Below are 56,963 nucleotides of genomic sequence, written 5' to 3'. Positions count from 1 at the left end.
ACCAACAAGAGATCGAGCGAATTGAGCTTGCGATTGAAGAGCGTCTAGAAAAACGTATGCTTGAAAAGGCTGAATAGTTCCTTCTGAAACTGGTTACAGTAACAGCAAGGAGGGGTTAACATGGGAAATCCGAAGAAATTCGCCAAACGTTTTGTACCTGACCACATTGGCACTCAGCCGCGAGAAGCCGGTGGTAACAATGGCAAGAAAATGCAAGATAAATCAGGAAAACACCCTCAGGTTATTCAAACAAAGGGAGAATAGAAAGTCGCTGAACAGCGACTTTTTTTTTGTTTTAAAAGGGTGTTATTTTCCACTTATACAAAGAAAAAACCGCTGCATACTAGAGATGTACAAAAAAAGGATTTTAAAGGAGGATTTTACTATGACATGGAGTAAACCAAACCCAGATGATCGTAGCAACAATGTAGAACGCTTACAATCAATGGTTCAAAACACGATTGATAATATCGAAAAAGCTGAGGCTACAATGACGCGAGCGACTGGAGAAGAGCGTGCGAAAATTGAGCAAAAAAATCATAATCGAGAAGTAAGTATAGAGGCAATGCGCAATGAAATTCAAGACGAATCTAAAGCTCGTGAAGAAGGATATCCTAATTCGACTAACTAAGAAACATAAAGGCCAGAATTGGCCTTTATGTTTCTTTTATGTTTCTAATGAACAAGGAAAGGGAATAAACAGCTGATACTACTTATGAGGAGGAGAACTGGTGGGGCGCCTATTAACAAAAAAAGCAACATATCTCATGCTTGCACTTATATTATTACTGACAATTGTCGCATGCTATCATACATATAAGCCGCTACCTGAAGGCGTTTCATACGAAGGAAACGTACACTACGTAAAGGACGTATCGCTGTTATATGACTTAACTTATCAAAGCGGTGATGAAGTTAAAAGCGAGCAGCAAATTTTTCGGCGGATTTTTGAAGCGATTGACAATGCAGAAAACTTTATCGTTATGGATATGTTCTTATTTAACGGCTACTATGACCAAGGTGAAACCTATCCACCTATTAGCGATACGCTAGCGAGAAAGTTAATTGAAAAGAAAAAGGAGCAACCAAACGTAGACATCTATTTCATTACCGATGAGGTAAATACAACGTATGGTTCACATGAATCAGAGTGGCTAGAATCATTAAAACGAGCGGGGATTAAGGTTGTTGAGACAGATGTTACAAAGCTTAGAGACTCCAACCCTCTATACTCAAGCGTTTGGAGAAGTTTTTTACAGTGGTTTGGACAATCTGGAGAAGGATGGCTTTCCAACCCATTTGGTGAGAATGCACCGAAAATTACGGCGAGGTCCTATTTAAAGCTTTTTAATGTAAAAGCTAACCATCGGAAAGTTGTAGCTACTGATAAGACAGCCGTTATTTCATCAGCCAACCCTCACGATGCAAGTGGTTATCATTCCAATATGGCTTTTGAAGTGCAGGGAGATATCATTGGTGAGATTGTTAAAACAGAAAAAGCAGTTGTCGATTTTTCGAGCGATGTACAAATCCCGAAGCTGAGCTATGAAAAAGCTCCGAGCGGTGACATTGGTGTACAGCTATTAACGGAAGGAAAAGTGTATAAAGAAATCCTCAATACACTGGATCAAGTAGAATCAGGGGATGAAGTATGGCTAGGTATGTTTTATCTTGCTGATCGCAAAGTTGTAGAAAAGCTAGTACAATCGTCAAATAAAGGAGCTAAAGTCCGACTTGTTTTAGACCCGAACGTCAATGCTTTTGGACAAGAAAAAATTGGCCTTCCGAATCGCCCTGTAGCTGCTGAGCTATTAGATGATTCAAGCAATAAAATACAAGTACGATGGTATAACACAGACAAAGAACAGTATCATCCAAAAACTCTATTTGTTCGCGGAAAGGACCAGAGTACGATCATTGGGGGATCAGCCAATTTTACAAAGCGTAATTTAGATGACTTGAATTTAGAAACCAATATTAAAATTACCGCAGGATCTGACGAAGATATCTCGGAAGAAATGAATAAATATTTTACACGCTTATGGGGAAACGAAGATGCAACCTATACTCTTCCGTATGAAAAATATGAAAATAAAATGACCATTTTTCAAACATTGCTGTATCGTATCCAGAAGATGCTTAGTTTCACAACGTATTAAAACGCGAGCCGATAAGTAGTGAAACTACACCAATTTGTGGTAATATAGTACCCGTATGATTGCGATGTAGGAGGAAATAAAATCATGATTTCAATAAAAGAAATTGATGTACGCTATAGTGAAACGGACCAAATGGGCGTAGTGTATCATGCAAACTACTTAGTGTGGATGGAATTAGGGCGTACGCAGTTTATTCGAGATTTGGGCTTTAATTATGCTGAAATGGAGAAAGATGGTATTTTATCACCAGTCATTGACATTAACGTTTCCTATAAAAAGCCACTTCATTACGGAGAAACAGCTAAAATTCAAACGTGGCTTGATTATTATGATGGCTTGCGCGTTGTGTATGGATATGAAATTATAACGCCAGATGGAAGTATTGCTCTAACTGGAACTTCTTCGCATGTTTGCGTGAAAAAAGAAAACTTCAAGCCGATTTCCATTCGAAAGCAGTTGCCGGAATGGCATGCAGCTTATGAAAACGCTAAAAAAGGCAAAGAGTAAAAAAAGCATCGATGTATAGTCGATGCTTTTTTTATTATGCTTCGTAAATAAATTCAGGTTCACTTGCCTCTTCATTAAAGACAACTTTTAAATCATGACCATCGAAATACCAAAGATCTTCTTCTTCTACAAAGAATGTTAAACCATTAACTTCAGCTTTGACACCGATATTGGACGGCTGGTCTTTATTAATACCAAGCGAGAATCCTTTTTGAACATTACTACAACCACCGTAGCGAACGAAAAAGCGCAAATGTTCATTGCCTTCTAACATCATTTCATCTTTGTACCATTGGGCAGCTTGTTCTGTTACGTTTAATTTCATTGTGTGTGCTCCTTCCATCACTAGGTTTCCTTTCTTATTATAGTAGAAAAAAGCTAAAATTACCATTAATACAATTGGATGAACGTGGAAGGGTAAAAAAGATAGTCAAAGGAGTTATAAAGTAAACAATGTTCTAAATAACCACTTTGACTACCTTCTTCATTTAAATTCATAGGGCTTCTCAATTGTTTCCCAGCAATGAATGCAATAACGACTGCTTTGCGTTTGTTTATGAATCTTTTTTTCACGCTTACACATTGGACAGCGGCTCGGCTTCATCTCAATCACCTCCTACTGTCAGTATAGCTAAAAAAATATAAATGTATTCGCTTACAACGATGAAAATAAAAGAAATGAAGGCTTTTTACCTTCATTTCTTTTTTGAGAAAAACGTAACTTTTGGTTCCGTCCCTTGACGAATTCGACCAAGATTCGCGCGGTGGCGATAAATGACAAAAGAAGCCAAGAATCCAACAATGATGATTAAAATTAGTTCGCCTGTAAATAGTGTATAAATAAATGCAATGATACCTGCAATCATTGAGGATAGCGATACATACTTGGTGATGTATAAGCAAATGAAGAAGCAAGCAAGCAATGTTAAAAATAAAAGAGGCTCATAAAATAATAAAACACCTGCAGATGTGGCAACGGCTTTGCCACCTTTAAACTTCGCAAATAGCGGATATGTATGTCCAATAACGGCGAATAAACCGACGAAAAGAGGATGAAGTCCTGAATGAAACAAAACAGCTAATGAAGCAGCAAACGTTCCTTTTAAAATGTCTCCCAGCGTTACAAGGATACCTGCTTTTACTCCTAGCGTTCGAAAGCTGTTGGTCCCTCCTAGGTTTCCGCTCCCATGTTCACGTATATCGATGCCATATCCCCATTTTCCAACAACTAGTCCAAAGGGAATAGAGCCGATGATATAGGCCAGAATAGGTAATAGATAATCCATTTGACAAAAGCTCCTTTATCTATATATCGTATCTATTTTACCATGAGATAGCAAAAACACCATACATAGTTTTTCAACAGAGTCTTTTTTCTGTAAGTTTGAAGGAAATGTTTACAAAATACTAAAAAACGGGTAACATATGCAGGAAATTTATTTTATACATCGAACGTTTAAGCATAAAAGGAGATGAAAAGTGTGACAGTTCAAATTCCATCACGTGAAGAATTAGGAAAGATTCTAAAAGATAGTAAGCGAATTGCAGTAGTAGGGCTATCAGATAATCCAGAACGAACGTCGTATATGGTTTCAGAAGCTATGCAAAAAGCTGGTTATGAAATTATACCAGTTAACCCATTAGTCGATGAAGTATTAGGTGTAAAAGCCGTAAAATCATTAACAGATGTTGAGGGGCATGTTGATATTGTAAACGTGTTCAGAAGATCTGAGCATTTATTAGATGTTGCGAAAGAGTTCTTAGAAATTGATGCGGATATTTATTGGGCTCAGCTAGGACTAATAAATGAAGAGGCATATGAACTTTTAGCAAGTAAAGGCTATACGGTTGTTATGGATCGTTGTATTAAAGTGGAACATGCGTTAACGAAATAAATCTTTGATAGGATATGAAAAACCCATGCGTGAATGGAAGCATGGGTTTTTCATATCTTCGATCAAATGACTGTTAGACAACGCTTCAAAGGTCATCTATAATCAAGGGATAGAGCTATATAAGCTTTTATAATACGGAAATATGTGCTAAAATCGTTTAAGTGTGCTAAAATAGAAACGTATGTTCTTACTGAGCGGATGAAACACGAACAAGTAAAGATAAACATATAAAAGGCAGCGCACTGCTGTCTTCTACATAATGAGGAAAGTGTGTTTGTATGGAAGGGGTATGTATGAATGGCTCAAAAGCAAAAATTTAATTATAACGAAGATGCAATTCAAGTATTAGAAGGATTAGATGCTGTTCGTAAACGACCAGGAATGTATATAGGAAGCACAGATACAAGAGGGCTTCACCATTTAGTTTATGAAATTGTCGATAACTCGGTTGATGAGGCGCTAGCAGGATATGGTGAAGAAATCATTGTAACCATTCACCAAGATAATTCCATTTCAGTGCAGGATAAAGGGCGCGGAATGCCGACCGGTATGCATAAATTAGGAAAACCTACACCTGAAGTTATCTTAACAGTACTTCATGCTGGAGGTAAGTTTGGGCAAGGTGGCTATAAAACAAGCGGTGGTTTACATGGTGTAGGTGCATCGGTTGTAAATGCGTTATCTGAATGGTTAACGGTTACAATTTACCGCGATGGTACCATCTATGAACAACGCTTTGAAAACGGCGGGAAACCCGTTACAACGTTAGAGAAAAAGGGAACAACGAGAAAAACAGGAACGACCATTCATTTTAAGCCGGATCCATCCATTTTCTCAGCAACTGTTTATAACTTTGATACATTAAGCGAACGCTTACGTGAATCGGCGTTCTTGTTAAAAGGTTTTAAAATTGAACTAATTGATAAGAGACATAATCAGCACGAAGTGTTTCACTATGAAACGGGAATTGAAGCTTTTGTTACATATTTAAATGAAGAAAAAGATACGCTGCATCCAGTTGTTTCTTTTGAAGGTTTTCAGAATAATATTGAAGTAGAATTTGCGTTTCAATTTAACGATGGTTATTCAGAGACGATTTTATCCTTTGTTAATAACGTTCGTACAAAAGACGGTGGAACGCACGAATCCGGAGCAAAAACGGCGATGACACGTGCGTTTAACGAATATGCAAGAAAAGTAAATCTTCTAAAAGAAAAAGATAAAAACCTTGAAGGGACGGACATACGTGAAGGATTAGGTGCGATTGTTTCTGTTCGTATCCCAGAAGAACTTCTTCAATTTGAAGGTCAAACAAAAGGGAAGCTCGGGACAAGTGAGGCACGTTCATCTGTAGATGCTGTTGTTTCCGAAAAGTTAGCGTATTTTTTAGAGGAAAATCCAGACGTAAGCTCGCTGCTTGTAAAAAAAGCCATTAAAGCTGCTCAAGCAAGAGAAGCTGCGAGAAAAGCAAGAGAAGACGCACGTAACGGTAAAAAAAGAAAGCGTCAAGAAACGGTTCTAAGCGGTAAGTTAACACCTGCACAATCACGTAATCCACAAAAAAATGAGCTATATTTAGTTGAGGGAGACTCTGCTGGTGGTTCTGCTAAACAAGGTCGTGACCGTCGTTTTCAGGCTGTACTGCCTTTGAGAGGTAAAGTTATTAATACTGAAAAAGCGAAGCTTCAAGACATTTTTAAAAACGAAGAGATTAGTACGATTATTCACGCAATTGGCGGCGGTGTTGGAGCTGAATTTGAAGTGGATGATATTAACTATGACAAAATTGTCATTATGACCGATGCCGATACAGATGGAGCTCACATCCAAGTACTACTTTTAACATTCTTCTATCGCTATATGAAACCATTAGTTGAAGCAGGAAAAGTATTTATTGCCCTTCCGCCTCTGTATAAAGTAAGCAAAGGAACTGGAAAGAAAGAAGTTCTAGAATATGCTTGGAGTGATGAAGAATTACAAGGGGCGATAAAAAAAGTTGGCAAAGGCTATATGATTCAGCGTTATAAAGGTTTAGGAGAAATGAATGCAGATCAGCTATGGGAAACCACTATGAATCCTGATACAAGAACGCTTATTCGTGTGCGCATTGATGACGCAGCCCGAGCAGATCGTCGTGTTACTACGCTAATGGGGGATAAGGTAGAACCAAGACGAAAATGGATTGAAAGTAACGTAGCGTTTGGACTAGAAGAAGATCCAAATATTTTAGATAACGAAAATGTAGTAACGGTCTCAGAGGAGGATGTACAATGACACAAACAGAACGATTTTTAGATTTACCTCTTGAGGATGTAATTGGCGACCGCTTTGGACGATATAGTAAATATATTATTCAAGAGCGCGCGCTACCCGATGCAAGAGACGGATTAAAGCCGGTACAGCGCCGCATCTTGTATGCAATGCATGTGGAAGGAAACACGGCTGAAAAAGGGTTTCGTAAATCAGCAAAGACAGTTGGTAACGTAATCGGTAACTATCACCCGCATGGAGATTCCTCGGTTTATGATGCGATGGTGCGTATGAGTCAAGATTGGAAAGTACGAAACGTACTTGTTGAAATGCACGGGAACAACGGTAGTATTGACGGTGATCCACCGGCAGCAATGCGTTATACGGAAGCACGTTTATCAGCAATAGCATCTGAGTTATTACGTGATATTGACAAACAAACGGTAGAGTTTGTTCCTAACTTTGACGACACTAGCGAAGAGCCGACGGTGCTCCCAGCCATGTTCCCGAGTCTACTTGTAAATGGCTCAACTGGAATTTCTGCCGGGTATGCTACTGAAATTCCACCTCACCATCTTGGAGAAGTCATTGACGCAACGATTATGCGAATTGATAACCCATCAAGCTCAGTGGAGGAGCTAATGACCGTCATTAATGGTCCAGATTTTCCAACTGGGGGTATTATACAAGGCATTGATGGAATCAAAAAAGCTTACGAAACAGGTAAAGGGAAAATAATCATTCGCGGAAAAGCAGAAATTGAAGATGTGCGCGGCGGAAAGCAACAAATTGTGATTACAGAAATTCCGTTTGAGGTGAATAAAGCAAACCTTGTTAAAAAAATGGATGAGCTTCGCATTGATCGCAAAGTAGAAGGCATTGCAGAAGTTCGTGATGAAACCGATCGCACAGGTCTGCGAATTGTCATTGAATTAAAGAAAGATGCTAATGCACAAGGTGTCTTACACTATTTATATAAAAATACTGATTTACAAGTGCCTTACAGCTTTAATATGGTAGCTATTTCAAAGAAACGACCGAAGTTAATGAATCTACCAAGCATTTTGGATGCTTATATTGAGCACCAGCGTGAAGTCGTAACCAATCGGTCGAAATATGAATTAACAAAAGCGAAGGAACGCGAACACATTGTTGCAGGTTTAATTAAAGCTTTATCCATCTTAGATGAAGTAATTGCCACCATTCGAGCGTCAAAAGACAAGCGAAATGCGAAAGATAACTTAATCACGCAATTTGACTTTACAGAAAAGCAGGCAGAAGCAATCGTTTCCTTACAGCTATATCGCTTAACAAATACTGATATTACAGCGTTAGAACAGGAGTCAAAAGAGCTTACAGAAAAGATTACAGAGCTAGAGGCCATTCTAGCAAGTGAAAAAAAGCTTTTTAACGTTATTAAAAAAGATCTTCGCCGCGTGAAAAAGCAGTATGGTGACGAGCGCCGCGCAAAGATTGAAGCGGAGATTGAAGAAATTAAAATTAACCTAGAAGTTATGGTTCCTTCTGAAGATGTCATTGTGACGGTCACAAAGGATGGCTATGTCAAACGCACAAGCTTACGCTCATATTCAGCTTCGAATGGGCAGGATTTTGGTATGAAGGACACGGATCGGATTCTTTCAAAGTTAGAAATTAATACAACAGAAACGCTCTTAATTTTCACAAGAAAAGGAAACTATTTATATCTCCCTGTACATGAACTTCCTGATATTAGATGGAAGGATATGGGGCAGCATATCATGAACATTGTTCCAATTGATAAAGACGACCATATTGTGAAAGCCATTCCAATTAAAGAGTTTAAAGAAGATTACTATTTATTATTCTTTACGAAAAACGGCATGATTAAAAAATCTGAGTTGCTACAGTATAAGGCGCAACGTTATTCTAAAGCTCTAGTCGCTGTGAATGTAAAAGGTAATGACGAAGTAGTTGATGTGTACGTAACAAATGGCAAGCAGCAGGTCTTTATTGCCACTCGCCAAGGATACGGCTTATGGTTTGCTGAAGAGGAAGTCAATGTTGTTGGAACGCGCGCTGCAGGTGTAAAAGGAATCAATTTGAAAGAAAATGATTATGTCGTTAGCGGAGCTGTTTTTAGTGAAGAAAAAGTGAAGGAAACAGATTTATTTATTACAACGCACCGAGGTGCTATTAAGAAAACAAAAATGACAGAATTTGAGCAGTCATCTCGAGCGAAACGTGGATTAGTAATGGTTCGTGAATTAAAAGCAAATCCTCATCAAATTACAAAAGTGAAGATTGTCACGAAGGAAGATGAGGTTGTGATACAGTCTGAGAAAAATCAAACAGAGCGCATTGATCCAGCGTCAATGCGACCAAGCGATCGCTATAGCAACGGTTCATTTGCAATCGATCAAGCGGAATCCGGGGACGTTATTGATATGTGGATTGAAAAAAAAACAAAATAATAAACTAAAAAGAGCGCTGTTTTGCAGCGTTCTTTTTAGTTTATATAAATTCTATATAAACTATGTTCTAAATAATCAATATAAATAAAAAATAGCAGCTAAGAAAATATCAACATGAACAGAGAATATCAACATAAAAATAAAGTAGGCATAATGAAAGGAAGTGTATTTTTATGGGATATTACCTTACCGTTGATCAAAAGGGTACGAAAATATATGTTGAAGACATTGGAAGTGGAATGCCTATACTGTTTCTTCACGGCTGGCCAGTTAATCATACAATGTTTGAATATCAGTTTAATGAGCTTCCGAAACATGGGATTCGCTGCATTGCAATAGATTTACGCGGGTTTGGAAAATCAAGTCGACCGTTCAAAGGCTATACATATAACTCATTAGCCGACGATGTTCGAGCAGTTATTCACGCCTTACAACTTTCAGCTCTAACGTTAGTTGGTTTTTCAATGGGAGGAGCAATTGCCCTGCGGTATATGAGTAGACATTTAGGGTTTGGTGTGAACAAACTGATTCTAGCTGGTGCAGCTGTCCCTAGCTTTATTAAAAGAGACGATTTTCCTTATGGACTTTCTAAGGGAGAAGTAGATAGCATCATTCAAGCGACGTATCAAGATCGACCAGCTATGCTCGCCGATTTTGGCCAGAAATTTTTTAATTCAAAAATTAGCTCTTCTTTTAGAGATTGGTTTCAATTACTAGGTCTAGAAGCTTCGGGTCACGGAACGATTAAAACAGCAAAGTCACTGCGTGATGAAGATCTCCGTGAAGACTTGAGTCAAATTTTTGTAAAAGCGTATATTTTACACGGAAAGAAAGATCAAATTTGTCCGTTTCCTTTAGCTGAAGCCATGCATAAAGGAATTGAGGGTTCAACGTTAATTCCTTTTGAAAAGAGCGGTCACGGCCTTTTTTACGATGAACAAAAAAAGTTTACTGAAACCTTAAAAGACATTGTTTATTCTGCTGCGAAAAGAGATTGACTGCAACGAGGATATAAAATTATGGTGATAAACGGTCTTCTATAGGCAAATCGGTGGAATTCCTACCAAAAGCCTTTCTTTCTAAAAGTTTACTTATTTCCTATTCCGGTCGTTTGTGAATTTGGAAAATACAAGGAAAACGAATATAAAGCGTCCCTATTTCTAATGAAAATATATGGTGGAAATCTGTAAGGAGGGTTTTAATGAGAAATAAAAAGCTATTCAATAGCAAGGAAATTATGGATTCGCCTATTGTTCCTGAATGGGGAAAAGCGGTTTTTAGTGATTTTAGTCAAGACATGCTTTCTGAAGAGAACCCTTTCCCCTGCATTTTAGGAGTAGAGGGATTAAAAAAAGATTTGCTGCGCTTTGCGTTTGTGTCTTCACCATATAATTATAAAGATATCAGGCTCTGTGCAGATGCACTTAAAGAATATATGGCATGCTTTCGCACATTAGGTCGCTATACATCATTTGTTGTGTTCTTTGAGCCTGAACATAAAAAACGTACGATGACTCAGTATGAAACGATGTTTTGGGATACGCTCACATTTTTACATCGAATTGATGGAAAGCCTTGGCCCGAAGAAATCCCCAAAAACCCTAACGATCCTCTATGGGAGTTTTGTTTTGAAGGTGAGCCAATATTTGTTGTCTGTAATACGCCTGTACATGAATTACGAAAAAGCCGAAAGAGCAGCAGTTTCATAATTACATTTCAGCCTAGATGGGTGTTTGAGGGAATGACTCCTCATACAAAAATGGGACAGCAAGTTCAAAAAACGGTTCGGAATCGACTTGAAGATTACGACAAAGTTGAAGCGCATCCTCATCTAGGATGGTATGGAGATCAAGAAAATCATGAATGGAAGCAGTACTTCTTGCGAGATGTTAACAACTCGTTCCCAACAGAATGTCCATTCAAGCTAAAAAGGAGTGAAAGAGATGGAGTTAAAAAAAGCCTTTATTAAAAAAGGAATTGGCGGTGGTCTTGAAGAAGTTATACATGAACTACTTCCAAAACATACCGGTTATGTAGAGGTTCAACATGATGTTGCAGGGCAGGAACACCCAAGTCATACTCACCCTACCGACGAGATTCTTCATATTATTAAAGGATCTATTTATTTTACAGTTGAGGGAGAAACAACTCGGTGCGAAGCGGGAGATCGTATTTATTTACCAAAACACACAAAGCATGCGTCAAAAGCTGATGTGAATGGTTGTACGTATGTAATCTCCATTTTAAAATTTTGATGAAAGAAGTTGATGACTGGAATGATTCAATCAAACCCTGTTTTAATCATAATAGATGTACAAAAAGGTTTTGAACAAGATGCTTGGGGAACTCGTAATAATATTCATGCAGAAGATAATATGCTCACTCTTTTACAAGCTTGGAGGAGACAGCAGTTTCCGGTTATTCATGTCCAGCATGCTTCAAAAAGCGAAACATCTCCTCTTTTTCCAGGGACGGAAGGATTCCGTTTCAAAGAAGGTTTCGGTCCTGTTGGTGATGAATACTTAATTCGAAAGCATAAAAATAGCTGTTTTATAGGAACAGAACTGGATAACTATCTGAAGGAAAACGGATACGATACGCTTATACTAGTAGGTTTAACAACGAACCATTGCGTCTCTACAACGGCACGCATGGCAGGAAACTTAGGTTATCGCACTTACGTCATCCACGATGCAACTGCGTGTTTCAATCTGTTATCATATGACGGTGAAACAACTTTTGCAGCAGAAGATGTTCATCGCTTAAGCTTATCATCTCTTCACAATGAATTTGCAACGGTTACTTCAACATCCGAAGCCCTACGCGTACTGCAATCCTATCAATATATAAAATGAGGCCTGATGCTTTTGCATCAGGTTTTTTGTGTAGATTATTCTGACAAAAACAAGTACAATAGAAACATCATTTTGAAAAAGGAGCACGATACATCATGACAGTAATTAGAAAAGCTTTAGCAGAAGACTTACCTACAATGGTGGCTATTTATAATCAGTCAGTACGCCAAAGCGCAGCAACATTTGACTTAACTCCTGTAACAATTGGGCAACGTAAAAGCTGGTTTGAATCTCACGACCAAAGTCAACTGTTTCCACTGCTTGTTGCTGAACGAAATGGTGAAGTAGCTGGATACGCATCTTTGTCTTCCTACCGTGATAAAGAAGCATATATTCGAACAGTTGAACTCTCCGTTTATGTAGATGAAGCTCACCAAGGATTTGGAATTGGTAAAAGGTTAATGGAAGCTATTCTAGTACAAGCAAAAGAGTTAAATCATCACGTTGTTATTTCTGGTATTACAAAAGGAAACGATAAAAGTATTAAAATGCATGAACAGTTTGGATTTACCTTTTGTGGGGAATTTAAAGAAGTAGGATGGAAGTTCAATCAATGGCAAGATGTTCTGTTTTATCAACTGATTCTTTAAGTGAAATTAAATAGTATCTTGTTTGAGAATTATGTTATAATAGAAAGCGTTCTAATAATACATATCAACGTACCACAGGGGGAGCCTGAATGGCTGAGAGTGAACCAATTGTTCTGACCCTTTGAACCTGTTAGTTAATGCTAGCGTAGGGAGTGTGGAGCGTGCAGCTTGTGCTGCCTCCTGTGTTTGTCGTTGAATACTAATGATTTTACAACAGGAGTGAAAAGACGATGAACAAAGGAATGTCTTTACAAGCGAAAATTGAAGTGGCAATCTTTGCAGCTCTAGCAATGATAATTGATATATTGCCATCAATTACAATTGCACCTGCCGTGTCCATATCATTTTCCATGGTACCAATCTTCATTATTTGCTTTCGATGGGGATTTAAATCAGGCGTGGTAGCTGGATTTTTGTGGGGATTGCTACAAGTTGTCACGGGTACTGCTTATGTATTAACACCTCTACAAGCATTTATCGAATATTTTATTGCATTTGCATTCATTGGTCTAGCAGGGCTATTGTCTGGTGCTATTAAGCAGAACTTAGCTACTAACAATCGAACAAAAGCATTTACATTTATTATTTTAGCAATTGTTATCGGCAGCGTTGCTCGCTATTTTTGGCACTTTGTTGCAGGGATTATTTTTTGGGGCTCTTATGCACCAAAAGGAGTATCTGCATTATGGTATTCATTTACGATGAACGGACTAGCAATGGTGGGATCCATGATTGCTTGCCTAATCATTTTAGCCGTATTAATTCCGTCTGCTGCAAGAGTGGTATTAAATCGCGCATCATAAATAAAAGGAATGAAACCTATAGGAGTAACATCCTATAGGTTTTTTGCGTTTTTAAACCAATTTACATGTTTTCAGTGTTTTTGTTCTTTTTATGAAAGGGTTGAGGGTTTTTTTGTAGAATGGTATACTAGGTCTGTTTGTTGGAAGAATATACATACCATTTTTTGTAGGAAGGAATCATGTTAATGAACAAACGTAATCTCCTTTACATGACGATTGCAACATCCCTTTTACTCGCAGGATGTCAGCAAAAAGCTCAAAAAGCAACTGAAGTCGATACGGACTTGATGATTGCAGGAGAGATAGAAAGTCATGATCAAGAAGCAAAGAAAGATGTTGTTGAAAACCAGTACAGATATGATATTTCAGATACAATAGATGAAAAAATAATCTCGCAGTTTATGAATAGCTACTTCAAGGCTTTACATGATGGAATCCTTCATAAATCAGCTAAGTCAATTCAGACATATATAATAGAAGATAGTGAGTTTTATAAACAGCAAGTAATGAAAATTGATAATTTTTCGGAGCAAGGAATTCGTCAAGAACTAAAGACGTTTCAAGTTGTGAACTGGTATGAAGCTGAGAAAAATCAAATAAATTTACAAACGTTTGAAGAGGTCACCATCCATCAACCTAATAAAAAGGATTATACAAAGAGTATTAATCAATTGTATACGCTAATAAGCGATCAAGGTACATTGCGAATTAAAAGCGTAGAGCCGTATACAATGGATAAAGCAGAAGAAACGAAGTCAAATGCACCAGCTATTACAAGAGCAGCTAGCTTAAATGAATATAACGGTAAATGGTCCACTGCCAATTCTGACTTAAAAGGTGCTCCAATCGTAGAGTTTTATGCTTCTTCTAGCTCAGAGGCTACGGTGAAGATTCATGCCTATAAGCCACCAAATTCAGTAGAAGTAGCTACAGTAGAAGCAGAAAACATAATTTTTAAACATAATCAAGCTGTTATTCATTACGATACGGACAATAATGGAAATAAAGGAACAATTGTCGTGACCCTAAAAGCAAATTCTCTTTTTGTTATTCATCATTTAGAAAAGGCTTCTGAGTCTAAATGGACGATTCCTGCAGGCGCATTTGAGCTGTCCACGTTTGAAAGTTAAACAAGATAAAAGAAAAAAGGGGGATTCAAATGGGAAATCTATATATGGTGGCCATAATTTGTTCCCTGTGGCTTGTGCTGTCAGCATGTAGTGAGACAAAGTCTGCTCCGGCTCCGACACCAAAAGAGCCTGAATCAGAAGCTACCGTTCTGGTTGATGTCGATGAGTCTGCTAATGAGACACAAAAGAGTTCTTCTCTTCCCGTTGTGACAAATGAAGAAGCCAAACAGCTTGCTACAGATTCGTTGAAGAATGTTATCCAAACATTTGATATCTTAGGTAAACAAGAGGGATGGGACAGTGAAGAGAAACCAGCAGATTTTCAATTGCTAAGCCCTAGGCTCAAAGAATTTGCTACGAGTTCATTAGTTGCTACGAAACTAAAAACAATCGCCACTTCTTATTACTGTCAATGTGATGAGCAGTCTATTCCAAATCTAGCGACAACCGTACGTTTTAAAGTGATTAACAACCGCCCCGGTCAATTTTCAATCTCAGCTATTCAGCCACTGGACGAAAAAGGGAACGGAGGTACAACTATTTACTTGAATATGAAATACGGAAAAGATGGTTGGAAGTTAAATGAATGGGACGAAATGACGTATCGTCAAAAACCGTTAGATATTTCGTCAGATGAGTATTTAGAATATCTGAAAAAAATAACGCCTAACGAAGCAGTTTCGTTTAACAAAGAAACGACTATTGAAGATGAACATGGTAATCAAGAAAAAATCTTACTATTTAAAGATGATTCTGGAGAATTTGGTGTTTTGGCAAAGAGTTCAGAGCGGATTAATGAAGTTCAAGAGGATGTGCCAGTAACTTTGCCTTTGGAAGATAATGATGTAGATTTGAACAAGGTTACAGAAGTAGACGCTTCGGTTGTTCGTTCGTTTACGGAAACGTATTTACGTGATTTAACAGAAGCAATTAATCTTAATGAGTTTGATCGCATTCAACATTATTTTGAAAAAGATAGCACGTTGTTTAGCGAACAACAGCAGCTTGTCAAAACACTCTATGATCGAACAATACGAGAAGATCTTGCAACGGTTGAAGTTTTAGAATGGACGTCTAAAGAAGCAAATAGCTACGAAGTAAAAACGAAAGAAGTTATGAACATTACCATTAATGAACATACAGAAGAAAAAGAGTATTACCGAGTGTACACAATCGTACATGAAAATGAAAAGCTCGTCATTACTCAGTTAGAATCTTATTGAAAGCTCAGAGTCTACCTGAGCTTTTTTATAAGAAAATACTTTACTATACTAACGCAAGATAACTCTTTCTTATCTTGCGTTAGTATGATAAAGTAAAGAAAAAACGGAAAAACCGCTAATAAATTACATATTTTTACACGATTATTGAGTCGTTAAAAAAAACGACCTCTTTAAATAGGTTTATTTTTCGTTTTAAATTGATTTTAATACCAATACATTCAAGATGTAAAAAACGCCTTAGGGTAGATTTTGAAGCTTATAAAAGATATTAGTTAAAAGAAGGTGGAAATGATGAAAAATGACAACGTATTGATACAAAGTCAATCCTCTCTGTCATTTCGGCAATTAAAAGAACAGTGGGGAAATCTACTAGATGAAAACCAAAATCTATCGTTGGGTCATACAGACGATGGAACGTTTGTTGAGCTTTTTATGAAAATTAAAATGATAAAACCTGAGCTATCTCCGCATACCATTCGAGCGTACAATCAAGATTTAAAAACAGTTTTGACTTTTTTTAAAGAGTTAGACGTTTCCTTAAAAGAGATTGGGTTTATGGAAGTGAAGGCATTTAATCATTGGATGAATCAAACCTATGCCAAAAGAAGCGCAGCAAGAAAACTAGAGTTTTTCAGAAGGATGCTCACGTTTGGTCATGAAACCCATTTTTATAGTGCGCTCTATACAACATGGATCGAAAAGCCTACTGTTTCAAAAGGACATTATAGCGAAAAGAAACAGGTTAATCGAACGGAATACAGAGAGTTAAGCACAAGAGAAGCTGAGCTCATTGTAAAAGCGCTTGAAGATACGGTAAAACATTCCATGCTAAAAGAAGAGTACCAAGCACGAAATCGCTTAATCGGTATGCTTTTATATTTAAGCGGAATGAGGTCTAGTGAAGTATTAAGCTTGAATTGGGGAAGCTTTCGTGAAGATCGTCGTGGCAATATGTTAGTAGATGTGTTCGGAAAAGGAAAAAAAGAGCGAACAATTCCAGTATTTAAAGACGTTCAAAATGCTCTATTTCACTACCGAGAAAGTTTAGGAGAATCGACGATGCTGAATCCGTCGGATGAAACGCCGCTTTTCTTTCAACTTAAACCATTTGTCAAAACAGGAGTCAAAAAAAGATTATCGTATACAACACTTTATCGGCTCATCAAAACAGCGGTTTATGCGATTCAAGGTAATTCGTCTATTTCACCACACTGGTTTCGTCATACGTTCATTACGAACAGCTTAGCGAATGACGTACCATTATCGGTGGTGAAACAAGTAGTTGGACACGCCTCCATTGCAACGACTAATATTTACCTAGAAAAATTACAAGAAGATACGGTTTATGATGCATTTCGAAATTCCGGTTATCGTTAGATTCCTATAACTATATTATGTAAACTTATAAAATGAAACTCTCTCATTTCGCTTCTTTTTTCGAATAAACCCTTCATTCATCAAATATAATGGTCTAAAAAAGGGAGGCGAAGTGCAATGGGTGTTAAGCATCCGCTTCAACATCATTTCGGAGAAGTGACCGAAATTTTTCATTACATTCATGATTTATGTGAAAGCGCAGGGTTGTACATTGATTGGCACGGCACGACACAAACTGTACAGCTATACCGGAATAAAGAATCAAGAGAAGCGGGAGATCGGTACATAGGAGCTATTCAATACGAAGGTAGTAATGAGTTGCAAAAACGAACGCCTTCAACGGTGAGTTTACGCTTTCGAAGAAGTAACTTAACATCACCATTTAAATATTTACTTGAAAACATTACAGCGTTTCGAAAGGATACTAACAAAGAACCCTTCGTTAACGCAGAGGCCGAGTCAATTGCGTTTAAGTTTACGGCACTAGATGAAGAAGCAATGGAAACGCTGAGACAAATTGAAGATGTGCTAAAAATGGCAAGATGTATTTAAAGCAGGCGCTTTAAGTGAAATGCCTGCTTTATGTATGTCCAATCTCTTCTTGAAGAGATTCTGCTTTTTTTTCTAATTGTTGAAGTACGTTAAAATAAGCAGCTAAATCGGCTTCATCAATTTCCGCTGTTAGCATTTTAAAAAGGTCTTCAATCGGACCTGTTATTTCCTCTTGCAAAGCCATTCCTTTTTCTGTTTGTTGAATATAGTAAGAGCGGCGATCTTCAGGATTTCTAATACGCTGTAAGTGACCGCTTTTTTCTAACAAATCTAAAATTTTTGTGAGTGTAGCTTGATCTTTATCTGCTTTTATCGCTAGCTGCTTTTGAGTAATTCGATCAGATTCTGATACCTTTTTTAATACCGTCCATTGTTCAGGCGTTATGTCGTAGGGTCTTAGAAAACTAGCTACCAGCCTACTCAGGCGCTTTCCAACCTTCGCAGTCGTAAAACCGTACATTTCTTCCATTGATTTCATTTATTTACCTCCAAGTACATACTCAGTCTTTTCATCATATCACATTCTACTCTCTCAGTTACATTCTAACTAAGGTTTTTTAAAATGATAACGCTATCATTTAGGTAGAGTTCGAATTTAGCTAGACTTCTTTAATTGAACAAGGTAATCTAGTGTTAGAATAGTTCAACTTTTTCAATAAATAAAAGAGGTGTCTGAATGAGTACTGGTAAAATGAACATCAAAGCAATTTTTTTCGACTTAGATGATACGTTGTTATGGGATAAAAAAAGCGTTGCGGAAGCGTTCCGTGCAACGTGTGAGTACGCGAGTGAAAAATATGATGTTGATCCTATTGAGTTAGAAGCAGCTGTACGCGAAGCGGCTTCTTCACTTTATGCTACATACGAAACGTACGAGTTTACAAAAATGATTGGTATTAATCCATTTGAAGGGCTATGGGGAGATTTCCATGATGAACATGAGAACTTCCAAAAAATGAAACAAATTGTACCAATCTATCGCAAGGATGCGTGGACGCAAGGATTAAAGTCACTTGGAATTGATGACGAAGCATTTGGTGCAGAGCTTGCAGAGCGATTCCCTAAAGAGCGTCGCCGTAATCCGTTCGTATATGAAGATACGTTTGATGTGTTAAATGAACTACAATCAAACTATAAGCTGTTGCTATTAACAAACGGGTCGCCTCAACTTCAGAATATAAAACTAGAGATTACGCCAGAAATTGTTCCTTATTTCGATGAGATTGTCATCTCTGGAGCATTTGGAAGAGGGAAGCCGGATCCGTCGATTTTTGATCATGCTTTATCTTTGTTAAACTTATCAAAAGATGAAGTGATTATGGTTGGTGATAATTTAATGACGGACATTCTTGGCGCTTCTCGAGCTGGGATACGCTCTGTCTGGGTGAATCGTGATGACAAAAAAGCGGATAAAGTTGTACCGTTTCATGAGATTAAGAGGCTGAGTGAATTACATGAGTTTTTAAATCAAGAATAATCGTTTAATCTGTTTTTTCACAGAGCTCTTGGTAGACACATTGTTTACAGCGAGTACTTTGTTTCATCGGAAAAGCGCTTAGTGGCTTTGGTTACACACCTCTCGATAGACGTTTTTGTTTGTTGAATTTCATAATCTGCTAAATAACCTTTTTGGTAGTATTCGAGCATCATGGTGTACACGTTCGGTTCATGATACCAATCGTCGCCATGATCTCGTGTTTGCAAATAAGCACGACGCAGTTCTTGATCAATGAAATTACGCATTGCAGTCATGTGCTCTTCGATTGATTCTGTGTTTGTGGTAAAGGAATAATTCCGAATAGCTTGCTTGACTGCTTGTCCCACTAATAGCGGCAAAGTAACTATTTTCTTTAAGCGATAGGCTTGTTTTGCAAGTTCAGTAGAAGAAGAAAGCCAACCATGATGGGAAAAATAGTACTGATAAGCATATTTTCTTGGGCACTCTATCATCTGATTATGGCGAGCGAGTGACCAAAAAAACGAGGAGGGTTCGCTAGAAGCATAAGTATCACGTCCTTATCCTTTTGTAGCATACATATGAAGTTCTCTGAAGTTTAGAACGAAAAATGACGAAAGAATTAAAAAAAGCTTGCTGTTTCGCTTTGACCGTGCTATAGTAAAGAAGCGATGAGCTAATTTGTGTAAGTCGAAGGATATGCTTTTGCTAAACGTATGAATGTGGTCATACGGTCCTCGCCTCAAAACGCATCAAAGACGCCCAATTGGGCGTCTTTTTGTACATTCTTCACATGAGTCATTCGAAGCAAGACAATAGCGTTACTTTTCATATTCCTTTAAAATAAATGCTAGATAGAAAAAAGGGGAGTCAATTGTGATACGTGAAATAGAGATGACTGATGCGCCTCAATTTGTTGAGATGATTAAGCAAGTAGAAACTGAAAGTCAGTATATGCTTTTTGAAGAAAACGAACGAAAGCTAAGTTCAGAGCAACAGGAAAAGCAAATTGAAATGATGAAACAACAGCGAAACTCTACGCTTTTAGTAGCAGAAGTAGAGGGTGAACTGGTTGGTTACTTACAGGCTGTAGGTGGAGTGGTGAACCGAAGTGCCCATATCGCGTATGTGTCGATGGGAATCTTAAAAGACTATCGAGGAATGGGTATTGGTTTGCAGTTGTTTCAACAGCTTGAAGAATGGGCAAAAGAACAGCAAATTCACCGCCTTGAGCTAACAGTTGTAGTTGAAAATGTAATTGCAATTCATTTGTATAAAAAAATCGGGTTTCAAATTGAAGGCACAAAAAAGCATTCGCTGCGAATTAATGGGCAATATGTAGACGAATACATCATGAGTAAATTATTAGATGTTGAATAAGTTTAAACAAAAAGGAGCAGTCTACGCTGCTCCTTTTTGTTTAACTACCTCGGTAGATTTGATATCCCCATGGAGAAACAAGAAGAGGGACATGATAATGCTCAAATGCTTCTGAAAGCCCAATCCTAACCGCTACTTTTGTTAAAAAAGCAGGCGTGCTCGTTTGAACTGATTCTCTTATAAAGTAAGGTTCGATATCAAATAAAAGCTCATACTCGCCTGGGGTGAACGTTTCGTTACTAAAAAAAGGTTGGTCAATTCGTCCGCCTTCGTTTGTAATTGTATCTCCAATCCACAACCGTTCATTATCGTCTTGAAGTTTGTAGAGTGAAACAGCTATCCCTTTAGCTGGTTTTCCATTTGCTAAATCTAAAACATGAGTCGAAAGCGTGGTCATGTTAATTTGACTCCTCAAGTGCGGATGTAACAGCTATTTTGACATCCTCCTGTGTTACCGTGAAGACTTGGAAACCAAACGGTGGCTTTGGTTCAGTATACACTTTGCCATCAGAGTTTGGAATATCTTCAACGACTGCATCCCACGTGTGATTTTGTGACTCAAACGTGACATCTTTTAGTTGAGGGAAGCGTTCGAGCACGCGAATGCCGATTAGATAAATTAAATTTTGAATAGATGGTGTTTCAGTCTCGTTAAACACTGAGCATGCGATGTCTTTTACTTGTTCCGCTGCTACATAAGAAAGAGGGGCATCACCTATTGCGTCTTCTGGTTGAGTGTATGTCCATCCGATATTTAAATAAACAAAAAGTGGGCGATTAGAGTCTTCGGGTAACGTTGTATATTCATCTCGAACAAACCCGACAAATGAATTTCCCTCTACTTTAATTAGCTGTAAATCTTTTAGTTTACTATATTGCTCAGTAATTTGTTGACCTTGGACCGTTCGTTCTATTTTAATACCAGCTTGAGCATATTCATTTCGAGATCTTTTGTAAACAAGCTTGCTTTCAGTTAGCGTATTGCCTACCATACCGTTTGTGGCTTCAAATGGAACTTCGTCTCCAGTTAATTGAACTGTTTCCATTTGAGGATATTTATCTAAAAATGCTTCAGCAACATATTTTAAGAAGCCTTCGATTGTTGAACCATCATAGCTGCCTAAATGACGCTGAATAAAATTTTTCATAGAGTCTGTTGCAACAACAAGACTATTATCACCTTCTATAAACGAAGATAAAAACTGACTTCCTCCTATTGCCACTTTTACATTGACGCCAAATACGATGTTATTTCGGCCACTGAATTCGGATTCTGGAATGACCTTCACACCTTTAAGTGGTTTTAAATACGTACGATAAGCAAATACATCTCCTTTTCCATAATACATTTGGCGATTTGATTGATTCGTCATTGTAACACGCTCCTCAGTTTTTATTTTGTCTACCAATCGAAAATAAGCAATCTTATATACTTCAGCTAACGCTGTTGTAAACTCTGTTTTTTTATCGTTTTGTAGTCGATTAATTAAGCTTTGATAGATTGTGCTTTTCGTTTTTCCTCTTACAGCAACGATAAAAGGGAAACCGAAGCGATTCATATAGGTCTTGTTTGCGTTTGTGAAATGTTCATACTCTTCCGCTGTAAGAGAGGTTAAACCGGCGCCCGTTTGCTCATTTATAGAGTGAGTCGTCATGGCGATTTTAGCTCCTAGATTTGGGTGAGCTTGTAGTAAGTCTAATTTTCTTTGATTAGAAGCTTCATCAATAACTCTGATTGTTCGGTGATGAAATTCTTGGAGAGAACTAAACGGCCGGAGTGGAGCAACTTTTTTTACAATCCAAGAAGAATGTTCATAGATATCTTGAAATAATCCAATAAATGTTTGCTCAGGTAATTCATTTACTTCGTGAATCGTTTGCTTCATCATGTTAGCACCTCATTATTTTGATTCTGAATAATCAATTTTTTTGAACGTCACGATAGGCCTATTCGTAGTTTCGCTAGAACGAAAGAATATGTTTAGTAAAATAGCAGCAATGCTTCCTGTAATAATACCATCACTTACAATAATCTTAAGTCCAGCTGGGAGCTGGGCGAATAAATCAGGTACGACCGTTACCCCTAATCCAAGTGATAATGAACAGGCAATGATTAATAAATTACTTTGATTAGAAAAATCAACGTTGCTCAGCATTTTAATTCCTGATGAAATAACCATTCCGAATAATACAATCATAGCACCACCGAGTACGGGAGTAGGAACAACTGTTGTTAATTCAGCAATTTTAGGAATAAGACCTAACGTAATCAAAATGACTCCTGCTACCACTACGACATTTCTTGTCTTTACTCTTGAGAGTTGAACAAGTCCAACGTTTTGAGCAAACGTATTGTAAGGAAAAGCGTTAAAAATACCGCCTAGCATAATAGCTAACCCTTCAGCACGATAACCTTTAATAAAATCTTGATCGTTTAAGTCACGCTCGCAGACTTTGCTTAGTGCGAGAAAAACACCCGTAGATTCAATTATGATTACCACACCAACTAGTATCATAGTCAGGATAGGTCCAATTTCAAATGTGGGTGCACCAAAATAAAATGGAGTAGGAATATGTAGCCAGGAGGCTTCTTTTACACTTGATAAATTAACCATGCCCATAAACGCTGCAACAATTGTTCCTACTACAATGCCCAGAAGTACGGACAATGCTCGTAGAAAACCTGTGAAAAAACGATTTAAAAATAAAATGAAAGCGAGAACGCCAAAAGCTAATGCTAAATTTTCTACGGATCCAAACTCTTCACTGCCAACACCACCACCCATGTTTCGAACGGCTGATGGCACAAGTGACAAGCCAATCATCGTCACGACTGTCCCTGTTACAACCGGTGGGAAAAGTTTAACGATTTTACCGAAAAAGTTAGCGAATAAAACGATAAACAGTCCCGCTGCAATAATAGCGCCGTATACTGCGTTAATTCCATACTGCGAGCCAATTGCTATCATTGGTGTAACCGCAACAAACGAGCTTCCGAGTACAACCGGTAATCCGATTCCAAACCAGCGGTTGTTCCAAGCTTGCAATAAGGTAGCAATGCCGCATGTTAGTAAATCAATTGCAACTAAATAGGCGAGTTCATGTGCGCTTAAATGCAAAGCGCGCCCCACGGTTAACGGAACAAGGATAGCTCCAGCATACATCGCAAGTACGTGTTGCAAGCCTAATGAAGTAAGTGCTAATGGATTTTGTGTTTTCTTCATACAAAATCTCCTTTCATTATATCACAATTGATGTTATAAAATGTAACATTAATAGGTGTTGATACCATCTTAATCCGTTTTGAATATTCTGTCATTAGTGAATGTAACTAAAAAATATAAGTTTTTTTTCGCTATTTTTCCAAAAAAATAACCCGGTGGTATGTTTTGTGACACATAAAAGAGCATGATAATTTTATGAAAATGAATAAGCTCTCTACTCATACACTATTACAAGACGTTATTAAACTATGGAGGTGCATCATGAAAGAATGGATACAACGCAAATTTCAACAGGTAGCAAATGACGAGAGAACGCTTAAAGCAAAAGAAAAGCTAGCGGATGGGGGAATTACAGTACCTATCTCAGCTGCTATGCTTATGCGCTTGTTTCAGAGACAGTTAAAGAAACAAGATCAAATTCAGAATTTAAGTATCATTTTTCAAGAAAATATCATTGAAGTAAAAGGTAGTGTTCATAAATATTTGTTAAAGATTCCCTTTCAAATAAAGTTGGAACCTTCTTCAGCTAACGGACGTGTGCTTTTATTTCAAATTCATGAAATGAAACCTACCAACCGCGATTTTCTTAAAAAGAGACTATTTGATAAACCTCCAGTAACGACTTATAAAGATGGGCAAATCCACATTGATCTGAACGAAATTGATAAAGTGAAACTGATTCCAATTGGAACGATTAAGCAGTTTTCCATTCAGGATAATAAACTGCGTGTGAAAATCGGAATATAAGTGTTAAAAAATCTTTTTATAAAAAATTTAGAATTTTTTATCTTTACCTATTGTGACAATCTTCCATCTAGATGTACAATGGAATTTATATAAAGGTAAATAACCCTTAAATTCAAGAAAGCAAGGAGAAGCAACCATGACAAAGTACAATATTGATGTAACATTAACTCAAACAAAAAAAGAAAAACCCAACGCTAGTGAATTGGCGTTCGGTAAAGTATTCACGGACCATATGTTCATTATGGACTACACAGAAGGTCAAGGTTGGCATGATCCGAGAATTATTCCTTATCAGCCTCTTACGTTAGATCCAGCATCGATGATTTTCCATTATGGTCAATCAGTATTTGAAGGCTTAAAAGCATATGTAACAAAAAAAGAGCAGGTATTATTATTTAGACCCGATGAGAATTTCAAACGATTAAACAAATCAAATGATCGTCTATGTATTCCTCACTTAGATGAAGAGTTAGCGTTAGAAGCGCTAAAAACACTAATTCAAGTGGACCGCGATTGGATTCCAAATGCTGAAGGTACGTCTTTATATATTCGTCCATTTATTATTTCAACAGAACCATATTTAGGCGTTTCACCATCTGATCGTTATCAATTTATTATTATTTTATCGCCTGTAGCTTCTTATTATAAAGAAGGCATTGCTCCGGTACGAATCGCGGTTGAAAATGAATTTGTCCGCTCTGTAGCTGGAGGGACAGGTAGTGCGAAAACAGGCGGAAATTATGCGGCAAGCTTAAAAGCGCAGCAGCTGTCTGGTACAAAAGGTTACTCTCAAGTACTTTGGTTAGATGGCGTAGAGCGCAAATATATTGAAGAAGTAGGAAGTATGAATATCTTTTTTAAAGTAGATGGTGAAGTTATTACTCCGTCTATTAACGGTAGTATTCTAGAAGGTATCACCCGCAAATCAGTTATTGAGCTATTGAAGCACTGGGGTATCCCTGTTTCAGAACGCAAGATTTCAATTGCTGAGATTAAGGAAGCCTATGCAGCTGGTAAATTAGAAGAAGCATTTGGAACAGGAACAGCAGCGGTTATTTCTCCAGTAGGTGAGCTATTCTGGCAAAATGAAGGTATGAGTATCAATGGTGGAAAAACTGGAGAAGTTACAAAGAAATTGTATGATACGCTAACAGGCATACAAAGTGGAATGGTTGAAGATCACTTTAATTGGTGTATAGAAGTAAAGTAGGTATAATTCAATAAAAATGTTAGTAAAAACCAGGGAAACAGTTCTTTTTTCCTGGTTTTTACTTTATACTTAAGGTGAACATGTTTCATTAGAAAAGATAAGGGGTTGGTGGGGTGCTATTTTTATCACATGATGAAAAAGTGCGTGTACTAGAAGAGGTTATTCAAAGAAAGTTATGCGAAATAGCTGGAGTGGAAATGAATGCTGGTGAACTTCATCGATTGGTTGGTTATTTATTTGCGTCTCATCTAGTTGAATTTACCCCCTGTGAGTACAAGCTGAGAATTCAGTATGAATCGCAGTTACACGATTTTTACCACCATCTAAAAGAATCTGCACCCACAGAGAGCGTTTAATAGAAGTGGTGTAATCTCCCCTAAAAAAAAGAAAGTTAGCATGCGTGCTAGCTTTCTTTTTTTGATAGTTATTCATATAATTGCCTCTTTTACGCACATTAACAGTAAAATGTAATTAAAGGAGGCTATATGCGTGACACAAACTGTAATGTTAGGATTGTTTATTGGACCATGGCTGTTATTCTTTTTCTTTGATAGCAATCGCATAAAGCGGTATGTTCTCGCTGGGCTTTTTGGGATTGTTATGCTGACGATTTCTTTGAAATGGCTAAACGCTATGATTGGTGGGAAGTTAACCAAACGCTGTTTTTCTTAGAGGATATGACCCCGTTTGTATTTGGCGTATTTTTTGTGGGTACACTTCTTATTTTTTATTTTACTTATCCCGGCTTTTGGGCGTTTTTTATCTTAAATGCCATCTTTGATTTATTTCAAGCTTATATATTGAGCCCATTTTTCCAACGTTTAGGGATTTATGAAATGCACTCTGTAAATGCATTCCAGCTTTTTTAAATTATGACCGCTGTGGCCATTCTTTTTTATCTTTATCAGAGGTGGCAAGATAGTGCATTTAAAATTGAAATCAAATAATAAAGCGCTCACATAAAATAATTCCATCCATTCATACCGAATAAAAAGGAATTATTTTATCTAAAGAAAAGAATTTTTCAATAAATAGTAAAACGAACAGGAAAGTTTGTGTTAAAATGTCAATGTTGCTTCCTAACGCGTAGAGTTTACGTCAAAGGAACAAGACTTTTATTTACATAGTTAGAAGGAGAGAGAGTTCTATGGAAAAAGTATTTATTTTCGGACATAAAAATCCAGACACAGATACAATCTGCTCGGCAATTGCTTATGCGGATTTAAAAACAAAGCTAGGTGTGAATGCAGAACCTGTACGTTTAGGGGACATTAATGGTGAAACACAATTTGCGTTAGAGAAGTTCAACGCAGAAGTACCACGCTTTGTAGCTGAAGTATCAAAAGAAGTAAATGAAGTTATTTTAGTTGACCACAACGAGCGTCAACAAAGTGCAATAGACATTGACCAAGTACGCGTACTTGAAGTAATTGATCACCACCGTATTGCAAACTTTGAAACAGCAGATCCACTATACTATCGTGCAGAGCCTGTAGGTTGTACAGCAACAATTTTAAACAAAATGTACAAAGAAAATGGTGTTGAAATCGAGCCAAATATTGCTGGGTTAATGTTATCAGCTATTATTTCTGATTCACTATTGTTTAAATCACCAACTTGTACAGACCAAGACGTTGCAGCAGCAAAAGAGCTTGCAGCTATCGCTGGTGTAGATGCAGCAGAATATGGACTAGCAATGTTAAAAGCAGGTGCAGACCTTGGAGACAAAACAGCAGCTGAATTAATTTCACTTGATGCAAAAGAATTTACAATGGGCGCTAGCAAAGTAGAAATTGCTCAAGTAAACGCAGTGGATGTAAATGATGTGATTGAACGTAAAACAGAAATTGAAGAAGTAATTGCAGCAACAATCCAAGCGAAAGAATTAGACTTATTCTTACTTGTTGTAACAGATATCTTAAACAGTGATTCAACTGCTATTGCACTTGGCGCAGAAGTTTCAAAAGTAGAGCAAGCATATGGAGTACCGCTAGTGAACAACATGGCGCTATTAAAAGGCGTTGTATCACGTAAAAAACAAGTTGTTCCAGTATTAACTTCAGTATTTGCATAATCCCTAAAAACCTCGAGGTTCTTCGAAACCATCGAGGTTTTTTTATTATTTCAACATAAAAATCTGCTTATTTTGTTATAAGCCTTTACAAAGCACACGTTAATTTGTTAAATTAGTATCTATATTAAAAATTGTTAAATAATTTAAAAGATTTATATTTCTTTAGATCGTTACGAATACGGAGGGAATTATTGTGACAGAATTAAGAAGTAACATGATCAAAAAAGGTTTTGACAGAGCACCTCATAGAAGCTTACTACGTGCTGCTGGAGTAAAAGAAGAAGATTTTAATAAACCGTTTATCGCTGTTGTAAATTCATATATTGATATTGTACCTGGGCATGTACATTTGCAAGAGTTCGGGAAAATTGTAAAAGATGCTATTCGCGAAGCGGGCGGCGTTCCGTTTGAAATGAATACAATCGGCGTAGATGATGGGATTGCAATGGGACATATCGGTATGCGCTACTCACTTCCAAGTCGTGAAATCATAGCTGATTCAGTAGAAACAGTTGTTTCAGCACACTGGTTTGACGGAATGGTTTGTATTCCAAACTGTGATAAAATTACGCCAGGAATGCTAATGGCTTCCTTACGCTTAAATATCCCATCTATTTTTGTAAGCGGCGGACCGATGAAAGCCGGACAAACAAGCGACGGTCGACGCATTTCGTTATCTTCAGTATTTGAAGGCGTAGGTGCTTACCAAGCAGGGAAAATTGATGGCAAAGGACTTCAAGAATTAGAACAGTTTGGTTGTCCGACATGTGGTTCATGTTCTGGGATGTTCACGGCTAACTCAATGAACTGTTTAGCTGAAGCATTAGGCTTAGCGCTACCTGGAAATGGTACAATCTTGGCTGTTGCACCTGAACGTAAAGAGTTTGTGAAAAAATCAGCGAAGCAGTTAATGGAATTAATTAAGCTAGATTTAAAACCACGTGATATCGTAACAGAAAAAGCAATTGACAATGCATTTGCGCTTGATATGGCTCTAGGTGGTTCAACAAACACTGTTTTACATACGCTAGCGCTTGCGAACGAAGCAGAAATCGACTATCCGCTTGAACGCATTAATGAAGTAGCAGCACGCGTACCACATTTATCTAAGCTTGCACCAGCATCTGATGTCTTTATTGAAGATTTACACGAAGCAGGTGGTGTATCTGCTGCACTTAATGAGCTTGCGAAAAAGCCAGGTGCACTTCATTTAGATACAATGACCGTTACAGGTAAAACATTAGGTGAAAACATTGCGGGGTGTGAAGTACAAGACTACAATGTTATTCATCCAATCGATAAGCCGTTTACAGAAAAAGGTGGACTAGCTGTCTTATTTGGTAACTTGGCTCCAGATGGTGCTATCATTAAAACTGGTGGTGTTCAAGACGGTATAACACGTCATGAAGGCCCAGCTGTAGTATTCGATTCTCAAGACGAAGCCCTTCACGGCATTGCAAACGGCAAAGTCAAAGCCGGAGACGTAGTTATCATTCGTTATGAAGGACCTAAAGGAGGACCAGGAATGCCTGAAATGTTAGCTCCTACTTCTCAAATTATGGGAATGGGATTAGGGGCAAAAGTAGCCTTACTAACAGACGGAAGATTCTCTGGAGCATCACGTGGCTTATCAATTGGCCATGCTTCACCAGAAGCTGCTGAAGGTGGACCACTTGCATTTGTTGAAAATGGAGATCATATCGTAATTGATATTGAAGAGCGCCGCATGGACGTAGAAGTGGCACCTGAAGTTTGGGAAGCTCGTAAAGCTAATTGGAAAGGCTTTGAACCAAAAGTGAAAAAAGGGTATCTTGCTCGTTACTCTAAACTTGTTACATCGGCAAGCACAGGCGGAATCATGAAAATCTAAAACAAACAAAAGCCCTCTAGCTCATTTACTAGATAAAATGAATAAGCTAGAGGGCTTTTTCATGTAACATTCCTTGTCATTAATCATTTAACACTTGCAGTTCTTTTTGATAGCTTAAATAAGTTTGGACTTTGTGAATAGCAGAAGAGTAATCTTTAATTAGATAATGAATCGAGGTAATAACACTATCAGGATACGCGTCAAGGTTTTGGAGTAATAATAAACGTTGATATCTCATTAATTGTTTTTCAAAATAATGCAGTACTTGTTCAGGGGTTTTGACAACTAGTAATTTCATGTATTCGTGAACCTGCTTTTCAAGAAAAAAATAGCGGTCTACAAAAAACATAACCTTCATCTTATCAGCCTCCTTTAAATTATAAGTCAGTATGTCATACGCTGAAGATTTTACATGATAGACGATTTTCAATCACAACCTTTTATCTTCCAGCTGAGGAAAAAGGAACGATTGTTAAATAGCAAAAAGAAATCCTCGGTTGAAGGATTTCTCTTCGCAAACAACCTATTACTACGCACTCATATTCGAAATAGAGGACTGCTGATATTTCGCAATCTTACATTTTATATATGTAGGTGTTTCACCAAATAAATTTGCCACAAACAAAACCGCACCGTAACGAGTTTTTGCATTTGAGATTTCACGATTCACAAGATATTCATACACGGCCGCTTCCAGATTGTCTATAAATAAAAGAACATGACGCTTTTCGAAGAGAAGTTGATACATTTCAATAATAAGCTCTGATCGCTTTGAGAATTTTTCTTCTAATTGCGTTAAGCGATATGTTGTCAGAGGCACTTCGCATTGGATAATGTATTTTAATTCTTCTAAAAACAATTTATTCATGACGGTCACATCCCTATCCTTTTAATAAATTCATTTTAGCACTAACAATCTATTTTTGGAAGCGTTTTCAATAATATTTTTTTATGAAATAAATCATCAATTTCTGACATTTTTTTGCGATTTCTTGTATTAATTGTAGTATAGTTTGAATGAAAATCGAACGCTAGCGAATTGTTAAAGAATCTAACAAACTATTTTTATATTTTTCAAAAAACGAACGATAGTTGGAATGAACTACTATTACTTTATGATAAAATAGCTATATAACTAAGTTAGGTGATGAAGATGACAAAAAAACAATTGAATGAACTAAAGATATTAAAGGATATTGCAGAAATCCTAAATGAAAGTACAGACGTAAAGCAAATGCTTCAAGATACCCTGGTTCAATTGCTTAAAGCAACTCAATTACATACGGGGTGGATTTTTTTAATTGACGAGTGTGGAGATTATGAACTCATGGCTGCTCATAATCTACCGGACGCGTTAACGAATCATCAAATTCAACCTATGCGTAACGGCAGCTGTTGGTGTGTTAGCCGCTATTGTAATGGTAAATTAACAAAAGCGACAAATACAATGGAATGCAAAAGGCTGGATGAAGCTACAGTTCACGATTGGGGAGAAACAAATAACATCACTCATCACGCAACCGTTCCTCTTTATTCAGGAAAAGAACAGTTTGGCATATTGAACGTTGCGGCACCAGGAAAACAGTATTTTGATCAACAAGAGCTTGATATATTAGGTGCTGTTGCGCTCCAAATTGGAACGGCTATTAAACGGTTAGACTTAACAAAAAAAGAACAAGAAATGCGACTAAGAGATGAAAGAAATCGCTTAGCACAAGACCTTCACGATTCTGTTAATCAGCTTTTATTCTCAATTCAGCTCACGGCTAAAGCAGGAACAAAAACTGGCCATGAGGCGTCCAGGGATATGTTTGAAATAATTCAACAAACGGCTAGTCAAGCGCAAGCTGAGATGAAAGCGCTGATTTTACAGCTTCGTCCAGATGGATTACAGCAAGGGCTTGTTTGTGCATTAACAAGCTATGGTGAAATGATTGGTTTAAACGTAAATGCAATTCGAGAAGGAACGGCTTTTCTACCAGCTTCTGTGGAAGAAATGCTGTTTAGAGCTGGGCAGGAGGCCTTGAATAACTGCCGAAAGCATGCCGATGTACACGATGTAAATCTTTTTCTATCAATCCAAAAAGAAAAGGTTACTATGACAGTTAGCGACAAAGGAATGGGTTTTTGCTATGAAGAGTATGAGTCGGCAATGCTTCCTACAATTGGTTTAAGAGCAATGAAGCAACGAGTCGAAAAGCAATCCGGTACATTCCATGTAACTAGTAAACTAGGAGAAGGAACAACGATCCAAATTGTTGTTCCGTTTTAAGGAGAGAGAAAGATGAGCATACGTATTTTAATTGCAGATGACCACCATGTTGTTCGCAAAGGGTTAGCGTTATTTTTACAAACCCAGCCCGATATAGAAATTGTGGGCGAAGCGTCAAACGGCCAGGAAGCCGTTCGAAAAGTGAAAGAACTACAGCCTGACCTTGTCGTGATGGATTTATCAATGCCAGAGCTTGATGGCATTCAGGCTACTAAACAAATTAAGCAAGAGCAGCCAAATGTGAAAGTACTGATTCTAACGAGCTTTTCAGATCAAGATCACGTAATACCGGCATTAGAAGCAGGGGCGGAAAGTTACCAGTTAAAAGAAAGTGACCCTGATGAGCTGATAGTGGGAATTCGAAATGTAATAAACGGTCAATACCAGTTAAGTCCCAAGATAACAGCTCATTTATTAAATAAATTAACCCAACCTGTTAAAAAAGAGCCTTTATTGTTAGATTTATTAACAAAGCGAGAGCGTGAAGTGTTAAAAGAAATTTCTTCAGGGAAAAGTAATAAAGAAATTGCAGCTGCTTTACATATAACAGAAAAGACGGTTAAAACGCATGTCTCAAACATTCTATCAAAGCTTCAGGTTCAAGATCGCACCCAAGCTGCTCTATATGCTGTAGAGCATCATGTTTAAAAATGTGCTCGGTAGTACCGAATGGATGTACATGATATAATAGAGAGATTAAACAAATCATGCTCAAGATTACTTGAGCATGATTTGTTTTATGAGGAAAAAATTTAGCGATAGGAAGATTTAAAAAGATGCGAATGTTAAATGAAGCGTATTTAAAAGATGCATATTCAAGTCGAACCTACTATAGAGGTCATACATATTATCAACAACAGCGAGTAACAGACTTAGAATACAATGAACAAACGAAAACATGGATAGGGTTTGTTGAAGGAACGGAATCATATACGGTTATGATTCAAATGAAAGAACAAGGTTACGCTTCTTCTTGTGAATGCCTAGCTTATCATGAGTTTGGTGAATGTAAGCATGAGGTAGCGGTTCTTTTAGCCATTTGTGAACAACAAGCAACAAAAACTGACGTTGCATCAACATCTCGCCGGAAAAGCTATGAACACCAGCGCGTCAATTCTTTTATTCAATCCTTCGCAGATTTTCATCAATCAGTTATTGAAAGTGATAGCAGGGATGAGAAAGAACAATTATCGGTTGAATATATTTGTAAGTCGCATTCAGAACGCTTTTCTAGAGACGGAGAGCTCTACTTAACAATTGAGGTAAAGGTAGGGGTTGAGCGTACCTATGTTGTGAAGGATTTACGGTCTTTTTTAGATGATGTAGCTGAGGATGAACCGCATGAATTCACCAAGCGGTTTTCATATGATCCGGTTGTACATTATTTTGCGAAAGAAGATGAAGTCGTTCTTAACCTTTTACAGCAAATTGTCGAAAGCGAACGCTTTTATAAACAAACCTATGCTTCTCCGAGGCGAACCGTTACTAACAAAGATCTTGTTATCCCGACGTCTGTAGCAAAGTCACTCTTACACGCACTTCAAGGAAGAGACTGGACTTTTGTTCATGAAGATGAGACGTATAGAGATGTGTTACTGAAAAAAGAAGGCCTTCCATTTTCTTTTTTTATTGATGAAAATCAAGCCAAAGAGTTTCAAATTAATTTTCGGGACCTAGATGAAGCTTCTTTTTTTAATCGTTATCATTGGATTTTTGCGAGTGGTCATTTTTATGAACTCACGAAGAAGCAGCGGAAGCTTGTAGAAGGATTACTGGAAAACATGCCGGTTCAGCCGGTTCTATCAGTTGATGATGAACAGATGGGAACGTTTTTATCACAAGTAGTACCTGGCCTACGCAAAGTAGGAGAAGTGAAAATTTCACAAGCAGTAGAAAATCAAGTTATGTCTCCGCCATTACAGGCAAAGCTGTGGGTAGAGAAAGAAAGCGAACAGCTTCTTGTGACGCTTGAATATCACTACGGTGATTTTATGATTAATCCCTTTCAGAATACCGATGAAAAACCTAAGTTTATTCTGGTACGAGATATGGAAAAAGAAGCAATTATTATGGATATTATTGAACATGCACCCATTAATATTTATAAAAACCAGCTTTACCTTCAGCAAGATGAAGAAGCGATGTTTGAATTCTTATTTCGTATTCTTCCTCAACTTGAAGAACTTGTAGACATCCGTATAAGTGAAGAAGCAAAGCAAGAAACCCTCTATGATGCTTCAAATTTGATCACAAGCATTGATTTAGAACAGCAAAACAATCTATTAGAAATCAACTTTGACTTGGCTGGAATCGATGAAAAAACGGTGCAAGAAGTTCTTAGGTCTGTCCTTGAAAAGAAAAAATATTATCGTTTAAACAATGGAGCATTTCTTTCTCTTGAGCAAGATGGATTTCAGAGGATTCAGGACTTGTTTACAGAGCTAAATGTGAAAAAAGAAGAGCTAGAAGAGAATCGCCTTCACGTTCCGCTATATAAAGGAATGCAAGTTGAAGAAATTCTTGGTCAATCACAGGAGGCTAAAGGTCGATTAAGCGAAGCGTTTCAAACGCTTGTTAAACGTATCGGATCACCTGATCAAAGTAATTGGCGTATACCTTCGGGGCTGCATGCAGAGCTTCGAGACTATCAGTATACGGGATTTCGGTGGTTTAAATCTTTATCAACCTATTCATTAGGCGGTATACTGGCTGATGATATGGGGCTTGGAAAGACGCTTCAAACCATTGCTTATTTACTTTCAGAAAAAGAACAAGACGCTGTATTGCATCCATCTTTAATTGTTGTACCAGCTTCCTTAGTTTACAACTGGAAGAATGAATTTGAGAAATTCGCGCCTTCTTTAAAGGTGCACACGATTGCTGGAACTCCAAAAGAGAGAAACGATTTGCTTCAAGAGAACGCAGATATTTTTATTACGTCTTACCCAACGCTTAGACAGGATATGTCGTTATATAAAGAAAGAGAGTTTCATGCTCTAATTTTAGATGAAGCTCAAACGATTAAAAACTATGCTACGAAAGCGGCAGCAGCGGTACGGGCAATATCTGCTCCAAAGCGATTTGCATTAAGCGGTACACCGATAGAGAACTCACTTGAAGAGCTATGGTCTATTTTTCAAACGATATTACCTGGATTGTTACCAAGTCAGCAAGGGTTTAAAAAGATGACCTCAGAGCGGATTAGCAAATTAGTGCGCCCGTTTATTCTCCGTCGCGTGAAAAAGGACGTTCTAAAAGAACTTCCTGATAAAATTGAAACAACGCAGCGCTCAGAGCTGTCAAAAGAACAAAAAGAGCTGTACGTTGGATATTTAGAGCAATTAAAAAGCTCGTTAACTACAGAAGATTTTCAGCGAAACCGTATGAAAATTTTAGCTGGCTTAACGCGTTTACGTCAAATTTGCTGTCATCCAGCTCTCTTTATTGAAAACTACGAAGCTGAGTCCAGCAAGCTGGAACAGCTACTTGAAACCGTTCATCAAGCATTAGCTAACGGAAAGCGGATGCTAATTTTTTCACAGTTCACGAGCATGCTTCATATCATTAGAGAAAAGCTTGCAGAACAGAACATTTCCTTTTTCTATTTGGATGGCCAAACAGATGGAAAAGACCGAGTAGAGATGGCCAACCGTTTTAATAAAGGCGAGCATGATATTTTTCTAATCTCGTTAAAAGCTGGTGGGACAGGGCTGAATTTAACGGGTGCAGATACCGTAATTCTATATGATTTATGGTGGAACCCAGCGGTTGAAGAACAGGCTGCCGGACGAGCCCATCGCCTTGGTCAAAAGAATGTTGTACAAGTAATTCGCTTAATTGCGCAAGGAACGATTGAAGAAAAAATCTATGAGATGCAGCAGAAGAAAAGAGAGTTGATTAGCCAGGTAATTCAACCGGGTGAAACGATGCTAACAAGTCTATCGGAAGAGGAACTGCGAGAACTTTTAGAGATGTAGCTCACATGAAAGGAAGATAAAATGAAACGCTTTGCTTTTGTATCAGATTTTGATGGTACCATTTCACAAAAGGATTTTTATTGGATTGTGATTGAAAAACATTTTCCTGAAGGTAGAAAGCTATATAAAGAATGGAAGTCAGGTAAGCTGAAGGACATTGACTTTTTGTCAACTGTCTTCAGCTCAATTAACCAAACAGAGGACGTCATTTTACAAGACATTGATGGAATTGAAATTGATCCTGGAGTTCCTGCTTTTATTCAAGAAGTACAAAAAAGAGGAGGAGATTTTTATGTTTTAAGCGCAGGTTCAGATTACTATATTCGACCTCTTCTGAAGAAGCATGGTGTAGAGAATGTGGAAGTACTTTCAAATACCGGTGTGTTCCATGAAAAAAATGTTCACTTGCAAATTGATCCTAAGCACTGGAGCTATTCTGAGCGTTATGGAATTGATAAATCGTTAGTTATTCAGGATTTCAAGAAAAAATATGAGCAGGTCTATTTTGCCGGTGATAGTGAACCAGACTCACACCCAGCGGCTTGCGCAGACATCACGTTTGCAAAAGCTGCTCTTCAAGATTTGTTAGATGAAAAGAACGTTCCGCACGTAAAAGTAGCGTCCTTTCAAGAAATTACATCTTATTTTAATCAACAACATTTGTGGAACTAAGCATATATACGAAAGGAAAGTTAACAGCATGATTACATTTGAAACAGTCGTAGCAGATACACATTATATCGTTGAAGAAATGTTAAAATCGACGAAGACGAAAAACATAAAGTCAGTTGGTGAGCAGCTGCTAATTAAGTTAGAGGACACGTATATTGGCTATGTGCATACTGAAACCGTTAAGAATATTTGTCACATTCATACTTTTGTGATTCATAAAGATTATCAGGGGTATAGTTTTGGAACGCAAGCTTATCTCTTATTTGAAGAGAAGTGTCATGGGGATCAAATAAAGCTAAACGTCTCTGAAGACAAAAGGTACAATCAGTTTTGGGAACGACTAGGGTTTGCAGTAGCTGATAGCAATCCAACCACTTTTGTCAAAATGATCTTGTCATAAAAGACCACCTTCAAGCTTGAAGGCGGTCTTTTTTTATGATTAGCGCATTCTTTTGGCACCAGCGTATTTATCTTGCCAATAATCATCCGTTAAATAATCAATGGTGACGCCTTCTTTATGTTTAGCATGTATCATACGGTTTTTACCAATGTAAACACCTGCGTGCGAAATTCCGCTGCGGTATGTATCTTCAAAAAAGACAACGTCTCCGACTTGTAGGTCTTCTTTTTTAACGTATGTACCAAAGTTCCACTGTTGATCCGTAGAACGTGGGAGCGCTACGTTATATGCTTCTTTGAATACATATTGAATAAAGCCCGAACAATCAAAACCAACTTCTGGACGTTCTTCTCCAAATTGATACGAAACGCCTAGCTGCTCTCGACTCTCCGAGACAATTTTATAGTCTGGAAATGAAAAGGTAGAGGCACTGAGTCTTTTCGCTTTGATAAAATGTGCATTCCAAAATGAACTATCTTTGAAACTTTCTTTAACCACTTCACCTTTTGAAGTAGAAGGGAAAATCATCTCTCCATCTCCAATATAGATTGCAGCGCTTGTAATGGTAGATGAGCTTGTAGAGAAGAATAACAGATCTCCGGTTGTTAAATCACTTTTATTCACTTCTGTTCCTAACTCACCTTGCCCTTCTAACGTGCGCGGCATATCTACATTTAAAGCTGTTTCTACTACATAGTAAATGAACCCTGAGCTATCGAATCCTTCTGATTTTGTTTCACCACCGCTTACATAGTCGATTCCTGATAATTCAGCAGCCGTCTTCACCACTTTAGTAGTATCCATTTCCGCTGCTTTGAACTCAGTAGGGGTGGTCCAAAGTAAGCTGATACCTACAATAGATGCAGCAATTAGTTGATGCTTTTTCATTTTCTTCCTCCTATCCATTTGTAAAAAAGATTACCTTTTGAATTATGACTTAGAAAACCTTGGATTTCGAGATTCTTTTTTCCTGCAGTGAAATACCTATCTAGAAACCTTTCAATTAATAGAATTGACCTAATATGTTAAATGTTCTGACAACTATCTTGTGTATCAGACATTTAAATGATAAAATCAATTTAACCGAAAAACGGAATTTAAGTTCCATTTTTCGGTACAACAAGATAGATAAGGGGATGAAGAAATGAAACGAATTGACGTGAACTGTGATTTAGGTGAAAGTTATGGCGTTTATAAGATTGGAAATGATAGAGAGATTTTAAAGTTTGTTTCTTCGGCTAATATCGCGTGTGGCTTTCATGCTGGAGATCCAACCGTCATGCGAGAAACCGTAAAACTTGCCTTGCATCATGATGTAGCTATTGGCGCTCATCCTGGTTTGCAGGATTTACGCGGGTTTGGACGTCGGAATATTCAAATTAGTCCTAGTGAAGCGTATGATTTAGTCGTATATCAAATTGGTGCACTCTACGGATTTGTAAAGGCGGAAGGAGGTACTATGCAGCATGTAAAGCCACACGGTGCTCTCTATAATATGGCGGCGAAAGATGCTGCATTATCAAAAGCAATTGCTGAAGCCGTATATGCAGTAAATCCAGAACTTATTTTATTCGGCTTATCTGGAAGTGAACTCATAAAAGCAGGAAAAGAAATAGGGCTTCAAACAGCAAATGAAGTATTTGCTGATCGTACATATCAAGAAGATGGTTCTTTAACTCTTCGAACAATGAAAGGTGCTTTAATCGAAGAAGATGAAGTAGCAATTAATCAAGTTATTGGAATGATTGAGCAAAAAAAAGTGCAGTCTCAACAAGGAACAACAGTGCCGATTCAAGCAGATACAGTTTGCATTCATGGAGACGGAACACATGCCTTGCAGTTTGCTCATGCACTTAACACAGCCTTTAAGCAAGCAGATATTACACGCGTCGCCGTATCATGCCGCTAATCGAGAGGAGAATTAATTATGGAGCCGGTAAAACAATCAAAAAAACAGCAACTGTCGCCAGTACCTAAGCTTAACTGGACGCTCATGATGGGGGCGGCCTTCTTAATGGCCACGTCTGCTATTGGTCCTGGGTTTCTAACTCAAACTACTGTTTTTACTCAAACGTTAGCAGCTAGTTTTGGATTTGTTATTTTAGTATCAATTATTTTAGATATCTTTGCACAAACCAACGTTTGGCGAATTATCGCTGTATCCGAAAAAAGAGGACAAGATATTGCGAACATGGTGTTGCCAGGCCTCGGTTATGTCATCGCTGGGCTAATTGTTATGGGTGGCCTTGCTTTTAACGTAGGAAACATTGCAGGAGCTGGATTAGGATTAAATGCCTTGTTTGGTATCGCACCTGAATACGGTGCAATTGTAAGTGCAATCATTGCAGTGGCAATCTTTTTAATTAAAGAAGCTGGAAAGGCCATGGATCGTTTCACACAGTACGCAGGCTTTGTCATGATTGGTTTAATGTTTTTTGTAGCGTTTAAAACGGCACCTCCTGTTGGAGAAGCTGTAGTAAAAACAGTAATGCCGGATACGATTGATATTGTTGCTATTGTCACGTTAGTGGGTGGAACGGTAGGTGGCTATATTACGTTTGCTGGAGGTCACCGACTATTAGATGCAGGAATAAAAGGTGTTGATGCACTACCACAAGTGACAAAGAGTTCTGTTGTAGGAATTTTAATCACGTCTGTTATGCGTATTGCGCTCTTTTTAGCAGTTCTTGGCGTTGTATCACAAGGGCTTCAAATAGATGCAAGCAATCCACCCGCTTCAGTCTTTCAGCTAGCGGCAGGAAATATTGGCTATAAAATTTTCGGAGTTGTTATGTGGTCAGCTGCAATTACGTCTGTTATTGGAGCTGCTTACACATCCGTATCGTTCATTCGTACATTTAGCAAACGCTTAGAGCAGCATCATAAATGGGTAATTATCGGCTTCATTATTGTGTCAACACTATGTTTTGTAGTCATTGGAAAGCCAGTTAAAGTATTGCTGTTAGTTGGTGCAATAAATGGATTGATTTTACCAATTGCTCTTGGAACGCTCTTAGTTGCTGCTTACCGAAAAGATATTGTAGGAGATTATAAACACCCTCTTTGGTTAACGATCTCGGGTAGCCTTGTGGTTATCGTGATGGCGTTAATGGGGGGATATACATTAATTGATCAACTGCCTTTATTATTTAAATAACTGAGCTGGAGGTGGATTATTTTATTCACCTCCGTATCGTTGAAAGGAGACCAAATATGAGTTACGCAACTGAAACACCTGAAAAAATTCGTAAGCTTATTCGTGAAATGAAAATTACTGGACCAACAGCAGGGATGGCGAATGGATACGCCCAAGCAAATCTAGCAATCTTAAAACAAGAACATGCGTATGACTTTTTACTATTTTGTCAGCGTAACCCAAAGTCGTGTCCATTATTAGACGTAACAGAGGTTGGATCACCGTATTTAACCGTTGCAAAAGGAGCAGATATTCGTACAGATTTACCTAAGTACCGCGTATATCGAGAAGGTGTATTAACGGAAGAAATAACGGATATTACATCGCTTTGGGAAGAAGATATGGTAGGTTTCTTGATTGGTTGCAGCTTTACGTTTGAAGACGCCTTGTTAAATAACGGTATACCTATCCGACACATTGAGGAGAAATGTAATGTCCCGATGTACAAAACCAATATTGAATGTAAATCAGCTGGCTTATTTAAAGGCGTAACGGTTGTAAGTATGCGTCCTATGCCTTCTCGAGACGTCCCTCGCGCGGTGCAGGTTACCTCGCGCTTTCCTTCCGTTCATGGAAGTCCTCTTCATATTGGTAGTCCAAAAGAAATAGGTATCCAACAAATTGATCATCCTGATTTTGGTGATGCAGTGACCATTCACGAAGGTGAAGTGCCTGTTTTTTGGGCCTGTGGAGTTACTCCACAAGCTGTTGCGATGGAGGTTAAACCGTCTATTATGATTACGCATGCTCCAGGGCACATGCTCATTACCGATATACGTGATGATGAGCTTGGAATTTTATAAACGAGGTGAAAGACATGATTAAAGCAGTAGATAACAAGAAAACAATCGCAGAGCTGACCCCACTTGGAGATTCGGCTGTGGTTGTAACATTTGGTTCAGAAATGAGCATTAGTACTCATAAACAAATCATGGCGCTTATGAATATGCTTGAAGATACACCGTTTGAAGGGTTTGTCGAGAGTGTCCCTGCATTTACAAACCTAACGATTTTTTACGACCCGCTTATTGTCTATCAAACATATCAAGGCAAAGATTCATCTTTAATATCTCCTTTTAAAATTGTTTCAGCTCTAGTAGAGAAAAAGCTTGCTAGTTTAACGCACCATAAAAATCAACCATCTCATACTGTAGAAATTCCGGTTTGCTACGGTGGCGAATATGGACCCGATTTACAAGATGTAGCGAAGATCAATGGCTTGACGTCTGATGAAGTTATATCCATCCACTCAAGTGGTGAATACCTCGTATATATGGTTGGATTTGCGCCTGGATTTCCATTCTTAGGCGGTATGTCAGAGAAAATCAAGGCACCGAGAAGGTCGTCTCCTCGCGCCAGCATTCCAAAAGGGTCTGTTGGGATTGCTGGAATGCAAACAGGCGTTTATCCCATCTCTACGCCTGGAGGATGGCAGCTGATTGGTCAAACGCCAAAGCCTTTATTTTTACCAGAGCAAAATCCACCTAGCTTACTTGAAGCAGGTAATATCGTCAAATTCATCCCTATTACACAGCATGAATTTTTAAAATTTACAAAGGAGAGATAAGTATGAGCATAAAGGTCTTAAAGCCAGGTTTACTCACGACTATACAAGACTTAGGACGAACTGGCTTCCAAAAACACGGTGTCTTAGTGAGCGGAGCTATGGATACGTATTCTTTGCGCGTAGCAAATCTATTAGTTGCGAACGATGAAAAAGAGGCTTGCTTAGAAATGACTTTAATGGGTCCAACAATTGAATTTGAAAAGGATTGTGTAATCGCTATCACTGGAGGTGATTTAGCACCGAGCATTAACAATGAACCCGTTCATATGTGGAAACCAATCTACGTGTCAAAAGGAAGTACCCTTCAATTTGGACCATGTAAAAAAGGGTGTCGAGCTTATTTGGCAGTAAAGGGTGGTTTTTTACTATCTCCTGTTATGAATAGTAAAAGTACCTATTTACGCGGCGAGTTAGGTGGTTTCAAAGGGCGCGCTTTACAGGCAAACGATGTAATTAAATTTACGGGTTCTCAACATCAGCATGTAAAGTTGGCAAGCCGTGTACATATGCCAAACTGGTACGTGAATTTTCACGAACGCTTACCGTTTGAAAAAAAGCCGATTATCCGTGTAATAAAAGGCAGTCAATTTGATTTGTTTACTAAAGAAAGTCAACAAGCCTTTAGTGAACAAGCCTTTAAAGTTAGTACTCAATCAGATCGCATGGGTTATCGAATTGCTGGTCCTGAAATGGTACTTACTGAAAAAGTAGAGTTGCTATCAGAAGCCGTAACGAATGGATCTATTCAAGTACCGCCAGACGGAAATCCAATCATTCTATTAGCAGATCGACAAACCACGGGTGGCTATCCAAAAATGGCTCAGGTTATCACGGCTGACTTACCAGTTCTAGCTCAGGTGAAGCCTGGAGAAAGCATTTATTTTCAATATATTACCCTAGAAGAAGCTGAACAAATTTATTTAGAAAACGAAAAAACTATGAAGCAGTTAGCGTGTTCAATTGCACTTTATCAAAAAGAAGCTTAAAAAATGAAAGGGGAGAAAAGGATGATTAATACTGCAGAATTAAAAGAGGTTATAGCTTTAATGAATGAAGGTGGCATTCAAAAGCTACATGTGGAACACGATGGAACAGTGATTGTTCTTGATAAAACACTAACGGAAGAAGCAACAAAAGTGTTAACGCCTAGTAAAAACAATGAGGTAGAACTCACACCTCCATTAAAAAATGAGGAGCCATCAAAAGCGGTCTGCGAAGTACGTTCTCCTATGGTCGGAACCTTCTACTCCTCTCCTGAACAAGGAGCTTCACCTTTTGTATCGGAAGGTGATAAAGTTCGTGCTAATGATATCGTCTGTATTGTAGAAGCAATGAAGCTTTTTAATGAGGTAGAAGCGGGAATTGAAGGAGAAATTATAGAGGTTCTTGTGAAAGACGGCGATATTGTTGAATACGACCAACCTCTATTTTTAATCAAACAATAAGCGCTAATAAGGAGTGAGACGATGTTTAAAAAAGTGTTGATTGCTAACAGAGGAGAAATTGCTGTTCGTGTGATTCGTGCATGTAAGGAACTTGGCATCAAAACCGTAGCTGTGTATTCTACTGGAGACCGCGATGCACTTCATGTACAGATGGCTGATGAAGCATACTGCATCGGTGGGAAAAGTCCTAAAGATAGCTACTTAAATAGTAAAAGTATCATCAGCGCAGCGGACGTGTCACATGCAGATGCGATTCATCCTGGGTATGGTTTTTTATCTGAAAGTGCACAGTTTGCAGATGCTTGTCTAGAGTATGGGATAACGTTTATTGGTCCTTCATCTCAGGCTATCTTAGATATGGGAGCTAAAGCAAAAGCTCGTGATACCATGAAGCGAGCAAACGTACCAATTGTACCAGGAAGCGACGGTTTAATTAAAAGTAGTACAGAAGCTACTGCGATTGCAAAAGAAATTGGCTACCCTGTCATTGTAAAGGCATCCGCTGGTGGAGGCGGTAAAGGAATGCGCACGGCTTTTAATGAAGAAGAGCTTCACAAAGCAGTTCGTCAAGCTCAGCAAGAAGCGGAAAAAGCGTTTGGAGACAAAGGCGTGTACTTGGAAAAGTTTATTGAAGACCCGCGTCATGTTGAAATTCAAATTTTAGCGGACAAGCATGGACACGTTGTTCACTTAGGAGAACGAGACTGCTCCATCCAAAGGCGTCATCAAAAGCTTATCGAAGAGTCACCGTCACCAGCGCTTAGCGAAAAGCTCCGGGATGAGATGGGAGATGCTGCTGTGAAAGCTGCAAAAGCAGTGAACTACTATGGTGTAGGTACGGTTGAATTTTTACTGGATAAATACGGTGCGTTTTATTTTATGGAAATGAATACGCGTATTCAAGTTGAGCACCCAGTAACAGAGTTAGTAACAGGGGTAGATTTGATTAAAGAGCAAGTTTTAGCAGCAGCAGGTTATCCGCTATCCTTCACGCAAGAAGACACTACTTTTTCTGGATGCGCAATTGAGTGTCGCATAAATGCGGAAGATCCTTGGCGTGATTTTATGCCTTCACCGGGAACAGTAACAGAGTACATTCCACCTGGAGGGTTTGGGGTACGCATAGATAGCGCAGTATATGCAGGCTATACAATTCCACCTTTTTATGATTCGATGATTGCTAAAGTGATTGTTTACGGAAAAAATCGTACGGAAGCTATTCAGCGCATGAAGCGTGCACTCAGCGAATTTTATATTAAAGGAGTGCACACAACCATACCGTTTCACTTATCCCTTCTAGAACATGAGAAATTTTTAGAAGGAGATTTTACAACGAAGTTTTTAGAAATATATGAGATTCAGCCAGAGCAGGTAGCAACAACTTTATAAGTAATAACAGAAGGCGCCTTTATACAGGGTGCTTTCTTTATTTTTATGTCTAATTAAAGGCGAAAAAACATCCTAAAATAAGGTACTTTCCGCTAGTTTGTTGTATAATAAAACAAAGATTGTGAAAATATGTTCAAATTAAAGGAGAGCGTGAGTATGCAGGATAAAAATAAAACGGTTGTGAAATCGATGAGCATTCTAACGCTGTTCATTGATCACCCTCGCCTTACATTCAATGAGTTAATGAATAAGACAAATATCCCTAAAACATCGCTGCACCGAATGCTTGGATCCTTAGAAGAAATGGGTTTTTTAACGAAAGATCCATATGGCCACTATGAGCTTGGGCTTCTTTTTTTGCAGTTTGGTCAGCTTGTAGCCGATCGACTAGATGTTAGAGGGCTTGCGCTGCCGATTATGCAAGCGCTTCGCGATGAAGTAGAAGAAGCCGTTAATCTGATCGTTCGCGATGGAGATGAAGCGATGTATATTGAAAAGATTGAAGCCGTGCACCCCGTACGTCTTTATACATCGATTGGACGAAAATCGCCGCTTTATGCTGGTGCTTGTTCTCGCATTATTTTATCTTTTTTATCATCTGAAGAGCAGCAGCGCTATTTAGAGGTAACCGATTTAAAACCACTAGGCATAGGCACAATTACCGACAAAGAAAAATTAAATGAAGAGCTTCATAAAGCACGTGTAAACGGCTATACAATTAGCCATTCTGAGCTTGAAGATTATACAACAGCTGTTTCAGCTCCAATCTTTAACCATAAAGGAGAAATTGTAGCGGGAATTAGCGTTGCAGGAATTGATGCACATTTTCATGAAGAAAGAATGCCATTTTTAATTAAAAAAGTAACAACGGCAGCAGCGGAGATTTCAGTGAAATTAGGATATATTCCTCAACACACATCTCCATTTGCGCAGTAATTTACATAAACGGAGGAGTTTACAATGAGACGATTAGAAGGAAAACGAGTCGCCCTTGCTGGTCAGCGAAAAGTAGAGGACATTAAAAAAATCGTAGAAAACTTAGGTGGGACGGCTCTTATTCGACCGGCACAAGGAACAATTTTTTTAGATGACACTCATCTTGAAGAAGACGTAAAAGATCTTGTTCAAGGTACGTACGACTGGTTTATTTTCACTACGGGTATTGGTACAGAAATCTTATACAATACCGCTGATAAAATGGGGCTAGCTTCTGAATTCCTAGCGGCATTAAAGAGCGCTAAAATCGGGGCTCGTGGCTATAAAACCATTAATATGCTAAAAAAGCTAGGCGTTACACCAACGGTTCGCGATGATGATGGCAGTACAGCTGGTCTGGTGCGAGAGTTAAAGAGTCACTCATTTGATGGATGTAAAGTTGCGCTTCAGCTTCATGGAGATCCTGCGCCTGCATTAATGACCTTTTTAAATGATCAAAACGCCAAGGCCAAAGATATTCTTCCTTATAAGCACATTCCTCCTCAAACTGACGTGATGGAGCAACTGTTAGATGAAATACTAACTAGGAAGGTAGACGCAGTCAACTTTACAAGCGCTCCTCAGCCTCGTAACCTTTTTTCCTTTGCGCGCGAAAAAGGAAAAGAACAAGAGGTTTTAGAAGCATTTGAGACAGACGTTGTGGCGTTATCAGTTGGAAAAGTAACGGCTGCTGCGTTAAATGATCAAGGCGTGAAGCGCGTGGTAGTTCCGCTTCAGGAACGAATGGGGAGCGCGATTGTAGCTCTAGAGCAATACTATCAGCAAACTATAGAGAAGTAATCAGGAAAATAGTACGCGTTTGCGTGCTATTTTTTTCTTCTATTTCACTAAGTCTTCCAATTATGAAATGAAATTGTAATATTTCATATAAATACATCGTGGTATAATTTTCGTAGTAAAAGACTATTTTTAGCTATTTTTCGACAATAATAGTTCGATATATACATAGAGGATTAGACAGATGAAGTAATGGAGGAATTTAAAGTGAATAAAAAAGCTATTTTTGCCAATGCAGCGGTTGTTTTAGGACTATCAAGCGTGTTTTCAACTGAAGCATTTGCCTCAACGATAAATGAAATGGAAAACCAAAAAACGACGATTCAACAAGAGCGTGAAGAACTACAAGGGAAAATTTCAAGCGCAAATGAAGAAAAGAAGCGTTTAGAAAAAGAACAAAGCAGCTTATCAGCTCAGTTGGAGCGTTTAAAATTAGCAGCTAAGGAAAACGAAAAGAAAGTAACGGATACAGAAGACAGCATTAAGCAGACAACTGAAAAAATAGACATCCTTCAAAAAGACATCGATACGCTAAATGAAAAGCTAGAAGAGCGCAATCAAGTTTTGGCTCAGCGTGCAAAAGCACTTCAAGAAGCTGGAGGCAGCGTTGATTATGTTCAAGTGCTTCTTGGTTCACAAAGCTTTTCGGATTTCGTTGACCGCTCGGTAGCTGTGTCAACAATCATTAGCGCAGACCGTGATATTCTAAAAGAAACTAAAGAGATGCAAGATGAAGTAGCACAGAAACAGTCTTCTGTAAAAGGTAAACTAAAAGATCTTGAAGCGATGAAAGAAGAGCTAAAGGGTATTAATGAATATTTAGCGGAGCAAAAAGCGGAGCAAGAAACCCTTGCTGCTCAGTTAAATGAAAAAAAATCAGAAAATGCACAGCAAGTAGCATCTTTAACGGAACAAGAAACAGATTTATCAACGCAAGAACAAACGTTAACAGACAGCATTGCAGCTAAAAAACAAAGAGAGCAAGAACAAAAAGAAGCAGCTGAAAAAGCTGAGCAGCAGGTAGCTACAGCTTCAGGTCAATCTATTGCTGAAAAAGCAGCTCCTGCTCAAGACAATGAAAGTACGAAAGCTACATCAAAAGCTACTGTTGAAGCACCAGCGGCTAAATCAGCTCCTGCTGCATCTCATTCTAATGTCGCAACGGTTGGGAATAAATGGATTGGTAATTCTGCATACGTATTTGGTGGAGGTCGTACCCAAGCGGATATCAACCGCGGATTCTTTGATTGCTCATCGTTTGTACACTGGGCATATTCACAAGTCGGCGTTGAGCTAGGACCTCGCGGCTATGTAAGCACTGAAACATTAAAGCATGCTGGTACACAAATTTCCGCTTCACAAATGCAGCCAGGCGACCTTGTCTTTTTTAACACATATAAAACAGATGGACATGTTGGCATTTATGTAGGAAATGGAAAATTCATTGGTGCTCAAAGTAAAGGCGTCGGCATTGCTGATATGACGCAAGGCTATTGGAAGAAAAAATTTAACGGACGCGTTGTTCGTATTTAACGTATAATTTTCTAAAAAATCATTCATACTAGATGGATGATTTTTTTAGGAGGTACGGCATGGATTTGGTACAAGATTGCATTAAGAAAGACTTAAGAATTCTATTTGTCGGTTTTAATCCAAGTATTCGATCAAGTGAAACAGGCTATCACTTTGCACATCCTCGCAATCGATTTTGGAGTATTTTATACAAGTCCGGATTAACACCACGACTTTATAAGCCTGAAGAGGATGTAGATTTACTAGATCTTGGTTATGGTCTTACGAATATTGTAGATCGTCCTACAAAAGCGGCAGCGGAAATTACGAAAGAAGAATATGAAGAAGGACGAAAGCAGCTCGCTCATAAAATTCGTACTTATCAACCAAAAGTCGTTTGCTTCGTCGGAAAAGGTGTCTACGAACAATACAGCAAACGCAGAAACGTTCCTTGGGGAATTCAAGAGGTTTCGGTTATTGAAGGGACAATTGACTTCGTGGCTCCTTCCTCAAGCGGCTTAGTGCGAATGAAAATAGACGATATTGTGGCCATTTACCGAGAGCTAGCAGATCTTTTTTACTAAAAGAAAAAAATAGACAAATAAGTTTGGAAAGGAGGAACCTATGAAACTTCGAGTATCAGCGGTTCAATATCATCTTCATACAATTCAATCCTTTGAGGAATTTGCTCATCAAGTTGAGCACTATGTCAAAACAGCAGAAGAATTTGGAGCAGAGTTTGTCATGTTCCCAGAATTCTTTACAACACAGTTAATGTCGATTGGTAACCACCAAGGACAAGCATTAACAATTCAGGATTTACCGGACTTTACCGAGCAGTATCGTTCTTTATTTATGAGCTTAGCCATTAAAATGAACATTCATATTATTGCAGGTACACACGTAATAAAAAGAGAAGGGCGTTTGTATAACGTAGCGCACCTTTTTTATCCAGATGGACGTATAGGTGAGCAAGCGAAGCTTCATATGACGCCAACGGAGCTACATGAGTGGGACATGACGCCTGGAGAAAACCTGCAGGTGTTTGAGACAACCAAAGGGAAAATTGCGATGCTTACGTGCTATGACATTGAATTCCCTGAGATTGTACGCATGGCAAAAGCAAAAGGTGCAGACGTAATATTCTGCCCGTCATGTACAGATGATCGTCACGGGTTTCACCGCGTACGCTATACGAGCCATGCAAGAGCAATTGAAAATCAAGTTTATGTAGTAAACTCGGGGACAGTAGGTTCACTCCCTACCGTCGATTTTATGCGCGCTAACTTTGGTCAAGCTGCAATCATTACCCCAAACGATGTTCCGTTTCCACCTAAAGGATTAATGGCTGAAGGTGAAATCAACCAAGATATGATTGTCACAGCTGACCTAGACTTGGAATTACTCTATAAAGTTCGAGAAAGCGGATCGGTAACAACGTGGCGTGATCGTCGTACAGATTTATATACCGATTGGGAAAAAGAAGAGGTCTTGATTCGATAAGGAGTGATGAATGTGTACCGAAGAGAGTTTTTTGTGTTTGACGAAAAAAAGCCTGTTCCCGCCATCATTCGAAATTATCACCAAGCTGATTTTCAAGATTTAATTGCTATTCAGCAAGAATGTTTTCCACCTCCGTTTCCGTCTGATTTATGGTGGAATATCGAGCAGCTTACCAATCACGTTACGCTATTCCCAGAGGGAGCATTGTGTATAGAAGTAAACGGTAAAGTAGTAGGAAGCATGACGGGATTATTAGTTCAGTTTGACCCTAAATCACCAAATCATACGTGGGCGGACGTTACGGATAGCGGTTATATTCGTAATCATGACCCAAACGGGAATTCATTATATGTTGTAGATATTAGTGTAGCCCCTGCTTACCGTAAGTTAGGGTTAGGGAAATGGATGATGACTGCCATGTACGATGTCGTCATTCATCTGAAACTAGACCGGCTAATAGGTGGAGGGAGGATGCCTGCTTACCACCTATATCAGGATAAGCTAACGCCAGAGCAATATATCCAAGAAATTTCAAAAGGTACCATTCAAGATCCTGTTATTACATTTTTGCTGCGCTGTGGTCGAACACCGCTTAAAGTGATAGAGAACTATTTAGAAGATGAAGAGTCTTGTAACTACGGAACGCTAATGGAATGGAAAAACCCATTTTTAGTACAAAAAAGCATCTCAGCTAAATGAGATGCTTTTTATCGTTTCACAACAGATTTTGGTTTGCTCATGGCTTTCTTTAAAACTTCGGTTAAGTACATATTACCCTCTGGATTGGTTTTTTGTAACAAGAAAGCAGTTGCTTCAATATCATCCATCGCACGGTGAGCATGTTCTCTAGAAATTCCATGTGCATCTAAGAGCGTTGTTAGCTTTTTATTGACAAATCCGTATTCTTTCCATTTTACTGATCTCATCGAGCAGTGCCATTTCAGGTCTTGTAAAAAGGAATAGCGCTTTAGTAAAAAGCTACGGTCAAAAGAAGCATTGTGCGCAATAATACCATCAGCTTGCTTAAACAACTCGATCACTTTTTCATCATTAAATCTTTGACCTTCCACCATTTCATTTGTAATCCCAGTTAGCCGAGTAATATGAGGATAAATTGGGTATGTCGGCATTTCAAATCCATTATAGCGGTCTAGCTCCGTGAGGGTTTGGAGCTGTTCGTCGTATTCATAAAGTAAAATTCCAAGTTCAATCATTTCACAACTAGCGGGACTTAAGCCGGTTGTTTCAATATCCACAAACGCGAGTATTTTAGACTGTCCAGACAAGACGTTCTCTCCCTTATCATTATGATTCTCTTATTCTACCATTGATTATCTAAATGGAAAAACCATTCCTTCGTGAGAATTGACGCGTTTCTTATAAATAAGGTAGAATGATGTTAGAAGTTTATATGGAATTCCCAAAGGGGAGTAGCTGCTACAGCAAGGTCGTCATTCCGAGAGAATCTCTCCGGCTTTGTTGGCAATATGTAATATTGTTAGCGAGACCTTTGCCAAATGTTTTTTGGTAAAGGTCATTTTAACCATCTTTACAAAAAACATTGTGAAGATGGTTTTTTTATTGGTTTCTACCTTAAAAGGTTGAAAATAAATTTCTGGGAGGAAAACAAATGAAAAAATGGTTGATAGGAATCCTAGCCAGCACGTCTTTTGCATTAGGTGGCTGTTCAATGCTGGAAGGAGCAAATGACGCACTCACATACGTAAACGAAGCGACAGACTATGTACAGGAGGCAAAAACATTTGCTGAAGAAGCACCCGAATTAGCACAGCAAGCCATTACAGATTCAAAAGCCGCAGCGGAATTTGAAACGAAACTAGAAGACATGAAAGGAGAAATTGAAAGCTTCAATGAGCTCAATGCCCCTGAATTAGCAGCTGACTTACACAACCAGGTACTAGAGCAAAATGAGAAAGCGCTAGACGGAATCAATACGTATCTAGAAAACATAGAGGGCGGAAAGTTGGATCCTGCAGCGCTTGAAAATACGGAGCTCTTTCAATCCATTCAAGACATCTCAAGCATCGTTAAACAAATTGAAGACTTGGGATTATAAATTCGTAACGAAAAGGGTATTGGATTTTAGTCCGATACCTTTTCTATATTAGCCATATTTTAGAACATAAAAAAAGCTCGTCTACAAGAGACGAGTGAAAAGGGGCATATCTATAAAAAAAGTACTGTCTTTACTATATAAGAGAAAAGTGAAAAAACGATGAAAAATTACCTTTTTATAAAAATTCTCTTAAAGAATAGTGAACAGAATGTCTGCTGTCTTTTTTTCTGTAATTCTAGTATTGTAAAGATAAAGACTTTTAATAAGGAGGAGTTTTAATGCGAATTGTGTCTTTATGCCCTAGCAACACTGAACTCATTGGTTATTTGCAATGCGAGCATTTACTTGTAGGGGTCGATAACTATTCAGATTGGCCGAACAGCGTGCAAAAATTACCGCGATTAGGTCCTGACTTGTCTATTGATATGGACTTGGTTGAGGAGCTGAAGCCAGATTTAATCTTAGCTTCTTTAAGCGTTCCTGGAATGGAGCGAAACATTGAAGAATTAAAAAAAAGGAACCTTTCTTTCGTTACGTTAAATCCTCAGTCCTTAAGTGATATTAGAAATGACCTTCTGACTGTAGGGGATTTAATTGGAGTAGGTACTTATGCAGAAAAAATTGTGCAGCGATTTGATAAAGAAATAACCTACTATAAAGAGTTAGCCCAGCGTATTACACACAAGCCCAACATCTACTGGGAATGGTGGCCAAAGCCTTTGTTTACGCCAGGTGGCTCAAACTGGCTAACTGAAATTAGTGCGCTTGCCGGAGCAAAAAATATGTTTGAAGATTACAGTGAACCAAGCGTTCAAACAACGTGGGAAGAAGTCAAAAAGAGAAAACCTCAAGCGATATGTCTTGCGTGGGTTGGGGTAGCCGAAAAGAACGTCAATAAAAAAGTGATCCAAAAACGTTCTGGTTGGGAAGAATTAAGACTGTCGGAAACGGATATACATATTTTAGAGGAGGCATTATTTTGCCGGCCATCTCCACGATTATTAGTTGGTCTTAAAAAGCTAGCTCAGCTGCTTCATCCCGCTATTTTTAAAGAGGATAAAGATGAAGATGTGCTACTATCAGTTTTAAAGGGTATGGAAGTTGACAAGCCTTAACCAACAAACTATGCTGTTACTACGAAAAAGAGAGAAAAGGAAGTGGTACATTGAAGCTAAATGACATACTCGAAACATTAACTAAGCGAAATCCAAACATTTTAGGCATGGATGAATTTTTACAGTTTGCCGTTTTGGTCCCACTTGTTCAAAAACAAGATGAGCTTCATGTGTTATTCGAAGTAAGGGCCCACCATTTGCGTAGGCAACCTGGTGAGATTTGTTTTCCTGGGGGTAAGATTGAACCAAATGATTCAACACCTCAAGATGCAGCAGTGAGAGAAACGACAGAAGAACTGGGTATTGAAAATAAAGCGGTTGAAAATGTCAAACCATTAGATTATATCGTGTCGCAATTCGGAACTATTATTTATCCGTATATCGGGGTTTTAAAAGATGATTTGCCACTACGTCCAAACCCTTCTGAGGTAGCGGAAATATTTACCGTACCCCTTTCGTTCTTTAAAGAGAATCCACCTGAAGTTCATCATATTCATTTTAAAGTAGAGCCTGATTCAACCTTCCCATTTGATGATATCATTGGAGGAGAAGATTATAATTGGCAAACACGCAAGATGGAAGAGCATTTTTATTATTATGAGAATCGTGTAATCTGGGGTCTAACTGCTAAGATTTTGCATCATTTCACCCAGTTATTAAATAAATAAAACAGGCGGTTACGACCGCCTGTTTTATTATAATGTCTTTAGAGCTTGTTCGATGTTTTTATCGCCTGCTAATAAGTCAAACGATTTTTTGTAAGTTCCTTCTTCTGTAAGGCTAGTAACCACAACCTTGGCTACGTCTTCACGAGGAATTGTTCCGCGCGTTAAGTTTGTGGCAACGTCTACTTTACCCGTACCAGCGTCGTTCGTCAATCCACCTGGTCGAATGATTGTATAGTCTAAACTACTTGCTTCTAGGATTTTGTCAGCATAGTGTTTCGCTACGTAATAAGGCTTTAAATTCTCATTCCAGTTTTCACGATGATGTGCTTGTAGGGCACTTACCATGATAAAACGATTAACTCCTACGTTTTCGGCTGCTTCAATTGATTTGGCTGCTCCGTCTAAATCAATTAGCAACGTTTTATCAGACCCGGTGCTACCTCCTGAACCGGCAGTAAAGACTACCGCATCGCAGCCTTTCATTGCTGCTTCTAATTCTTTTACCGTTCCTTCAAGGCTAGCATAGACCGCTTCAATATTTTCATTTTTTAGTTTCTCAAGCTGTTCTTCCTTACGAACCATTGCGCGTACGGTATATTGTTCATTAGCGTGTAATAGTCTTACAACTTTTTGACCGATTTGTCCATTGGCTCCAATAACTAATACTTTCATATACATTCTCCTTTCAGCTTTATTCTTTCTTTATTATTTCATACGATTCTTATGCACTCAAAAGTTATGCTTTAAACACTTTTAAAGTAAAAAAACAAAATAAATTTCATAAATAAGAAAATAAAATCATTTTAAAACGCTTTTTAACCATAAATTAGAAAATTCATATACCCTTATGACTATTTTTAGTATTTATTTGAATTTTGTTAAAAGCTCTTACATTCTTGATATACCAGGTTTCAGGGTCTAAAATGCTTCTTTTTTGTCTTTAAACTATACGAATAGAGTATATGGGACTATTGAAATTTTACTAATGAATGTTTTTTCTGATATTATTCTTTATGTCACTAATATTTTAGTCATTAAACTATTTTAATTCATTTTTTTCAATAGTTATGTTGAAAACGTAAAGGAGAGATAAAGATGAAATCAAATACGATTCAACATCTAGTTGCAGAGAGAGCGATGCTATCGCCAAATAAAGAAGCGTTAGTAGAAGGTGAACAACGATATACGTATGAAATGTTTTCTAATCAAATTAATCGAATTGCAAACTTTTTAGTAAGTCAGGGGGTCACAAAAGGAGATCGAGTTGGGATTTTAGCTCGTACAACCGCTGCTTATCCAACTGTTATGATGGCAATTGTAAAAATTGGAGCTGTTGTAAGCCCGCTTAGTGAAAATATGACACCTTACGAATTAGACCACATTATTGAAAGTGGAAAGTTAAAAGCGCTCCTACATCATCGAGAATTTTCAACGGTTGTGGAAGGGGCTAAAGCAATTGACCAATTGAACTTTACGGTAGTGCTAGAGCGGGAACCTAAGTTTAGTGAACAATTCAATCAATTTTCAGCAGAAGAACCTTCATTTGACTATGAAGTAACTGAAGAAGATACGGCTTTAATGATGTTTACGTCAGGTACAACAGGGAACGCAAAAGGCTGCATGATTTCACATGGTGGCGTTCGAAAATACTTAGAAAGCGGAAGAACAGAGGATTTAATTCATGTTGAAATGCACTATTTATTTGTGCATCCATTCTTCCATATGAGCTCAATGAACTCTATGTTTCACTGCATTAAAAGCGGCGTGACAATGGTTTGTTCAGAAGAGACCGAACCAGCACGGATTTTAGACATTATTGATAAAGAAAATATTACGCTATTATTAGCTTTGCCACCGGCTCTTACGTACTTATTAGAAGAGCTCGAGCAAAATCCTCGCGAAAACTTACCGTGGAAGCTAGCTTTATCAGGTGGAACAAAAGTACCTGAATCACTTATTCGTAACTTAGAAAAGCATGGTGTTACGGTAGCACAAGGTTACGGTAGTACAGAAGCTTGGGTGATCAGCGCCTGGGCACCTCAAATGAGCTGGGATAAAGTAAACTCTGTTGGAAAACCAATTGCAGGTGTTGAAGTAAAAGTAGTTAACCCTGAAACAAGAGAGGCAGTTGCAACAGGAGAAATTGGTGAAGTCCTTGTGAAAAGCCCGTACATCTTTAAGGGATACTGGGGGAATGAAGCGGCAACACAAGCTGTGTTACATGACGGCTGGTTATCTATGGGAGATGCAGGGAAGCTTGATGAAGAGGGATTCCTATACATTGATGGTCGCTACAAAGATGTCATTGTATATGGAGGAGACAATATTTATCCAGACCAAGTAGAAGATGTGATTTTAAGCATTGATGATGTGTTGGAAACGGCGTTAGTTGGTATGCCAGATGACTTATATGGAGAAGTTCCTTACGCGTATACGGTGCTAAGAGAAGAGTCTAGTGTAACAGAAACAGAGGTTAAAGAATACTGCAAAGAACGATTAACAGCTTATAAGGTTCCTAAAATCGTATTTGTACCTTCTCTTCCTAAAAACAGCGTCGGTAAAATTATGAAGAAAAAAGTAAAAGAGCTAGCTTTAGCTCATGCTTAAAAAATAAACAAAAAAAGCGGTGATTACACCGCTTTTTTTGTTTATTCGCTTAATGTTTTTGAAAGTTTCTGCATAATATGAATGTATTGTGAACGCTCTTCATCTGTCAGATGAGATAAAATACTGAGCCAAAAATCCGTACGCGTTTGCTGTAACGTTTCCACAACGTCTTTTCCTTTTTCAGTTAGCTCAATCCATACGCTGCGACGATTCTTCTTTTTATAAATGCGCGTTACGAGCTGTTCATCTTCGAGTTGATTTAACACAATGGTAATGGCACCTGGGGAAAGGCCAAGTACTTTTGTGATATCGCTAACAATACAGCTTTCTTTATCATAAACAGTTTTTAAGATTGTCTCTTTTGTAGGTGTAAGGTGGTAGGGAAGTAAGTCATACTTTTCACCGATCACGGTGTTTCGATACTTCACTAGCGCCTCTTTAATTTGATCAATGCTTTCTAACTGTTCTTTCACATTTTCTTTGTTATACTGCGTCAATCTGTGGAGCCTCCTCTAGATTCATACATTTGTACTAATTATTATAACATGTGTAAAGCTTTTGTATAAATGAAAGACCTTCTCTATTTGTGACAGTTTGATGAAGTCTAGATAGAAAAAAGTTAAATTTAATTTCCAAAATTCGTTAAATTATTATTTATTTCGTGCTATTATGATAGTATCAATAGCGCTTTCAGACAGATGTTTCGTTTCAAAAAGGGGTGTGTAAATGATTCTGGCTTTTCTCAGTCTTTCCTTTTCTTCTTAAAAATATTTACTTTTTGATAGACGAATATTTCTATATTTTTATATAATATAGTGAAACATACATATTTTTAAAAGAAAGACATATTGAGGTAAAGCCGAAATATGGGGGGATCACAATTACATGAAAAAGGTTATAGCAGCACTTTTAGCAAGTGCCACGTTGGTCAGCGGTTATATTGCATTTGATATGTATATGGACCATTCTGCACAACAAGCGGCAGCTACAGCGGCAGAAAAAGAACAAAAAGCTGTAGAGAAAGGGACTGACCCC

At 38.2% G+C, this 56,963-nt stretch carries 61 protein-coding genes and 1 riboswitch (1 of these 62 running past the window's edge); of the genes, 48 read left to right on the top strand and 13 right to left on the bottom strand.

What is annotated here, in order from left to right:
- The 5 genes from BFL01S_RS19775 to BFL01S_RS00945 all read left to right on the top strand — a co-directional run.
- Positions 1–77: the 3' portion of an FbpB family small basic protein gene (locus BFL01S_RS19775; protein ID WP_076512981.1), read on the top strand. It extends 67 nt beyond the left edge of the window; 77 of the gene's 144 nt are visible here — the last part of the coding sequence; the start codon falls outside the window, past its left edge; its stop codon occupies positions 75–77.
- A 43-nt stretch (positions 78–120) separates the two neighbouring features.
- The gene (locus tag BFL01S_RS00960) at positions 121–264 is read left to right on the top strand and encodes an acid-soluble spore protein N (protein WP_025911133.1); all 144 of its coding nucleotides are present in this window, start codon (positions 121–123) and stop codon (positions 262–264) included.
- Between the two features lie 121 nt (positions 265–385).
- Entirely contained in the window at positions 386–631 is a 246-nt protein-coding gene (gene tlp, locus BFL01S_RS00955; RefSeq protein ID WP_025911132.1) for a small acid-soluble spore protein Tlp, read from the top strand.
- 100 nt (positions 632–731) lie between these two features.
- Entirely contained in the window at positions 732–2,159 is a 1,428-nt protein-coding gene (locus BFL01S_RS00950; RefSeq protein WP_082802670.1) for a phospholipase D family protein, read from the top strand.
- Positions 2,160–2,243: 84 nt separating this feature from the next.
- Positions 2,244–2,666, top strand: a complete 423-nt coding sequence (locus tag BFL01S_RS00945; RefSeq protein ID WP_242529468.1) for an acyl-CoA thioesterase — start codon at positions 2,244–2,246, stop codon at positions 2,664–2,666.
- A gap of 34 nt (positions 2,667–2,700) precedes the next feature.
- Here the strand turns inward: BFL01S_RS00945 and BFL01S_RS00940 are convergent, their stop codons facing one another.
- Together BFL01S_RS00940 and plsY are read right to left on the bottom strand one after the other, a co-directional pair.
- Entirely contained in the window at positions 2,701–2,991 is a 291-nt protein-coding gene (locus tag BFL01S_RS00940) for a HesB/YadR/YfhF family protein (RefSeq protein ID WP_025911127.1), read from the bottom strand.
- A gap of 370 nt (positions 2,992–3,361) precedes the next feature.
- A complete protein-coding gene (plsY, locus tag BFL01S_RS00935) occupies positions 3,362–3,952 on the bottom strand; it encodes a glycerol-3-phosphate 1-O-acyltransferase PlsY (RefSeq protein WP_061784640.1) in 591 nt (196 codons plus the stop codon).
- Between the two features lie 186 nt (positions 3,953–4,138).
- Here plsY and BFL01S_RS00930 point away from each other — a divergent pair, with 186 nt between their 5' ends.
- The 13 genes from BFL01S_RS00930 to BFL01S_RS00870 all read left to right on the top strand — a co-directional run bounded on the left by BFL01S_RS00930 (position 4,139) and on the right by BFL01S_RS00870 (position 17,794).
- A complete protein-coding gene (locus BFL01S_RS00930; protein WP_242531504.1) occupies positions 4,139–4,561 on the top strand; it encodes a CoA-binding protein in 423 nt (140 codons plus the stop codon).
- A 297-nt stretch (positions 4,562–4,858) separates the two neighbouring features.
- On the top strand, positions 4,859–6,835 hold the full coding sequence (parE, locus tag BFL01S_RS00925; protein ID WP_061784639.1) for a DNA topoisomerase IV subunit B: 1,977 nt from the start codon (positions 4,859–4,861) through the stop codon (positions 6,833–6,835).
- The gene (gene parC / locus BFL01S_RS00920; protein WP_025911120.1) at positions 6,832–9,264 is read left to right on the top strand and encodes a DNA topoisomerase IV subunit A; all 2,433 of its coding nucleotides are present in this window, start codon (positions 6,832–6,834) and stop codon (positions 9,262–9,264) included. The genes parE and parC overlap by 4 nt, the downstream gene beginning before the upstream one ends.
- Positions 9,265–9,437: 173 nt before the next feature.
- Positions 9,438–10,262 (top strand): alpha/beta fold hydrolase, encoded by an 825-nt coding sequence (locus BFL01S_RS00915; RefSeq protein ID WP_025911119.1) that lies wholly within the window; start codon positions 9,438–9,440, stop codon positions 10,260–10,262.
- Between the two features lie 203 nt (positions 10,263–10,465).
- Positions 10,466–11,233: a YqcI/YcgG family protein gene (locus BFL01S_RS00910; protein ID WP_061784638.1), complete on the top strand. Its 768-nt coding sequence runs from the start codon at positions 10,466–10,468 to the stop codon at positions 11,231–11,233.
- The gene (locus BFL01S_RS00905; protein WP_061784637.1) at positions 11,208–11,519 is read left to right on the top strand and encodes a cupin domain-containing protein; all 312 of its coding nucleotides are present in this window, start codon (positions 11,208–11,210) and stop codon (positions 11,517–11,519) included. The genes BFL01S_RS00910 and BFL01S_RS00905 overlap by 26 nt, the downstream gene beginning before the upstream one ends.
- A gap of 21 nt (positions 11,520–11,540) precedes the next feature.
- Entirely contained in the window at positions 11,541–12,119 is a 579-nt protein-coding gene (locus BFL01S_RS00900) for a cysteine hydrolase family protein (RefSeq protein WP_025911113.1), read from the top strand.
- Positions 12,120–12,214: 95 nt separating this feature from the next.
- Positions 12,215–12,709, top strand: a complete 495-nt coding sequence (locus tag BFL01S_RS00895) for a GNAT family N-acetyltransferase (protein WP_025911112.1) — start codon at positions 12,215–12,217, stop codon at positions 12,707–12,709.
- A 67-nt stretch (positions 12,710–12,776) separates the two neighbouring features.
- Positions 12,777–12,879: riboswitch (TPP riboswitch) on the top strand.
- A 60-nt stretch (positions 12,880–12,939) separates the two neighbouring features.
- Positions 12,940–13,512, top strand: a complete 573-nt coding sequence (gene thiT, locus BFL01S_RS00890) for an energy-coupled thiamine transporter ThiT (RefSeq protein WP_025911111.1) — start codon at positions 12,940–12,942, stop codon at positions 13,510–13,512.
- 185 nt (positions 13,513–13,697) lie between these two features.
- Positions 13,698–14,642 carry a TcaA NTF2-like domain-containing protein gene (locus tag BFL01S_RS00885; protein ID WP_139109140.1) on the top strand — a complete coding sequence of 315 codons (945 nt, stop codon included), beginning with the start codon at positions 13,698–13,700 and terminating at the stop codon, positions 14,640–14,642.
- Between the two features lie 29 nt (positions 14,643–14,671).
- Positions 14,672–15,865, top strand: coding sequence for a TcaA NTF2-like domain-containing protein (locus tag BFL01S_RS00880; protein ID WP_025911109.1), 1,194 nt, complete (start codon positions 14,672–14,674; stop codon positions 15,863–15,865).
- Between the two features lie 288 nt (positions 15,866–16,153).
- Positions 16,154–17,242: a tyrosine-type recombinase/integrase gene (locus BFL01S_RS00875; RefSeq protein ID WP_224840167.1), complete on the top strand. Its 1,089-nt coding sequence runs from the start codon at positions 16,154–16,156 to the stop codon at positions 17,240–17,242.
- A gap of 117 nt (positions 17,243–17,359) precedes the next feature.
- Complete coding sequence (locus tag BFL01S_RS00870; protein ID WP_025911107.1) at positions 17,360–17,794, top strand: hypothetical protein; 435 nt, start codon at positions 17,360–17,362, stop codon at positions 17,792–17,794.
- Positions 17,795–17,822: 28 nt separating this feature from the next.
- On the opposite strand, the gene BFL01S_RS00865 is transcribed toward BFL01S_RS00870, so the two are convergent.
- Positions 17,823–18,272, bottom strand: coding sequence for a MarR family winged helix-turn-helix transcriptional regulator (locus tag BFL01S_RS00865; RefSeq protein WP_025911105.1), 450 nt, complete (start codon positions 18,270–18,272; stop codon positions 17,823–17,825).
- 198 nt (positions 18,273–18,470) lie between these two features.
- Here BFL01S_RS00865 and BFL01S_RS00860 point away from each other — a divergent pair, with 198 nt between their 5' ends.
- The gene (locus BFL01S_RS00860) at positions 18,471–19,271 is read left to right on the top strand and encodes an HAD family hydrolase (protein WP_235859187.1); all 801 of its coding nucleotides are present in this window, start codon (positions 18,471–18,473) and stop codon (positions 19,269–19,271) included.
- Between the two features lie 44 nt (positions 19,272–19,315).
- On the opposite strand, the gene BFL01S_RS00855 is transcribed toward BFL01S_RS00860, so the two are convergent.
- Entirely contained in the window at positions 19,316–19,744 is a 429-nt protein-coding gene (locus BFL01S_RS00855; protein ID WP_156474889.1) for a hypothetical protein, read from the bottom strand.
- A 379-nt stretch (positions 19,745–20,123) separates the two neighbouring features.
- On the opposite strand from BFL01S_RS00855, the gene BFL01S_RS00850 reads away from it, so the two are divergent.
- The gene (locus tag BFL01S_RS00850) at positions 20,124–20,630 is read left to right on the top strand and encodes a GNAT family N-acetyltransferase (protein WP_025911101.1); all 507 of its coding nucleotides are present in this window, start codon (positions 20,124–20,126) and stop codon (positions 20,628–20,630) included.
- 40 nt (positions 20,631–20,670) lie between these two features.
- Here the strand turns inward: BFL01S_RS00850 and uraH are convergent, their stop codons facing one another.
- From uraH to BFL01S_RS00835, 3 genes are read right to left on the bottom strand one after another with little or no spacing between them, the layout of a single operon-like run.
- Positions 20,671–21,027, bottom strand: coding sequence for a hydroxyisourate hydrolase (gene uraH, locus BFL01S_RS00845; RefSeq protein WP_025911100.1), 357 nt, complete (start codon positions 21,025–21,027; stop codon positions 20,671–20,673).
- Between the two features lies 1 nt (position 21,028).
- Complete coding sequence (gene pucL / locus BFL01S_RS00840) at positions 21,029–22,519, bottom strand: factor-independent urate hydroxylase (RefSeq protein WP_061784634.1); 1,491 nt, start codon at positions 22,517–22,519, stop codon at positions 21,029–21,031.
- A 12-nt stretch (positions 22,520–22,531) separates the two neighbouring features.
- Positions 22,532–23,854, bottom strand: coding sequence for a nucleobase:cation symporter-2 family protein (locus tag BFL01S_RS00835; protein ID WP_061784633.1), 1,323 nt, complete (start codon positions 23,852–23,854; stop codon positions 22,532–22,534).
- Between the two features lie 261 nt (positions 23,855–24,115).
- Between BFL01S_RS00835 and BFL01S_RS00830 the strand changes: the two genes are divergently transcribed.
- The 6 genes from BFL01S_RS00830 to ilvD all read left to right on the top strand — a co-directional run bounded on the left by BFL01S_RS00830 (position 24,116) and on the right by ilvD (position 29,755).
- Positions 24,116–24,601: a hypothetical protein gene (locus BFL01S_RS00830; RefSeq protein WP_061784632.1), complete on the top strand. Its 486-nt coding sequence runs from the start codon at positions 24,116–24,118 to the stop codon at positions 24,599–24,601.
- Positions 24,602–24,737: 136 nt separating this feature from the next.
- Positions 24,738–25,811: a branched-chain amino acid aminotransferase gene (locus tag BFL01S_RS00825; protein ID WP_025911093.1), complete on the top strand. Its 1,074-nt coding sequence runs from the start codon at positions 24,738–24,740 to the stop codon at positions 25,809–25,811.
- Positions 25,812–25,924: 113 nt separating this feature from the next.
- Positions 25,925–26,167, top strand: coding sequence for a hypothetical protein (locus tag BFL01S_RS00820; protein WP_025911092.1), 243 nt, complete (start codon positions 25,925–25,927; stop codon positions 26,165–26,167).
- A 133-nt stretch (positions 26,168–26,300) separates the two neighbouring features.
- The gene (locus BFL01S_RS20935; protein WP_235859186.1) at positions 26,301–26,483 is read left to right on the top strand and encodes a hypothetical protein; all 183 of its coding nucleotides are present in this window, start codon (positions 26,301–26,303) and stop codon (positions 26,481–26,483) included.
- Positions 26,484–26,958: 475 nt separating this feature from the next.
- Complete coding sequence (locus BFL01S_RS00810; RefSeq protein ID WP_025911090.1) at positions 26,959–27,885, top strand: manganese-dependent inorganic pyrophosphatase; 927 nt, start codon at positions 26,959–26,961, stop codon at positions 27,883–27,885.
- A gap of 193 nt (positions 27,886–28,078) precedes the next feature.
- Positions 28,079–29,755 (top strand): dihydroxy-acid dehydratase, encoded by a 1,677-nt coding sequence (ilvD, locus tag BFL01S_RS00805; RefSeq protein ID WP_025911088.1) that lies wholly within the window; start codon positions 28,079–28,081, stop codon positions 29,753–29,755.
- Positions 29,756–29,834: 79 nt separating this feature from the next.
- Here the strand turns inward: ilvD and BFL01S_RS00800 are convergent, their stop codons facing one another.
- Together BFL01S_RS00800 and BFL01S_RS00795 are read right to left on the bottom strand one after the other, a co-directional pair.
- Entirely contained in the window at positions 29,835–30,113 is a 279-nt protein-coding gene (locus BFL01S_RS00800) for a hypothetical protein (protein WP_061784631.1), read from the bottom strand.
- Positions 30,114–30,284: 171 nt separating this feature from the next.
- Positions 30,285–30,623: a hypothetical protein gene (locus tag BFL01S_RS00795; RefSeq protein WP_025911084.1), complete on the bottom strand. Its 339-nt coding sequence runs from the start codon at positions 30,621–30,623 to the stop codon at positions 30,285–30,287.
- Between the two features lie 285 nt (positions 30,624–30,908).
- Here BFL01S_RS00795 and BFL01S_RS00790 point away from each other — a divergent pair, with 285 nt between their 5' ends.
- The 5 genes from BFL01S_RS00790 (at position 30,909) to BFL01S_RS00770 (ending at position 37,076) form a co-directional block, all read left to right on the top strand.
- Positions 30,909–32,027, top strand: a complete 1,119-nt coding sequence (locus BFL01S_RS00790) for a GAF domain-containing sensor histidine kinase (protein ID WP_061784630.1) — start codon at positions 30,909–30,911, stop codon at positions 32,025–32,027.
- A gap of 12 nt (positions 32,028–32,039) precedes the next feature.
- Positions 32,040–32,675, top strand: a complete 636-nt coding sequence (locus tag BFL01S_RS00785; protein ID WP_061784629.1) for a response regulator — start codon at positions 32,040–32,042, stop codon at positions 32,673–32,675.
- Positions 32,676–32,803: 128 nt separating this feature from the next.
- On the top strand, positions 32,804–36,004 hold the full coding sequence (locus BFL01S_RS00780) for a DEAD/DEAH box helicase (RefSeq protein ID WP_061784628.1): 3,201 nt from the start codon (positions 32,804–32,806) through the stop codon (positions 36,002–36,004).
- Between the two features lie 21 nt (positions 36,005–36,025).
- Positions 36,026–36,676, top strand: coding sequence for an MtnX-like HAD-IB family phosphatase (locus BFL01S_RS00775; RefSeq protein ID WP_061784627.1), 651 nt, complete (start codon positions 36,026–36,028; stop codon positions 36,674–36,676).
- A 28-nt stretch (positions 36,677–36,704) separates the two neighbouring features.
- Entirely contained in the window at positions 36,705–37,076 is a 372-nt protein-coding gene (locus BFL01S_RS00770) for a GNAT family N-acetyltransferase (protein WP_061784626.1), read from the top strand.
- 39 nt (positions 37,077–37,115) lie between these two features.
- On the opposite strand, the gene BFL01S_RS00765 is transcribed toward BFL01S_RS00770, so the two are convergent.
- The gene (locus BFL01S_RS00765) at positions 37,116–37,964 is read right to left on the bottom strand and encodes a C40 family peptidase (RefSeq protein WP_061784625.1); all 849 of its coding nucleotides are present in this window, start codon (positions 37,962–37,964) and stop codon (positions 37,116–37,118) included.
- Between the two features lie 256 nt (positions 37,965–38,220).
- Between BFL01S_RS00765 and BFL01S_RS00760 the strand changes: the two genes are divergently transcribed.
- The 13 genes from BFL01S_RS00760 (at position 38,221) to BFL01S_RS00700 (ending at position 50,160) form a co-directional block, all read left to right on the top strand.
- A complete protein-coding gene (locus tag BFL01S_RS00760) occupies positions 38,221–38,985 on the top strand; it encodes a LamB/YcsF family protein (RefSeq protein WP_061784624.1) in 765 nt (254 codons plus the stop codon).
- Positions 38,986–39,003: 18 nt separating this feature from the next.
- Positions 39,004–40,233 carry an NRAMP family divalent metal transporter gene (locus BFL01S_RS00755; RefSeq protein ID WP_061784623.1) on the top strand — a complete coding sequence of 410 codons (1,230 nt, stop codon included), beginning with the start codon at positions 39,004–39,006 and terminating at the stop codon, positions 40,231–40,233.
- Between the two features lie 56 nt (positions 40,234–40,289).
- Entirely contained in the window at positions 40,290–41,075 is a 786-nt protein-coding gene (locus tag BFL01S_RS00750) for a putative hydro-lyase (protein ID WP_061784622.1), read from the top strand.
- A gap of 14 nt (positions 41,076–41,089) precedes the next feature.
- Positions 41,090–41,839 carry a 5-oxoprolinase subunit PxpB gene (gene pxpB / locus BFL01S_RS00745; protein WP_061784621.1) on the top strand — a complete coding sequence of 250 codons (750 nt, stop codon included), beginning with the start codon at positions 41,090–41,092 and terminating at the stop codon, positions 41,837–41,839.
- A gap of 2 nt (positions 41,840–41,841) precedes the next feature.
- On the top strand, positions 41,842–42,825 hold the full coding sequence (locus BFL01S_RS00740; protein WP_061784620.1) for a 5-oxoprolinase subunit C family protein: 984 nt from the start codon (positions 41,842–41,844) through the stop codon (positions 42,823–42,825).
- Between the two features lie 21 nt (positions 42,826–42,846).
- On the top strand, positions 42,847–43,284 hold the full coding sequence (accB, locus tag BFL01S_RS00735) for an acetyl-CoA carboxylase biotin carboxyl carrier protein (protein ID WP_061784619.1): 438 nt from the start codon (positions 42,847–42,849) through the stop codon (positions 43,282–43,284).
- A 21-nt stretch (positions 43,285–43,305) separates the two neighbouring features.
- Entirely contained in the window at positions 43,306–44,673 is a 1,368-nt protein-coding gene (gene accC / locus BFL01S_RS00730; RefSeq protein WP_025911068.1) for an acetyl-CoA carboxylase biotin carboxylase subunit, read from the top strand.
- A 156-nt stretch (positions 44,674–44,829) separates the two neighbouring features.
- Positions 44,830–45,609 carry an IclR family transcriptional regulator gene (locus BFL01S_RS00725; RefSeq protein WP_061784618.1) on the top strand — a complete coding sequence of 260 codons (780 nt, stop codon included), beginning with the start codon at positions 44,830–44,832 and terminating at the stop codon, positions 45,607–45,609.
- A 24-nt stretch (positions 45,610–45,633) separates the two neighbouring features.
- Positions 45,634–46,449: a uroporphyrinogen-III synthase gene (locus BFL01S_RS00720; protein WP_061784617.1), complete on the top strand. Its 816-nt coding sequence runs from the start codon at positions 45,634–45,636 to the stop codon at positions 46,447–46,449.
- Between the two features lie 204 nt (positions 46,450–46,653).
- The gene (locus BFL01S_RS00715; protein ID WP_061784616.1) at positions 46,654–47,979 is read left to right on the top strand and encodes a C40 family peptidase; all 1,326 of its coding nucleotides are present in this window, start codon (positions 46,654–46,656) and stop codon (positions 47,977–47,979) included.
- A 59-nt stretch (positions 47,980–48,038) separates the two neighbouring features.
- Entirely contained in the window at positions 48,039–48,542 is a 504-nt protein-coding gene (mug, locus tag BFL01S_RS00710) for a G/U mismatch-specific DNA glycosylase (RefSeq protein ID WP_025911062.1), read from the top strand.
- A gap of 40 nt (positions 48,543–48,582) precedes the next feature.
- Complete coding sequence (locus BFL01S_RS00705) at positions 48,583–49,461, top strand: carbon-nitrogen hydrolase family protein (protein WP_025911061.1); 879 nt, start codon at positions 48,583–48,585, stop codon at positions 49,459–49,461.
- 12 nt (positions 49,462–49,473) lie between these two features.
- The gene (locus tag BFL01S_RS00700) at positions 49,474–50,160 is read left to right on the top strand and encodes a GNAT family N-acetyltransferase (protein ID WP_025911060.1); all 687 of its coding nucleotides are present in this window, start codon (positions 49,474–49,476) and stop codon (positions 50,158–50,160) included.
- Between the two features lie 8 nt (positions 50,161–50,168).
- On the opposite strand, the gene BFL01S_RS00695 is transcribed toward BFL01S_RS00700, so the two are convergent.
- Positions 50,169–50,747, bottom strand: coding sequence for an exonuclease domain-containing protein (locus BFL01S_RS00695; protein WP_061784615.1), 579 nt, complete (start codon positions 50,745–50,747; stop codon positions 50,169–50,171).
- A gap of 344 nt (positions 50,748–51,091) precedes the next feature.
- Here BFL01S_RS00695 and BFL01S_RS00690 point away from each other — a divergent pair, with 344 nt between their 5' ends.
- The 3 genes from BFL01S_RS00690 (at position 51,092) to BFL01S_RS00680 (ending at position 53,321) form a co-directional block, all read left to right on the top strand.
- Positions 51,092–51,538 carry a DUF6376 family protein gene (locus BFL01S_RS00690; protein ID WP_061784614.1) on the top strand — a complete coding sequence of 149 codons (447 nt, stop codon included), beginning with the start codon at positions 51,092–51,094 and terminating at the stop codon, positions 51,536–51,538.
- A 278-nt stretch (positions 51,539–51,816) separates the two neighbouring features.
- The gene (locus tag BFL01S_RS00685; protein ID WP_061784613.1) at positions 51,817–52,653 is read left to right on the top strand and encodes a cobalamin-binding protein; all 837 of its coding nucleotides are present in this window, start codon (positions 51,817–51,819) and stop codon (positions 52,651–52,653) included.
- A gap of 50 nt (positions 52,654–52,703) precedes the next feature.
- Complete coding sequence (locus BFL01S_RS00680) at positions 52,704–53,321, top strand: NUDIX hydrolase (protein WP_025911052.1); 618 nt, start codon at positions 52,704–52,706, stop codon at positions 53,319–53,321.
- Positions 53,322–53,348: 27 nt separating this feature from the next.
- Here BFL01S_RS00680 and BFL01S_RS00675 read toward each other — a convergent pair whose 3' ends face one another.
- A complete protein-coding gene (locus tag BFL01S_RS00675) occupies positions 53,349–53,993 on the bottom strand; it encodes an SDR family oxidoreductase (RefSeq protein WP_025911050.1) in 645 nt (214 codons plus the stop codon).
- Positions 53,994–54,416: 423 nt separating this feature from the next.
- Here BFL01S_RS00675 and BFL01S_RS00670 point away from each other — a divergent pair, with 423 nt between their 5' ends.
- Positions 54,417–55,928, top strand: a complete 1,512-nt coding sequence (locus BFL01S_RS00670) for a class I adenylate-forming enzyme family protein (protein ID WP_061784612.1) — start codon at positions 54,417–54,419, stop codon at positions 55,926–55,928.
- Positions 55,929–55,969: 41 nt separating this feature from the next.
- Here the strand turns inward: BFL01S_RS00670 and BFL01S_RS00665 are convergent, their stop codons facing one another.
- Positions 55,970–56,425: a MarR family winged helix-turn-helix transcriptional regulator gene (locus BFL01S_RS00665; RefSeq protein ID WP_061784611.1), complete on the bottom strand. Its 456-nt coding sequence runs from the start codon at positions 56,423–56,425 to the stop codon at positions 55,970–55,972.
- Between the last annotated feature and the right edge of the window lie 538 nt (positions 56,426–56,963).

It is taken from the genome of Priestia flexa NBRC 15715, assembly GCF_001591565.1.
GTDB lineage: Bacteria > Bacillota > Bacilli > Bacillales > Bacillaceae_H > Priestia > Priestia flexa.
This window is presented reverse-complemented; position numbering and strand designations above follow the sequence as displayed.

Excerpts from the sequence above, each read along its gene's own strand:
- BFL01S_RS00670 (WP_061784612.1), top strand. The coding sequence starts at position 54,417 with ATGAAATCAAATACGATTCAACATCTAGTTGCAGAGAGAGCGATGCTA.
- BFL01S_RS00905 (WP_061784637.1), top strand. The coding sequence starts at position 11,208 with ATGGAGTTAAAAAAAGCCTTTATTAAAAAAGGAATTGGCGGTGGTCTT.
- BFL01S_RS00810 (WP_025911090.1), top strand. The coding sequence starts at position 26,959 with ATGGAAAAAGTATTTATTTTCGGACATAAAAATCCAGACACAGATACA.
- BFL01S_RS00685 (WP_061784613.1), top strand. The coding sequence starts at position 51,817 with ATGCGAATTGTGTCTTTATGCCCTAGCAACACTGAACTCATTGGTTAT.
- accB (WP_061784619.1), top strand. The coding sequence starts at position 42,847 with ATGATTAATACTGCAGAATTAAAAGAGGTTATAGCTTTAATGAATGAA.
- BFL01S_RS00795 (WP_025911084.1), bottom strand. The coding sequence starts at position 30,623 with ATGAATAAATTGTTTTTAGAAGAATTAAAATACATTATCCAATGCGAA.
- mug (WP_025911062.1), top strand. The coding sequence starts at position 48,039 with ATGGATTTGGTACAAGATTGCATTAAGAAAGACTTAAGAATTCTATTT.
- BFL01S_RS00775 (WP_061784627.1), top strand. The coding sequence starts at position 36,026 with ATGAAACGCTTTGCTTTTGTATCAGATTTTGATGGTACCATTTCACAA.
- pxpB (WP_061784621.1), top strand. The coding sequence starts at position 41,090 with ATGATTAAAGCAGTAGATAACAAGAAAACAATCGCAGAGCTGACCCCA.
- BFL01S_RS00885 (WP_139109140.1), top strand. The coding sequence starts at position 13,698 with ATGAACAAACGTAATCTCCTTTACATGACGATTGCAACATCCCTTTTA.
- BFL01S_RS00930 (WP_242531504.1), top strand. The coding sequence starts at position 4,139 with ATGAAAAGTGTGACAGTTCAAATTCCATCACGTGAAGAATTAGGAAAG.
- BFL01S_RS00855 (WP_156474889.1), bottom strand. The coding sequence starts at position 19,744 with ATGATAGAGTGCCCAAGAAAATATGCTTATCAGTACTATTTTTCCCAT.
- tlp (WP_025911132.1), top strand. The coding sequence starts at position 386 with ATGACATGGAGTAAACCAAACCCAGATGATCGTAGCAACAATGTAGAA.
- BFL01S_RS00790 (WP_061784630.1), top strand. The coding sequence starts at position 30,909 with ATGACAAAAAAACAATTGAATGAACTAAAGATATTAAAGGATATTGCA.
- parC (WP_025911120.1), top strand. The coding sequence starts at position 6,832 with ATGACACAAACAGAACGATTTTTAGATTTACCTCTTGAGGATGTAATT.
- BFL01S_RS00910 (WP_061784638.1), top strand. The coding sequence starts at position 10,466 with ATGAGAAATAAAAAGCTATTCAATAGCAAGGAAATTATGGATTCGCCT.
- plsY (WP_061784640.1), bottom strand. The coding sequence starts at position 3,952 with ATGGATTATCTATTACCTATTCTGGCCTATATCATCGGCTCTATTCCC.
- BFL01S_RS00690 (WP_061784614.1), top strand. The coding sequence starts at position 51,092 with ATGAAAAAATGGTTGATAGGAATCCTAGCCAGCACGTCTTTTGCATTA.
- BFL01S_RS00770 (WP_061784626.1), top strand. The coding sequence starts at position 36,705 with ATGATTACATTTGAAACAGTCGTAGCAGATACACATTATATCGTTGAA.
- BFL01S_RS00825 (WP_025911093.1), top strand. The coding sequence starts at position 24,738 with ATGACAAAGTACAATATTGATGTAACATTAACTCAAACAAAAAAAGAA.
- BFL01S_RS00740 (WP_061784620.1), top strand. The coding sequence starts at position 41,842 with ATGAGCATAAAGGTCTTAAAGCCAGGTTTACTCACGACTATACAAGAC.
- BFL01S_RS00760 (WP_061784624.1), top strand. The coding sequence starts at position 38,221 with ATGAAACGAATTGACGTGAACTGTGATTTAGGTGAAAGTTATGGCGTT.
- BFL01S_RS00870 (WP_025911107.1), top strand. The coding sequence starts at position 17,360 with ATGGGTGTTAAGCATCCGCTTCAACATCATTTCGGAGAAGTGACCGAA.
- BFL01S_RS00880 (WP_025911109.1), top strand. The coding sequence starts at position 14,672 with ATGGGAAATCTATATATGGTGGCCATAATTTGTTCCCTGTGGCTTGTG.
- BFL01S_RS00945 (WP_242529468.1), top strand. The coding sequence starts at position 2,244 with ATGATTTCAATAAAAGAAATTGATGTACGCTATAGTGAAACGGACCAA.
- parE (WP_061784639.1), top strand. The coding sequence starts at position 4,859 with ATGGCTCAAAAGCAAAAATTTAATTATAACGAAGATGCAATTCAAGTA.
- BFL01S_RS00800 (WP_061784631.1), bottom strand. The coding sequence starts at position 30,113 with ATGAAGGTTATGTTTTTTGTAGACCGCTATTTTTTTCTTGAAAAGCAG.
- BFL01S_RS00705 (WP_025911061.1), top strand. The coding sequence starts at position 48,583 with ATGAAACTTCGAGTATCAGCGGTTCAATATCATCTTCATACAATTCAA.
- BFL01S_RS00785 (WP_061784629.1), top strand. The coding sequence starts at position 32,040 with ATGAGCATACGTATTTTAATTGCAGATGACCACCATGTTGTTCGCAAA.
- BFL01S_RS00830 (WP_061784632.1), top strand. The coding sequence starts at position 24,116 with ATGAAAGAATGGATACAACGCAAATTTCAACAGGTAGCAAATGACGAG.
- BFL01S_RS00675 (WP_025911050.1), bottom strand. The coding sequence starts at position 53,993 with ATGAAAGTATTAGTTATTGGAGCCAATGGACAAATCGGTCAAAAAGTT.
- BFL01S_RS00960 (WP_025911133.1), top strand. The coding sequence starts at position 121 with ATGGGAAATCCGAAGAAATTCGCCAAACGTTTTGTACCTGACCACATT.
- BFL01S_RS00915 (WP_025911119.1), top strand. The coding sequence starts at position 9,438 with ATGGGATATTACCTTACCGTTGATCAAAAGGGTACGAAAATATATGTT.
- BFL01S_RS00755 (WP_061784623.1), top strand. The coding sequence starts at position 39,004 with ATGGAGCCGGTAAAACAATCAAAAAAACAGCAACTGTCGCCAGTACCT.
- BFL01S_RS00725 (WP_061784618.1), top strand. The coding sequence starts at position 44,830 with ATGCAGGATAAAAATAAAACGGTTGTGAAATCGATGAGCATTCTAACG.
- BFL01S_RS00860 (WP_235859187.1), top strand. The coding sequence starts at position 18,471 with ATGAGTACTGGTAAAATGAACATCAAAGCAATTTTTTTCGACTTAGAT.
- BFL01S_RS00865 (WP_025911105.1), bottom strand. The coding sequence starts at position 18,272 with ATGAAATCAATGGAAGAAATGTACGGTTTTACGACTGCGAAGGTTGGA.
- BFL01S_RS00895 (WP_025911112.1), top strand. The coding sequence starts at position 12,215 with ATGACAGTAATTAGAAAAGCTTTAGCAGAAGACTTACCTACAATGGTG.
- BFL01S_RS00720 (WP_061784617.1), top strand. The coding sequence starts at position 45,634 with ATGAGACGATTAGAAGGAAAACGAGTCGCCCTTGCTGGTCAGCGAAAA.
- BFL01S_RS00875 (WP_224840167.1), top strand. The coding sequence starts at position 16,154 with ATGATGAAAAATGACAACGTATTGATACAAAGTCAATCCTCTCTGTCA.
- BFL01S_RS00780 (WP_061784628.1), top strand. The coding sequence starts at position 32,804 with ATGCGAATGTTAAATGAAGCGTATTTAAAAGATGCATATTCAAGTCGA.
- accC (WP_025911068.1), top strand. The coding sequence starts at position 43,306 with ATGTTTAAAAAAGTGTTGATTGCTAACAGAGGAGAAATTGCTGTTCGT.
- thiT (WP_025911111.1), top strand. The coding sequence starts at position 12,940 with ATGAACAAAGGAATGTCTTTACAAGCGAAAATTGAAGTGGCAATCTTT.
- BFL01S_RS00940 (WP_025911127.1), bottom strand. The coding sequence starts at position 2,991 with ATGAAATTAAACGTAACAGAACAAGCTGCCCAATGGTACAAAGATGAA.
- BFL01S_RS00750 (WP_061784622.1), top strand. The coding sequence starts at position 40,290 with ATGAGTTACGCAACTGAAACACCTGAAAAAATTCGTAAGCTTATTCGT.
- BFL01S_RS00765 (WP_061784625.1), bottom strand. The coding sequence starts at position 37,964 with ATGAAAAAGCATCAACTAATTGCTGCATCTATTGTAGGTATCAGCTTA.
- BFL01S_RS00835 (WP_061784633.1), bottom strand. The coding sequence starts at position 23,854 with ATGAAGAAAACACAAAATCCATTAGCACTTACTTCATTAGGCTTGCAA.
- BFL01S_RS00900 (WP_025911113.1), top strand. The coding sequence starts at position 11,541 with ATGATTCAATCAAACCCTGTTTTAATCATAATAGATGTACAAAAAGGT.
- pucL (WP_061784634.1), bottom strand. The coding sequence starts at position 22,519 with ATGATGAAGCAAACGATTCACGAAGTAAATGAATTACCTGAGCAAACA.
- uraH (WP_025911100.1), bottom strand. The coding sequence starts at position 21,027 with ATGACCACGCTTTCGACTCATGTTTTAGATTTAGCAAATGGAAAACCA.